This window comes from Microbispora corallina (assembly GCF_016863035.1).
In the GTDB taxonomy this organism is placed as follows: Bacteria; Actinomycetota; Actinomycetes; order Streptosporangiales; family Streptosporangiaceae; genus Microbispora; species Microbispora corallina.
The window spans coordinates 112,234-167,715 of the sequence record NZ_BOOC01000018.1 but is presented as its reverse complement, the minus strand read 5'-3'; the positions used below and the strand labels follow the sequence as shown (position 1 = coordinate 167,715).

Here is a 55,482-nt window from a genome sequence, read left to right as displayed (position 1 = left end):
CCGCAGCAGGGGTACGGCCAGCAGCCCGGGTACGGCCAGGCCGGCTACGGCCAGCAGACTCCCCAGCAGGGCTATGGTCAGCCCCAGCAGGGCTACGGGCAGCCCGCGTACGGCCAGCCCGGCTTCGGCCAGCCGTACGCCGCGGCCGGCCCTGTCCCGCCCGGCGCGCCCGCCCCGCTCGCGGAGTGGTGGCAGCGCCTGGTGGCCCGGATCATCGACGGCGTGATCGTGGGCGTCCCGTTCCTCATCATCTCCGCCGTGATCACCGCGGTGGTCGTCACGACGGGCAATTACGACCTGTCCACGGGGGCGGTGACGGCGCCGAGCGGCTACTTCCTCGCGTCGCTGCTCATCGCGCTCATCAGCGGCCTCGTGATGATCGCCTACGAGTTCCTCATGCTGCGGATGCGCGGCCAGACGGTCGGCAAGATCGTGATGGGCATCAGGGTCGTCCCCGTCGGCGGCTCGCTCGGTCCCGAGGGGCTCCCGGTCGACGCGGCGGGCAAGCGCGTCGGCGTCCTCTACGGCCCGCAGGTGCTGCGCTGGATTCCCGTCGTCGGCTGGCTGCTCGGTATCTTCGCCCTGGTGAACGTTCTCTGGCTGCTCTGGGACAAGCCGCTGCAGCAGACCCTGCACGACAAGGCCGCCAAGACGATCGTGGTCAAGGTCAAGTAGTGCCACAAAGCGGGGCCGATGGAACGGGCCATCGGCCCCGCTTTTCGTGTGTTTCCGCCGAGAGGCCGGTCCGCTGAACGGGTGCACGGAAAATCCGTAACGGGTGACCTCGGGCATGCGATGCTTGTCCGACGCAAGTGCCCACGCAAGTCGCAAGAGGTGACCAATGACCGCGGAACCTCCCCCCGGCCAGAATCCATATGGCTCGGCTCCGCCGCCCCCGCCCGGTTCATATCCGCCCCCGGGCGGATATGGTGCCCCCCAGGGTTCTTATGGGGGCCCCCAGGGTGCCCCCCTTCCTCCCGGCGTTCCCGCGCCCGTGGCGCAATGGTGGGAGCGGTGGGTGGCTCGCATCATCGACACGATCATCTTCTCGATCGTTTACTTCATCCTGAGCATGATCTTCAACGCCGCGTTCGGACCGAAGGTCAGCGTTAACGGCCTGTCGGTCGAGGCGTCCGGCAGCGTTTTCCTCCCGGGATTCCTCGCCGCCCTGATCGCCTACGGCGCTTATGCCGCCTACGACTACGTCCTGCACAGCAAGGACGGTCAGACTGTGGGCAAGAAGGTCATGAAGATCCGGGTGCTCCCGCGCGACGGAGGGGCGCTCGATTCGTCGGCCCTCCTCAAGCGGTCGCTGCTTTACCCGGGCGTCCTGGCTCTCTACGGGATTCCCGTGGTGAGCTGGCTGGCCGCCATCTTCGTGCTGGTCACCGCAATTCTGATCATCACTGACAAGCCCCTTCAGCAGGGCCTTCACGACAAGATCGCCGGAACGATCGTGGTGAAGACCCAGGGCTGACGCCAGGGGAAGCCCGGTCCCGAGGGGGACCGAAACAGTGGGGCGGCCGCTTCGGCGACCGCCCCACTTGGCTTTCTGAGTAGGATTTCCAGTACATCCGGTAAGACGGCTGGAGAGACGGCGATTACCTTCGTGCCCCCTGGTGGCCCCCCGGAAGCCGTCCCCGGGCGGGTCCGGCGCTATCGTCATAGGAGCGTCATAGGAGGCGGGTCCAGCTGAGAAGTAGCTGGGAGCGCCTCCAGGTCCCCGGAATTCGCGAGGGCGTCCGCAATGGCACCCCCGGCACGAGCGAGGCAGAATGACAGAGGTATTGTCCGCCTTGATACCTTCCGCGGTCGTCGCCGGAGCGGCGGTCTACGGCATCGTAAAGTTGGTACGTTCCGATGCCGCCGGCCTCCGCCAGGCACGCGCGCCACGAGAGAAGACAGCGGACACACCGGTTCCGGAGAATCCGCAATCGTGAATTGTCAGCCAGGGGAATCCGGGTATATGTTTGGCTGACGAATCAAACTTTGGGCTGCGAAAGGATTGCCGGATGGCCAAGCACACGCAGGTGATTCTCATCGACGATCTCGATGGCGGCGAGGCCAATGAGACGGTCACCTTCGCGATTGACGGCACGTCATATGAGATTGACCTGAGCGACGGCAACGCGAAGCGGCTTCGCGAGGCCCTGTCGCCTTTCGTCGGCAGCGCGCGGCGCGCCGATTCGGGCCAGGCCCGGGGGCGTCGCCGTGGCGGTGGCGGCGGCGGTGGCCAGCGAGCCATGACGCGCGAGAAGAGCGCCGAGATCCGCGCCTGGGCGAAGGCGAACGGGCACCCGGTGAGCGAGCGCGGCCGTATTGCCGCGTCGATCGTCGAGGCCTACGAGGCGGCGCACTAACTCCGCCCTTGATCGTGCGGTTATGTCGGTCGTCGGATGATCCGGCGAGCGCATAGCCGCGCGATTCTGTTTGCGTCCCCTTAAAACCTCGTTCGCTTGCGGCGTATCGGGAACATGTCGCCCCCAGCAGGGGGTTGGATAGAGCGTGAACGCCCTGCTCCCGGGGAACCCTTCAGCCAGAGGAGCGGTCGCTGGGTCGGGGCTACCATGCGGAACGACGAGCCGGATCTCCCGCGTTCGCCTGACCGCTCTGTGAGGAGCGACGAGATGTTCGAAAGGTTCACCGACCGTGCGCGGCGGGTTGTCGTCCTGGCCCAGGAAGAGGCCCGGATGCTCAACCACAACTACATCGGTACTGAGCACATTCTTCTTGGCTTGATCCATGAGGGTGAGGGCGTTGCCGCCAAGGCTCTGGAGAGCCTCGGCATCAGTCTTGAGGGTGTGCGTCAGCAGGTCGAGGAGATCATCGGCCAGGGCCAGTCGGCGCCTTCGGGGCACATTCCCTTCACCCCACGTGCCAAGAAGGTCCTTGAGCTGTCGCTCCGCGAGGCCCTGCAACTCGGCCACAACTACATCGGCACCGAGCACATCCTCCTCGGCCTCATCCGCGAGGGCGAGGGCGTGGCCGCCCAGGTGCTCGTGAAGCTTGGGGCCGACCTCAACAGGGTGCGGCAGCAGGTCATCCAGTTGCTCCACGGCTACCAGGGCAAGGAGCCCGCGGCCGCCGGCGGGCCGCAGGAGTCCGCGCCCTCGACCTCGCTCGTGCTCGACCAGTTCGGCCGCAACCTCACCCAGGCCGCGCGTGAGGGGAAGCTCGACCCGGTCATCGGCCGCGAGAAGGAGATCGAGCGGGTCATGCAGGTCCTCTCCCGGAGGACCAAGAACAACCCCGTTCTCGTGGGCGAGCCCGGCGTGGGCAAGACGGCCGTCGTGGAGGGCCTGTCCCAGAAGATCGTCAAGGGCGAGGTGCCCGAGACGCTGAAGGACAAGCAGCTCTACACGCTCGACCTCGGCGCTCTGGTCGCCGGCTCCCGCTACCGCGGTGACTTCGAGGAGCGCCTGAAGAAGGTGCTGAAGGAGATCCGCACCCGCGGCGACATCATCCTGTTCATCGACGAGCTGCACACGCTGGTCGGTGCGGGCGCCGCCGAGGGCGCGATCGACGCGGCGAGCATCCTCAAGCCGATGCTGGCCCGCGGTGAGCTGCAGACGATCGGCGCGACGACGCTCGACGAGTACCGCAAGCACCTGGAGAAGGACGCCGCGCTCGAGCGCCGCTTCCAGCCGATCCAGGTCGCCGAGCCGAGCCTCAGCCACACGATCGAGATCCTCAAGGGTCTGCGCGACCGTTACGAGGCGCACCACCGGGTCTCCATCACCGACGGCGCGCTCGTGGCCGCCGCCCAGCTGGCCGACCGCTACATCAGCGACCGGTTCCTGCCTGACAAGGCGATCGACCTGATCGACGAGGCCGGCTCCCGGATGCGCATCCGCAGGATGACCGCTCCGCCGGACCTGCGCGAGTACGACGAGAAGATCGCCAACGTCCGGCGCGAGAAGGAGTCCGCGATCGACGCGCAGGACTTCGAGAAGGCCGCGGCGCTGCGCGACCAGGAGAAGCAGCTCCAGCTCAAGCGGGAACGCCGTGAGAAGGAGTGGAAGGCCGGCGACATGGACGTCGTCGCCGAGGTCACCGAGGAGCTCATCGCCGAGGTGCTCGCGACGGCCACCGGCATCCCGGTCTTCAAGCTGACCGAGGAGGAGTCGCAGCGGCTGCTCCGCATGGAGGACGAGCTCCACAAGCGGATCATCGGTCAGGACGACGCCATCAAGGGCCTGTCCCGGTCGATCCGCCGCACGCGCGCCGGCCTCAAGGACCCGAGAAGGCCGGGCGGGTCGTTCATCTTCGCCGGCCCCTCGGGCGTCGGCAAGACGGAGCTGTCCAAGGCGCTGGCCGAGTTCCTCTTCGGGGACGAGGACGCGCTGATCATGCTGGACATGTCCGAGTTCATGGAGAAGCACACCGTCTCGCGGCTGTTCGGCTCCCCGCCCGGCTACGTCGGGTACGAGGAGGGCGGCCAGCTCACCGAGAAGGTGCGGCGCAAGCCGTTCTCCGTGGTCCTCTTCGACGAGATCGAGAAGGCCCACCCGGACATCTTCAACTCGCTGCTGCAGATCCTGGAGGACGGTCGCCTGACCGACGCCCAGGGCCGGGTGGTGGACTTCAAGAACACGGTCATCATCATGACCACCAACCTCGGCACCCGGGACATCTCCAAGGGCATCGGGGTGGGCTTCGCGAAGTCCAACGACGTCGAGAGCAACTACGACCGGATGAAGTCGAAGGTCCAGGAGGAGCTCAAGCAGCACTTCCGGCCGGAGTTCCTCAACCGCGTCGACGACATCGTCGTCTTCCACCAGCTCACGCCCAAGGAGATCATCCAGATCGTGGACCTCATGCTCACCCAGGTGGACGAGCGTCTGAAGGACCGCGACATGGGCCTGGCCCTGTCGGCGGAGGCCAAGCAGCTGCTCGCCGACCGCGGCTACGACCCGGTCATGGGCGCCCGGCCGCTGCGCCGGACGATCCAGCGGGAGCTCGAGGACACGCTGTCGGAGAAGATCCTGTACGGCGACCTCCGTCCCGGCCAGATCGTCAAGGTCGAGGTCGAGGGCGAGGGCGACGCGGCGAAGTTCGTCTTCACCGGGGAGTCCAAGAGCCCCGAGGTCCCCGACTCGGCGGCCTCGATCGCCGAGCCGATCCAGAACTGAGCCCGGCCAGGGCCGAGCAACCACGGGAGCCGTACGGTCTCCCACCCGAGGGGCGCCCCACCAGGCGCCCCTCGGCGTTTTCCGGCCCTCTTCACCACCGCCGGTCCCCGGTCTCCTTCTCAGGCCCCGCGTGACGACTCACGCGGGGCCTCGTGTTCGAGTGAGATCTTTCGGTAGATCCGGTATCACACCACCAAACGTAGTACTACACTCTGTAGAGTCGGCTGCGTCTCAGGGATGGGCGCCCATCGGCTTCGGCTCTCCGAACGCGGCCCGGTCGTTTCCATGTCATCCCCGCGGCGTACCGGACAATCCGCTGCGGGGCGGACGCGGGAACCGCAGTGCGCGGGGGAAGCTCGGTCGGTGCCGGGCGGATCCCGGCGGCAGGAGGACCGCCGTTCCATGCGGCTTCACCGCGTGGGCCGATGAGGTCCGAGAGTGCACGAAGCCCTGGGAGGCACCTGATGCGCCTGTTGCACGACGACGGGACGCTCGTTCACCTGGCCTACAACGCGGGCGTACATCCCGCGGAGGACCTGGAGAACCTGATCGCCCACCTCACCCGTTACGCCGTCCCGGTGCGCAGGAGGCTCGGGGTCGACCGGCTGGGGATCGGCCTGTGGCTCGCGCCCGCCGTCGCCGACCACCTCATCGCCGACCGCATCGAACTGGTCCGGCTGCGCCGCTCGCTGGAGGAGCGCGGTCTGGAGGTCGTCAGCCTGAACGGCACGGGCGGCCGCAACCAGGACGTCCCCGGCCCCGACTGGGCCAAGCCCGAGCGGTACCGGTACACGATGTCGCTGGCGCGGATCCTCGCCTTCCTGCTGCCCGACGACGTGCAGTCCGGCAGCATCTCGACGATCCCGATCGGCTGGCGCCGCGACTGGCCGGCCGACCTGCACTCCATCGCCTCCCGCCGGCTGGAGCGGCTCTCCCGCGAGCTGCGCGGCCTCTACAGCGTGACCGGCAAGACCATCCGCGTGGGGTTCGAGCCGTGGCCGGGCTGCGTCCTGGAGACCACGGAGCAGGCGCTCGAGCGGGTCTGCGACATCGACTCCGAGCACCTCGGGGTGTGCCTCGACGCCTGCCACCTGTCGTGCGGGGCGGAGAAGCCGGACGCCGCCCTACGGGGGCTGGCCCTCGCCGGCGCGCCCGTGGTGAAGCTCAACCACGTGCACGACCACGGCCAGGAGATCCCGAGCACGCAGCCGGTGATCCAGGACACGCTGAACGCGATCCTGTCCGGCGCGGTCAACGGCACGGCCCACATCGAGGTCGAGGCGCACGACGGCACCGCGCCGAAGTCGAAGGGCCCGGCGGCGCTCGTGGCCCGGCTGGCCGACGAGCTCGACTGGACCCGCCGCAACCTCACCGCCCTCGGTCTCAAGCTCGCCGCCTGACGCCCCGCGCCGCCGTCCACCCGTCGCGTCGTCGTCGTGGGCCGCGGCCCGACCCGTCGGGCGTGAGGGAGAGGGTCAGGCGGGGAGGCGGTAGGTGCCGTCGGGGAGGACCTCGGCGAGGCCGTCGTCGAGGAGGCCGTCCAGGGCCCGCTCGCGCTGCGCGTGGTCGGCCCACACCGCGTCCAGGGCGTCCTTGGGCACCGGGCCGTGGGCCTCCCGCAGAACGGCCAGCAGCCGTCCGCGGCACTGCCGGTCGGTCCCGGCGTACGTCTGGCCCTGCCGTACGGGACCGTCGTGGGCGGGCCGTCCGGCGAGCCGCCACGCGCACAGGGAGGCGACGGGGCAATGCTCGCAGCGCGGCGCGCGGGCGGTGCAGACGAGCGCGCCCAGTTCCATGACCGCGACCGCCCAGCGGGGCGCCCCGACCGGCGGGATCAGCGACTCGGCGAGCCGCCGCTCGGCCGACGTGGTGGCCTTGGGCGGGTACTCCTCGCCCCGGACGGCCCGCGCGAGCACCCGCCGGACGTTGGTGTCCAGGACGGCGTGGCTGCCGCCGTACGCGAAGCTGGCCACCGCCGCGGCCGTGTAGTCCCCGATGCCCGGGAGGGCGCGCAGCTCCTCGTACGACGAGGGCACGCGGCCGCCGTGCGTCTCGGTGACGGCCCGGGCGCAGGCGTGGAGGTTGAGGGCCCGGCGGGGGTAGCCGAGACGCCCCCAGTGCCGCACGGCCTCGCCCGGGGACTCCTTGGCGAGCGCCTCCGGGGTGGGCCAGCGCTCCATCCACTCCGTCCACACCGGCAGGACCCGGACGACCGGCGTCTGCTGGAGCATGATCTCGCTGACCAGGATGCCCCAGGGGGTGGCGTCCGGCCGCCGCCACGGCAGGTCGCGGTTGTGCTCGGCGTACCAGTCGAGGATGGGCTCGCGCAGTGAGACGGACACCGTCCGACCCTATCGCCGCCCGTGCGCGACCGATTAGGGAAAGCCCGTGGACAGCCAGGGCCAGGGTTTCCCCTGCGAACGGGCACGGGACGGCGAGTCTTTGCCCGCGCCGCGCCACGGCTCCTCATACTGTCCGCATGGATCCGGACACGTTCCGTGGTGATGTGGGTGTCGAAGGGGCGGACGTCTACTGGCGCCGCCGGGTGTCGGTGCTCACGGGCATGCTCGTCGTCGTGGCGGTGGTGGCGTGGGCCTGCAGCAGCGCCTCCGGGAAACCGGACGCCGCAAAGTCCGTCAGGGCGACGCCGGGGCCCGGCGACACGATGGTCGTCGCGCTTCCCTCGGCTCTCGCGTCGAAGATCCCCTCCCCTTCTCCGAGCGCGCCCTCCCTCTCGCCGGGCGCGACCGGCTCGCCCTCGCCGTCCGCGCCGCCGCCGAAGCCGCGCCGCCCCGGCGATCCCTGCGACTCCAAGGACCTGGTCCTCGCCTTGCAGAGCGGCCAGGACGTGTACGGCAGGGACAGCGCGCCGACGTTCGTGCTGACCGTCGTGAGCACCGGACGGATGGAGTGCACGGTCGACCTGGGGCCGCGGACGCTGGAGATGCGGGTGCTGTCGGGCGGGCAGCGCGTCTGGTCCACCGCCGACTGCGTGGCGGGTGACGGCGTGGACCGCCAGATGCTCGAGCGCGGCATCCCGTTCGTGCGCACGATCCGGTGGGACCGGCACAGGTCGGGCACCGACTGCGAGGGCAAGCGGCCGGCGGCCGGCCCGGGGACCTATGTGGCGACCGCCCACGCCGGGCCGATCAGGAGCTCGCGCGTGGTCTTCCACCTCCGCTGAACCGGCGGCGGTCCCCGCGCGGAGGTCTACAGATAGCGCTCCAGGATGGACGACTCGGCCAGCCGGGACAGGCCCTCGCGGACGCTGCGGGCGCGCGTCTCCCCGACGCCCCCGACGGACTGGAGGTCGTCGGTGCTGGCGGCCAGCAGCTTCTGCAGGCCGCCGAAGTGGTCGACGAGCCGGTCGACGATCGTGCCGGGCAGCCGCGGCACCTTGGCGAGCAGGCGGAACCCCCGGGGGCTGACGGGGCGGTCGAGCGCGTCTGCCCCCGTGTAGCCGAGGACCCCCGCGACCTTCGACAGGTCGAGCAGGCCGGTGGAGGACAGCTCGTCGAGCTCCCGCATCGCCTCCAGATGGTCGGGCGGGTCGGGCACGTAGTCGCGGATGATCTGCTCGCGGTCGCGCTCGACCCCGGCCACCAGCTCCTCCAGCTGGAGGGAGAGAAGGCGGCCGTCGGTGCCGAGCTCGACGACGTACCCCTCGATCTCCCCGGCGATCCGGCGAACCATCTCCAGCCGCTGGACGACGACGGCGACGTCGCGCACGGTCACCAGGTCTTCGATCTCCAGGGCCGATAGCGTGCCCGAGACCTCGTCGAGCCGGGACTTGTAGCGCTCGAGGGTGGCGAGGGCCTGGTTGGCCTTCGACAGGATCGCGGCCGACTCCTCCAGCACGTAGCGGACGCCGTCGAGGTAGAGGGCGATGATCCGCATCGACTTGCTGATCGAGATCACCGGGTGACCGGTCTGCTTGGCCACCCGCTGCGCCGTGCGGTGGCGGGTGCCCGACTCGTCGGTGGGGATGCCGGAGTCGGGCACGAGGTGGACGGCCGCCCGGACGATCCGCAGCGGCCCGCTGTCGAGCACGATCGCGCCGTCCATCTTGGCCAGCTCGCGCAGACGGGTCGCGGAGAACTCGACGTCCAGCTCGAAACCGCCGGTGCAGATGTCCTCGACGACGCGGTCGTAGCCCAGCACGATCAGGCCGCCGGTGTGGCCGCGCAGGATGCGCTCCAGGCCGTCCCTGAGGGCGGTGCCCGGAGCGACCGCGGCGAGCACGGCTCTCCTGTGGTCGTCGGATCCCTTGTCGTTGTCCAGCACATGACCCCCGCGGTCGGACGGCTACCCCGCCTGCGAACGCCCCTGCGGGCTCAATGACGTCATCAAGCTTACCGGCGTAACAGGGCCTTCACCTTACGTGCGTGAGGGCATCCCACACGTTCTGCACCTCGGTCACCTCGAAGCCCGGAGTGAACGACGTGGTGCGGGCGGCCGGCTCGCGCAGCGCGACCAGGTGGCCGCGGCTCTGCGAGCGCTCCAGCCGTGGGGCGTCGTCCTCCAGCGATCCGGACGGCACCAGGGCGCGGGTGAACCCGAGGCGGGCCGCCTCCGCGAGCCGCCGCCGCACGTCGCGCACCGGCCGCAGCTCGCCCGCCAGGCCCACCTCGCCGAGCGCCACCAGCCCGGTCGGCAGCGCCGTGTCGCCGGCCGCACTCACCACCGACAGCATGAGAGCCAGGTCGACGGCGGGGTCGGTCAGCCGGATGCCCCCGACGGTCGCGGTGAACACGTCGCACTTGCCGATCTTGGCGTTGAGCCGCCGCTCCATCACGGCGAGCACCATCGCGACCCGGTAGGAGTCGAGCCCGGAGGAGGTGCGCCTCGGCTGCGGGGCCTCGGTCGGGCCGACCAGGGCCTGCAGCTCGGCCGGTATCGGCCGGGTGCCCTCGATGGTGACCGTGACGCACGTGCCCGGCACCGGCTCGGGATGGCGTGAGACGAACAGCCCGCTCGGGTCGGCGATCCCGGTGATGCCGCGCTCGTGCAGGTCGAAGCATCCGACCTCCTCGATCGGGCCGAACCTGTTCTTCACCGCGCGCACCATGCGCAGACGGGAGTTGCGGTCGCCCTCGAAGTGGAGGACGACGTCGACCAGGTGCTCCAGCACGCGGGGGCCGGCGATCGAGCCGTCCTTGGTCACGTGACCGACGAGCACCGTCGCCATGCCCCGCTCCTTGGCGATCCGGACGAGGTTGCCGGCCACCTCGCGGACCTGGGTGACGCCCCCGGGCACGCCCGTGGCGTCGGCCGACCCGATCGTCTGCACCGAGTCGACGATCAGCAGGCCGGGCCGCACCTTCTCGACGTGGGCGACCAGGGCCGAAAGGTCGGTCTCGGCGGCGAGGTAGAGGCGGTCCTCGATGGCGCCGATGCGGTCGGCCCGCATGCGGACCTGGGAGGCCGACTCCTCGCCGGTGACGTAGAGCACGGTCTCGCCGGCCGCCGTGCGGGCGGCCGCCTCCAGCAGCAGCGTGGACTTGCCGATGCCCGGCTCGCCTGCCAGCAGCACGACGGCGCCGGCGACGAGGCCGCCGCCGAGGACGCGGTCGAGCTCGGGGACCCCGGTGGTGCGGGCGTGCGCGAATTCGGCCTTGACCTCGCCGATGGGGACGGCGGGGGCCGAGACGGCGCCGGGCCTGACGACGTGGACGCCCTGCCGCGCGCCCGCCTCCTCGACCGTGCCCCACGCCTGGCACTCGCCGCACCGGCCGACCCACTTGACGGTCGTCCAGCCGCACTCGCCGCACCGGTAGGTCGTCTTCGCTGCCTTGGTCACGACCGGGAGGCTACCGGCCGCCGCCGACATTCCGCGCTCACACCGGGCACGGGCCGCCGGCATCCGGCGGTCCCGGAAGGCCGCCCGGCCCGTCGTGAGGCGTCAGATGTGGCCCTCGAGATCGGCCAGCAGCAGGCGCTTGGGCCGGGCGCCGACGATCTGCCGGACGACCTCGCCGTTCCGGTAGAGGTTCAGCGTGGGGAAGCCCAGCACGCCGTACCGCTGGGCGATCTCCGGATGCTCCTCCGCGTCGAGCTTGGCGACCGTGAGACGGTCGGCGTACTCGTCGGCGATCTCCTCCAGGATCGGCGCGATCATCTTGCAGGGCGGGCACCAGTCGGTCCAGAAGTCGACCAGCACCGGCCGGTCGCTGCGCAGCACCTGCTCCTCGAAGTTGTCGGCCGTCAGCGTGATCATGGTTCTCCTCGTCGCGTCACCAGGCAGCCCGGGCAGGCCTCGGCCAGCTGGGCGGCCACCTCGGACCGGCGGGCCAGCAGGGCGCGGATCTCGCCGTCGATCTCGCCGAGCTTGCGCCGGTAGACCGCCACGGACTCCGGGCAGGAGCCCCCCGACGGGTGTCCCGAGCGCAGGCACTCCACGAACGGCCGGGCGTCCTCCAGCGTGAACCCGACCGCCATCAGCGCGCGGATCTCCGTGACGAGGCGGACGTCGCCCTCGTCGTACTCCCGGTACCCGTTCGCCGACCGCCGGGCCCTGATGAGCCCCTGCTGCTCGTAGTAGCGCAGGGCCCGGGTGCTCACCCCGGCCCGTCGCGCCAGCTCGCCGATCCGCATGTCCTCCCGGCCCCTCCCCGGCCCCTGTAGCCACGACCGTAAGCGTTGACGCCGGTGTCAAGGTCAAGCCCCCGCCGGGGCCGGATTCATCCCGCGGCGTCAGAAACGGCGCCACCGGAGCACGTTGGGGTAGGGGATCTCCAGGCCCTCGGTCTCCTCCGCCGCCGCCCGCGCGACCTCCGGCGTGAACTCGATCCGCAGCACGGCCTCCAGGTCGGCACGGGAGGAGAAGGACATCCGCAGGTCGAGCTCCCGCCGCTGCCACCCCTGCCGGGACCAGAACCGCTCGACGGCCTCCGGGGAGTACGACGGCACCGACCTGCGGAACCAGCGGCCGAAGGCGCCGCGTGAACCGTCCAGGTCCACCACGAACGCGGCGCCGCCCCTGCGCATCACCCGGGCGAGCTCCCGCAGCCCGGGCTCGCAGCCGGGTCCGAAGAAGTACGCCCAGCGGGCCACCGCCACGTCCACGGACGCGTCCGGGACGGGCAGGGCCTGCGCGGTGCCGGTCCGCACGGAGACGTTCCCCAGATGCGCGCACCGGGCGGCGGCCCGCGCGGCGAGGCCGGCGTGCGGCTCGACGCCGACGACCCGGGCGGCCTCGGCCGCCATCGGCGGCAGGTGGAACCCGGCGCCGCAGCCGACGTCGAGGACGTGGGCGCCGTCCCAGGCACGTACGGCCCGCATGGCGGTCTCGACCGCGCCCTCCGGGCCCACCGCGCGGTTCTCCACCTCGTACACCTCGGGGGAGTTCCAGATGTTCGGGCTGGGTACGGCCCCGTTCGCGATCCGAACCATGGCTCAACGATAGTTGGCGATCTTGGGTACATCATTGTGGCGACGCGTCAACGGGGCCGGGTCCGGCTTAGGCTGGATCCGTGAACGGGCGCAGGGAACGAACGGACGGCCACGGCCATGGGGGCTGGAATGTGCCCGTTGAGAGGGCGACGTCATGAGTGACATCCGCGTGCCCAACGCGAAGGTTGCGCTGTCGACGGCGTCGGTGTACCCGGAGCGGACGCCGGACGCCTTCGAGCTGGCCGCCCGCATCGGATACGACGGTGTCGAGATCATGGTGGGGCAGGACCCGGTCAGCCAGGACGTGGAGGTCCTGCAGCGGCTCAGCGACCACTACCGGATCCCGATCCTCGCCGTGCACGCGCCGTGCCTGCTGGTCACGCAGCGGGTGTGGGGCCGCGACCCGTGGATCAAACTGCGCCGGGCGCGCGAGGCGGCCGAGCGGCTGGGCGCGCAGACCGTCGTGGTCCACCCGCCGTTCCGCTGGCAGCGCGACTACGCCAGGGAGTTCGAGGCCGGTCTCGCGCGGATGCGCGAGGAGACCGACGTGGTGTTCGCGGTCGAGAACATGTTCCCCCTGCGGGCCCGTGGCAACGAGGTCGTCCCGTACGCGCCTGACTGGAACCCGATCGACTACGACTTCCCCCAGGTGACGCTCGACCTGTCGCACACGGCGGTGTCGGGCTCCGACGCGCTGGAGATGACCGCCAAGCTCGGCGACCGCCTGGCCCACCTGCACCTGGCCGACGGCGTCGGCACCACCAACAAGGACGAGCACCTCGTCCCCGGCCGGGGCTCCCAGCCCTGCGCCCCGATCCTGGAGCGCCTGGCCGGCAGCGGTTACCGCGGCCTGATCGTGCTGGAGATCAACACGCGCAAGGCCGCCAGCCGCACCGAGCGGATCGACGACCTCACCGAGGCGCTCGCCTTCGCCCGCCTCCACTTCGCCGCCTCCCCCACGACGGCATGAGCGGATCGCCGGCCCGCGGCCCTGTCGCCCTGGAGGAGCGGTGACCGAGGGAGTCGAGGAGAGCCACCTCGTCTTCGACCGCGTCGCCGAGGAGTACGACGCGGCCCGGCCGCACTACCCGGAGGGGCTCTACGTCGCCCTGCAGGACCTGTCCGGCGTACGGCTGGCGGGGGCACGGGTCGTGGACGTGGGCGCGGGCACCGGCATCTCCACCCGGGGCATGCTCGACCGCGGCGCCCGGGTCCTCGCCGTCGACCGCGCGGCCCGCATGCTGTCCGTGCTGAGGGCCCGCACCTCCTGCGGGGTGCTGCTGTCCGACGGCAACGAGCTGCCGTTCCGCGACGGCGTGGCCGACCTGGTGACGTACGCCCAGTCGTGGCACTGGCTCGACCCCACGCTGTCGGTCGCCGAGGCCGTACGGGTGCTCAGGCGAGGCGGCGCGGTGGCCGGCTGGTGGAACACGGTGGACGCCGGCAGGGCCGACTGGCTCGCGGCCTACCACGTGCGGCTGGCGGAGTCGTGCGACGGGTACGTCGGGCCGGCCCTGCCCGGCTGGAGCATGCCGCCGATCGCCGAGGCCATGGGCGACGCCGGGCTCGACGTGGCCGAGACCTGGGTGGGCTGGACCCGAACCGTGCTGCTCGACGACTTCCTGACCGACCTGCGCTCGCACTCCTACGTGGCCCGGCTCGACACGGGGGAGGCCGGCGAGCTGGTCGCCCGCGAGCGCGCCGAGCTCGCCAAGGTGTTCGCCGACGGCCGGCTGACCGTCCCCATGCGGGTCTACCTCGCGACAGGGCGCACCCGGTGACCGAAGGACGGGCCCGGGCCCGCGGGCAGGGCGAGGTGACCGAGCGGCGCCGGCGGCCCGGCCGCCGTCCCGGCTCGGCCGACACGCGCGGGGAGATCCTGGCCGCCGCCCGCCGGGTCTTCGCCGAGAAGGGGTTCGACAAGGCCACCATCCGCGGCATCGCCCGGGAGGCCGGGGTCGACCCGGCCCTGGTGCACCACTACTTCGACACCAAGGAGGGCATGTTCGTCGCGGCCATGAAGCTGCCGGCGGAGCCCACGGCGGTGATCCCCGGAATCCTCGCCGGGCCCCGGGAGGAGATCGGCGAGCGGGTGGTGCGGTTCATCCTGACGCTGACCTCCGACCCCACCTCCCGGGAGCAGATGCTCGGGGTGGTCCGCACGGCCGTGGTCAACGACGAGGCCGCGGCGATGATCCGCGAGTTCTTCACGACCGCGATCCTGGCCCGCATCGGGGCCGGCCTGGGCATCCCGCCGCTGCGGCTGCAGGCCGCCTTCGGGCAGATGATGGGCGTGGTCATGATGCGGTACATCCTCCGCCTGGAGCCGCTGGCGTCGGCCGAGATCGAGGATCTGGTCGAGCTGCTCGCCCCGACGATCCAGCGCTACCTCGACGAGCCGGGCCGGGGCGACGCGGCCGGCCCCGGCGTCTCCCGCGGCTGACCCCCCTTATCGGGCTACAGAGCTTTGTTCTAGTATCGATCTTCTCGGGATGCCGGCATGGCAGCCGGGGCGGAAACAGTGACGCGCGCCACGGCCGATCGGTGACGGAACACAAGTTACCGGCGGGTACCATTCGGTGTGCCCTCGTCGGGCATTTCCACAGGGCGCGACCTCGTCGTCACTGTGGATGACCGGCGGACATACGCTGGCAGCCAAGCGTCGGATATGGGAGGCACCCGTGCTCTGGGTAGCGATAGTCGGGCTCGTCGGGACCGTGGCCGCGGTCGCGCTGGCGGGCCGTCGCGTGCTGTTCCTCTACAGGCTCGCCACCAGCGGCCAGCCGGCCCCGGAGCGTGTCGCGTACGCCAAGGAGCACGTGGGCGCCGAGATCAGGGCGCAGCTGGTCGAGGTGTTCGGGCAGCGGAAGCTGCTGAAGTGGACCCCGTCCGGCACCGCGCACTTCTTCGTCATGTGGGCCTTCTTCATCCTGGCCACCGTTTATCTCGAGGCGTACGGCGCTCTCATCCAGGGAGCGATCACCGGTAAGCCCGATTTCCACATCCCGATCATCGGCACGTGGCCCATTCTCGGTTTCCTTCAGGATTTCATCGCGGTGGCCGCGCTGATCGGCCTGATCGCCTTCGCCGCGATCCGGGTGAAGAACTCGCCGAAGAAGCTCGGCCGCGGATCGCGGTTCTCCGGCTCGCACCTCGGCGGGGCCTGGCTCATCCTTTTCATGATCTTCAATGTGATCTGGACGATGTTCCTGTTCCGGGGATCGGCCGTCAACACCGGAAACTTCCCGTATAAGTCGGGCGCCTTCGCGTCGGATCTGGTCGCCAGGGTCCTCCCCACGAGCGACGTCCTGGAGTCGGTCGGCCTGCTCCTGCACATCGGCGTCATGCTGGTGTTCCTCGTGATCGTGGTGAACTCCAAGCACCTGCACATCTTCACCGCGCCGCTGAACGTGCTGTTCTCCCGCCGTCCCGACGGCCTGGGGCCGGCGCAGCCCATGCGCTCGAACGGCCAGGTGCTGGACTTCGAGGAGGCCGACCCCGAGGTCGACGTCTTCGGCCGGGGCAAGATCTCCGACACCTCGTGGAAGGGCTTCCTCGACTTCTACACCTGCACCGAGTGCGGCCGCTGCCAGTCGCAGTGCCCGGCCTGGATCACCGACAAGCCGCTGTCGCCGAAGATGCTCATCCTCGACCAGCGCGACCACGCCTTCGCGGTCGCGCCGTACCTGCTGGCGGGGGAGAAGGAGAAGGAGGGCTTCTCCGAGGACGTACTCGCCCTGCTGGACAAGCCGCTGGTGGGCGAGGGCGGCGTCATCCACCCCGACGTGCTGTGGTCGTGCACCAACTGCGGCGCGTGCGTCGAGCAGTGCCCGGTCGACATCGAGCACATCGACCACATCCTCGACATGCGCCGCTACCAGGTCATGATCGAGTCCTCGTTCCCGTCCGAGGCTGGCGTCATGCTCAAGAACCTCGAGAACAAGGGCAACCCGTGGGGGATGTCCGAGATGAAGCGGGCCGAGTGGATCGAGGAGCTCGACTTCGAGGTCCCGGTCATCGACTCGACGATGCCCGACGACGTCGAGTACCTGTTCTGGGTCGGCTGCGCCGGCGCCCTGGAGGACCGGGCCAAGAAGACGACCAAGGCCGTGGCGGAGCTGCTGCACATCGCGGGCGTGAAGTTCGGCGTGCTCGGCCCGATGGAGGCGTGCTCGGGTGACCCGGCCCGCCGCCTGGGCATGGAGTTCCTGTTCACCATGCTCGCCCAGCAGAACATCGAGACCCTCAACGAGGCGGGGGTCAAGAAGATCGTCGCCACCTGCCCGCACTGCTTCAACACCCTGGCCAACGAGTATCCGCAGCTCGGCGGATCCTACGAGGTCGTCCACCACACCCAGCTGCTGTCGCACCTGGTCGAGGAGGGCCGGCTCACCCCGGTCACGCCGATCGAGCAGAAGATCACCTATCACGACCCGTGCTTCCTCGGCCGGCACAACAAGGTGTACGCCCAGCCGCGCGACATCATGGCGAAGGTGCCGGGCGTCCAGACGCAGGAGATGCACCGGTGCAAGGAGCGGGGCTTCTGCTGTGGCGCGGGCGGCGCCCGCATGTGGATGGAGGAGCGGATCGGCAAGCGCATCAACACCGAGCGCGTGGACGAGGCGCTGACCACCGATCCCGACACCGTGTCGACCGCCTGCCCGTTCTGTCTCGTCATGCTCGGCGACGCGATCAACGAGAAGAAGAACGCGGGTCAGGCCAAGGAGTCGCTGGAGGTCGTGGACGTGGCCCAGCTCCTCATCAAATCCGTCAAGGCCGGGTAAACCGCCCTTTGCCGGTGGTGCGCACTATTTGTTGAATTCACCTGTCAGTTCGACAGAAAAAGGTGACTTCGCGGCCACCACCGGCAAAGCCTTTCTCCACATAACAGGAAAATCACGGTAACCTCAACGTTGGCTCAATCGACGGGGAGGGGGCTGGACGGTGGGCGTTGTCGTTACCGACGCGGAGGTCACTCTGGCCGACGTCCTCTCCCTGCGCCTGGCGATCGAGGAACCGCTCACCGACGGCACCCGGCTCGTCCTGCGCCACCGGACGACCGGCGTGGAGCGGCAGGTCACACTCGGCACCCCGCGGGGGCGGGCGCGGGACGCGAGTGTGGCGGTGTCGCTCGCCCCGCTGGACCTGACCCCTGGCCGCTGGGACGCCTACCTGGAGCAGGAGGGTCCCCGCGACCGCATCCAGAGCGTGGACCCCGGCTTCTCGCTCGACCGCCTCGACGCGTACGCGCTGGGCAGGCGGACGATGGCCTACCGTGCCTACCGGACCCGCAACGGCTTCCTCGCCATAAAGATCGACGAGGCGGAGCCGGTTGCCGACGTAAGGGCCGTCTGGTTCCGTGAGGGCCGATTCGAGGTGACGGGGCTCCTCGCGTACACCGGGCTCGACGACGACGACCAGCCGCGCGAGGCCACGCTGGCGCTGCGGCACAGCGACGACGAGGCGACGGTGACCGTCGCGGCCACGGTCAAGGGGGTCCGCTTCCACGCGGCGCTGTCGCTGTGCGACGTGCTCGCCGCGACGCCCGACTCCCAGGGCGTCTGGGAGCCCTCCCTGCAGGTCGACGGCGTCGACGGCCGGATGCCGCTGGGCGCGCGGCTGGACGACGTCGAGGGCAAGCGCCGCCGGGTGCACTACCCGAGGGCGCTGGTGGACGGGGTGCCCATCCGGCCCAGCTACACGCCCGACGACGAGTTGCGGCTCGAGGTGGGCGTGTGAAGATCACCTTCCTCGTCCCCACGGCGTACGGCATGCGCGGCGACGCCCGGTCCACCCTGAACCTCGCGAGCGAGCTCGCCGTCCGCCACGAGGTGGAGGTCGTGAGCGTCCGGCGGACGAGGGAGACGGCGTTCTTCCCCGTCGACCGCCGGGTGACCATGCGCTGGCTCGTCGACGCCCGCCCCGGCGCGCGCCACCTGCTGCCCCGCGGGCAGGTGCGGATCGAGGTGGCGCTGTGGCGGATGCTGCGGGGGCTGCGGGCCGATGTGCTGGTCACCGGCCGGCCCGGGCTGAGCCTGCAGTCCGCGCGGCACGCGCCGCGGCACGTCGTCCGCATCGCCAGGGAGTGGGGGCGGCCGTCCGTGCCCGCCCCCGTCCGCCGCTTCTACCCCCGGCTCGACGCGGTGGTGACCAGCGGGGAGAGCAGCCGTCAGGAGTGGGCGCGGCTGCTCGACGACGACCTGTCCGTCCACGCCATCCCCGATCCGCTGCCCGCGGGCCCCTGGCCGCGCTCGCGAATGGACAACCGCATCGTCAGCGCCGGCGGCCGGCTCGTCCCGGGCAAGTCGTACGACCGGCTGATCAGGGCGTTCGCCGTCGTCGCGGACAAGCGGCCCGACTGGCGGCTGCGGCTCTACGGCAGCGGGCCGGAGGAGCGGCGCCTCCGCGCGCTGGTCCGCGACCTCGACCTGCACAACCACGTCTACTTCATGGGCACCACGCCCGACCTGCCCGGCGAGTTCGCCAAGGCGTCGATCGTGGCCGCGCCCGCCCGCCACGAGGGGCTCGGGATGGCGGTCCTCGAGGCGCTGGGCTGCGGGGTCCCGATCGTCGGGTTCGCCGGGTCGCGGGGCTCGTCGGAGATCCTCCGCGCCGGCCACGACAGTGTGCTGGTCCCCGAGGGGGACGTCGAGTCGTACGCCGGGGCGCTGCTCGCCCTCGTGGACGACGAGCGCCGCCGCATGGCGCTCGCCGCCGGCGCGCTGGAGACCGCCTCCGCGTACGCCGCGCCGGCCGTCGCGGCCCGCTGGCAGGAGCTCATGTACGGCCTGCGCTCCCGCGACTAAGGCGCCCCGCCCGGCCTGGGCGCCGTCCGATCTGGGCTCCCGGGACCGGCCCACCCCGTCCGGGCTGGGCGGCCGATCAGGCGGGCGGGAGGTCGGGCCAGCCGAGCGGCGAGGACCCGCCGGCGGGCGGCTCGCCCCCGGCCTCGCTGAAGGCCCGCATGGCCACGACCAGCGCCCGGCGCTGCTCCGGGGGCATGCGTCCCAGGATCGCGGTGATCTCCGCCGTGCGGCGGGCCGTCACCTCCTCCACGATCCGCCGCCCCTCGGGGGTCAGGCCGACGAGCGTCTCCCGGCGGTCGTTCGGGTTCACCTCACGCCGGACGAGACGGGTCGCGGAGAGCCGGTCCACCATGCGCATGGCGGTGGAGGGGTTGACGCCGAGCCGGTCGGCCAGGCGGACGAGCGTGGCCTCCCCCTGCGCGATGACCACCAGCATCCGGAACTGGGGAAGGGTCACCCTGTCCTCGACCGCGGCCAGCGACCGCGCCGAGACGGCCACCAGCAGGCGGGACGCGGTGAGCACGGCCGAGGCCACGGCTTCGAGATCGTCGCCCGTGGGCTCGTCGCCCGCCTGCTCCGCCATGTTCCCCGGCTCCTCCCGTTCGCCCGGGGGTATTGCATCACGGGCCGGCGCCGGGCACGTGTCCGGGACGGCGAAGGCGGCGTGGGAGGGTCAGGCCGGAGGGCGTCGTACCAGGTCGGCCGCGGCGTCGTCGACGGTCGCGAAGATGGTCAGCTCCGCCTCCAGGCCCGTGATCCGCAGAATCCGCCCCAGCCGGCCGTGCACGCCGCTCAGCGCCATCCGCCCGCCGGCCGCGCCGATCGCGGGCAGCGCCCCCATCAGCACGCTCACCCCGGTGGAGTCGCAGAAGGTCAGCATCGAGGCGTCCAGCACGATCCGCGGCGGGGCCGACATCGTCACCGCCTGCGCGAGGCAGGAGCGCAGGGCGGAGGCCGACATCATGTCCAGCTGGCCCGCCATCTCGATCACGACGACGTCGCCGCGCATCCGGGCGGACGCCGAGAACGGGTGGCCGGATGGCCGCGGCCTCTCCTGCTCCATGATCTCGCCCGCTTCCGCTGCCCGTGCGTGTTCTTGGTTGGGGCTCGTCCCGGTTTGCGACTGTACCGGCCGATCGGCCAATCATTGCACAGGGCAAAGAACGGACGCGGTCAGGACCGCTGCCTGCGCAGCAGCAGCATGGCCGCGTCGTCCGGGAGCGGCCCGCCGACGTGCGCGAGCAGGTCCGCCCGAAGGCAGTCCAGCGCCGCCTGCGGCTCGCCCGCCCGCAGCAGCGCGGCCCGTTCCTCCAGCGGGTAGAACCGCCCGCGCGCGTCGCGCGCCTCGATGACCCCGTCGGTGTAGAAGAGGATCTGGTCGCCCTCCGCGAACCAGATCTTGTACGGCTTGGGCCTCGGCGAGCCGAGGGAGACCAGCCCGAGCGGGGGCGCCTCCTCCTGCGGCTCGGCCGGGTGGACCGAGCCGTCCCCGCCGAGCACGAGCGGGGACGGATGCCCGAAGTTCAGCAAGGAGATCTCGTCGTCGTGCACCTCGGCGAGGACGGCCGTGACGAACTTCTCGCCGCCCAGGTGCCGGGAGAGGCTGGTCTCCAGCCGTTCGCCCACGTCCGCGAGCTCGGCCTCGTCGTAGGCCGCCTCGCGGAACGCGCCGAGCACCCAGGCGGCGGTCTCCACCGCGTCCAGCCCCTTGCCCTGGACGTCGCCCACGAGCAGCCGCACCCCGCGCGGCGTCGTGACCACCTCGTACAGGTCCCCGCCGATCTGGGCGTCCGCCGCGGCGGAGGTGTACGACAGGGCGATCCGCAGGTCGCCGGCGCGGCGGGGCACCGGGCGCAGCAGCACCCGCTGGGCGGCCTCGGCGACGAGACGGACGTTCGCGAGCTCGCGTTCCCGCCGGTTGCGCAGCCGGCTGGCGAGCATGCTGGCCGCGGTGACCCCGGCGATCGTGAAAAAGGTGATCATGTTCTGCTGCCTGCCCAGCAGATGGTCGTAGACGGACAGCGGCAGGCAGATGGCCAGCGCGATGCCGCCGACGGCGGCCGTGTACCGGACGCCGCCGGACACCGACGCGAACGCCGGGCCGAGAGTGAGCAGGGACAGGAAGCCGAGCCGGGGCCCGGCGAGCAGGTCGAGGACGGCCACCGCCCCCATCACGGCGAAGGGCAGCGAGCGGAGTATCGTCTGGGACTCCATCGCAGACTCCATGGCCGGCTCCGTGCCAGTCCAAGAATCCTTCCCCGGTCTCTCCCGAGCTACCCCTTGGTAAAGCGGCCTACCGGCCCCGGGGGCCCGAGCGACGACCGGCGCGAGCGATACGGGTCATGGGTATCGTGGGGGCATGCACGGGTACAGCGGAGACAAGCAGGCCTACCTCACCCGGCTGCGGCGGATCGAGGGGCAGATCCGGGGACTGCAGCGGATGGTCGACGAGGACGCCTACTGCATCGACGTCCTCACTCAGGTCTCCGCGGCGACCCGCGCCCTGCAGGCGGTGGCCCTCGGCCTTCTGGAGGACCACATCTCGCACTGCGTCGCCGAGGCGGTGGCCGGCGGCGGCCCCCAGGCCGAGGAGAAGGTCAAGGAGGCGTCGGCGGCCATCGCCCGCCTCGTCCGCTCCTGACGGACGCCGGCGGTCGAACACCCGGCCGCCGGGAGGACGACTGCCTAGTCCGAAAAAACCATCCCGGACCCCCTACGGGAGTCCGGGATCGTTCGTGCTCTCAGAGCCTTCAGCGACTCGCCGAAGTCCGCAATCCGAGCGCGTTGTCGAGCTCTTCCAAGGTCAGTCGGTCATCTGTGAAGTTGACGGCCTCCAGCACCTCTGCGTAGAGCGCGATCTCGTCCAACGCGACACGGTCGTGGACCCGAGAGTCCAGGTCGTCGTGCCCCACCGCGTCGTCCTTCCTTCCGCAGCCCACACCCACCACGAGGTTACGTCCGGGTACCTTTGCGCGACATGGCCCATCGGGACCATTCCGGCGGGCGTCCCTCGTCCCTCCCTGACCATTTCCCCGATAGGGAGATCACGATTCGGTGAAAAGGACGGTGATGAAGGGAAGGGATTGCTAAAGCGGAGGTAAGGATGAAATATCCGTATTTCTAGTTTCGAACAGCCATCCGGATTCCTCGGGGTCCCGCGGGTGGCCGTTTGAGGCGGCCTCCGGGCGCGGGTCGTCGCGCTGGTGGATCAGGCACTGCACGAGCGCCGAGCAGACGGCGAAGCCGGCCGGGGGCGCCGCGATCCCGGTCAGCCGGCACCAGGCCAGCCCCGTGGCGTACGCCGAGCCGAGGACGGCGGCGGCCGTCCCCCGGTCGGGCGGGACGAGCGCCGGCGGGAGCTCGCCGCCCCGCGGCCAGCAGCCGCGCAGGGGATGGGACGGGTCGGCGAGCGTGACGTAGAGCGCCTGCCGGAGCTCGTCGTCGATCCAGGGGTAGAGCGCGGTCACCACCTCCGCCGTCCCCGAGGCGCCGGGCGCGGCCCAGGAGGGCTCGTACGCTCCGCAGACGCCGGCGACGTCGGCGGCCAGCAGCGACGCCGCCACGGAACGGGGGTCCATGCCCCGGGAGGCCGTGTAGCCGAGCGCTTCGGCCAGGTCGTAGAAGCTGTGCCGGAAGTGCTCGCCCGGCGCGGTCTCCGGCAGCGCGGCGGCGGCCAGGTGCGGCGGGCAGCGGGCCAGCCAGGCCTCCCGCACGGCTCCGCCGGGAAGGGCGTGGTGGTCGAGCCAGGGCCGGGCGAGCAGCGGCTCGGCCATCGCGAGCAGCGCGTCGGCGCGGGGCCGGAAGCGGGCGTCGGCGCGCAGCACGGTCGCGGTCTCGGCCATCAGCCCGGCCAGGCGCAGCCCGGCCTCCTGGGCGCCGGCGCGCACGCGCTCGGCGTACAGGTCGACGAGCGCGGCGAGCGACCCGGCAGGCAGCCAGCGCACCCAGTCGTCGCCCGGCAGCGGACGGGCCAGGAACTCGCCGAACATCGACAGCAGCACCTCGTTGCCGTCGAAGGCCGGCGCGTAGGCGGCCCACATGATCGTCCCCCAGACGGCCGCCACGGCCCCCGTCACGTCGTCGGCGAAGACCTCCCGGAACGGCCCCTCGGGCAGGGGGAACGCCTCACGGGGCAGACCGCGGTGGGCCAGCAGCAGCGCCCGCACGCGCTCGGTGATCTCGCGCGGCACGTCGGGCCCGACGAAGCCCTGGGTCGACCCCCGGTCGTACGCGAAGTCGGGGCCGCCGGGCACGAGCAGATGTGGGACGACGACGCCCGGCGGCTGCGGCCGGGCGGCGGCCCGTACGGCCGGGTGCAGCGGAGGCGGGGACAGGTGCCATCGCCCGTCCACCCGGTCGAGGCGGTACCAGCGGCCGAGGGCCCCGAACAGCCAGCGGGAGCCGTCGGGGGTGACCAGGGCCCGCTGGGCGATGGCCTGGGCGCGGCCGAGGGGCGGGAGCAGCGCCCAGCGCGGATCGGCGACCAGGGCGCGGACGTCGCGCTCCATCGCCGTGAACCCGTCCCAGTGCATGTCCCAGTGCACCCGGCAATGGTAGTTCGGCCGTCCGACAGGAGGCGGAAGGGCCGGACCGGCGTACCGTCGTGAAAGTTTCACCCGATGGAAACGCCCGATTTGGCGCGGCTGACCTGGGGAAACGGCGAGATTTCCCAGGACGGCCCGCGAACCCCCATATTTGCCTCTTGGCATGGCCTCTCAGGACGTATTCCATAGGTGCTCGTGACCGAGACCCAGCAGGCCGCGAGCGGCGGGACCACCGCGGAGGAGACGACCGGGGACGCCGAGGCCGCGGAGGCGGCGCAGGCGTCGGGGGCGTCGGGGCTGGAGGCGGAGGCGCCACGCTGGTGGCACCTGCGCCCCGCCGACAGCATGGCCCTGCTGATCTGGTTCTTCTGGCACGTCGCGACGTACATCTACATGGTGCTGGCCGCGCCGGGGCGCACCGACGCGCCGATGCTCGACCGCCTGACGCCGTGGGACAGCGACAACTTCATCACCATCGCCCAGTACGGCTACGACGGCTCGCCGGGCATGCCGGACGCGCCGAAGCTGACCGCGTTCTTCCCCGGGCTGCCGCTGTTCCTGCGCGTCCTCCACGTCGTGGTGTCCGACTGGAGCCTGGCCATCGTGCTGGTGACGCTGGTGGGGAGCGCGGTCGTCGCGGTGGCGCTGTCGCGGCTCGGCGAGTCCTACCGCGAGGGCAGCGGCACGTGGACGGTGCTGGCGTTCTTCCTCAGCCCGTTCGCGGTGTTCATGCTGGCCGGCTACTCGGAGGCGCCGTTCCTCGCGCTGGCGGTCCCGGCCTGGCTGCTCGCGCGCAGGGGGCGCTGGGAGGCGGCCGCCGTCTGCGCCGCGTTCGCGTCGTCGGTGCGGATCTCCGGGCTGTTCCTGGCGGCCGGGCTGGCCGTGGCCTTCCTCGTGTCGGACAACGGGCTGCGGTCCACGGGCTGGCGCAAGGCGCCGTGGCTGCTCGTCCCCGGCCTGCCCGTCCTCGCGTACATGCTCTACCTCTGGCACCGGACCGGCATGCCGATGGCGTGGAAGCAGGCGGAGGCGGACTACTGGGGCCGGTTCCCCGAGAAGCCGTGGACCGTCTTCCTCAACACGTGGGACCGGTCGCTGAACGAGCCCGTCCTGCAGACGTCGTACCGCGAGGAGATGATCGCGGCGGGCGTGCTCGTGGCGCTCATCGTCTGGCAGGTCGTCCGGCGCCGCTGGGCCGACTTCGCCTATCTCGCGCCGCAGGCCGTGGCGCTGCTCGCCATGTCGTCGTTCTACATGTCGGTCGGCAGGGCGTCGCTGCTGTGGTGGCCGCTGTACCTGTCGGTCGGCGTCACGGCCGTCCGGAGGCCCTGGGTCTTCATGGCCTACCTGGCCGTCGCAGCGCCGGTCATGGCAATCAATGTAGGAAATTTCACCACTGGCGCGTGGGTGGGTTGATCCGCATCTGGATACCTTCTCCCTCTATGGGGGGATTTGTCGTCAGGCCCTCCTGATCACGGACGCCCGTTAGGGCTCCCGGCTGACGGGAGGTAGTGGCGCGTGCGAACGGCAGGGGGACGTCGCGGCGACGCGACGGGACTGGTGGTCTGGGGGGTGGTCCTGGCCGCTCTGGTGATCGGCCGGGCGCATCCCGCCGCGGCGGCCCAGGGGGCCGCCTTCGTGAACGGCATCGTGAACGTGCTGACCTACAACGTCTGCGCGTCGGGCAACAAGGCCGGCACCTGCGTGGCCGACCTGACGTACGCGCGGAGGAAGACCTGGGCGCGGCAGGTCGCCGACCTGATCAGAGGCAGGAAGGTGGACGTGGCCTCGTTCACGGAGATGTGCTACGCCCAGGTGAGCCTCCTGAAGCGGGCGCTGCCCGGCTACCGGATCGTCTGGTACGGCTACGCCCGGGGGTGCGGCCCCGGGCGTTCGGACGGCTGCCGCCGGCTGTGGGGCGACCTGACCGACGAGACGACGCCGCCCGACGGCCTGACGTTCGGCGTCGCCCTCGCGCTGAGAGACGGGACCGAGGGGCCGCCGCTGCGCCGCCGCCTGCGCGTGGACCACGCGCCGCGGGCGGGCGAGGTCGTCCACCCGCGCGGCCTGCTGTGCGCCCGCGGCCCGGTCGGCCCCGGCCGCGCGGTGAGCTGCGTCACCCACCTGTCCGACACGGAGACCCCGAGGCAGGTGCTGCGGCTCGTCACCTCGTACGCCGGGGGCGACCCGGTCATCCTCACCGGCGACTTCAACCGGATGCCGAAGGACCCGCAGCTCAGCCCCCTGTACGGCATGGGCGTCGGCGACGGCCCGTACGCCGAGGCGGACGCGGCCTCCTGCGGCGTCCCGGTCCGGGGAGGGGAGGCCACCACACGGGGAGGCCGGAAGATCGACTACATCTTCGGCACCGAGGCGGACTACCGCCCGCTGCGGGCCGCAGTGATCGACACCCGTCCCGAGCTGTCCGACCACCGGGCGCTGACCGGCACCTTCGCCGCGGTCACGACGCCGCGGACGCCTCCGAGTGGCGACGGGCCTTGGCGCGATATCGCTCAGGAGTCCCGGCGAAGGAGGCCCGGTCGGCGTCGGTGAGCTCACGGACGATCCGGCCGGGAACGCCCGCGACCAGCACCCCGGCCGGGATCGTGGCTCCCGGCGGGACGACCGCGCCGGCGGCCACCAGCGTCCCCGCACCGATCACCGCGCCGCCCAGCACGATCGCGCCGATGCCGACGAGCGCGCCGGTCTCCACGCGGGCGCCGTGGACCACGGCCCGGTGCCCCAGGCTCACCCGGTCCTCCAGGACGGCCGGCTCCCCGGGATCGGCGTGCAGGCAGCACAGGTCCTGGATGTTGCAGTCCGCGCCGACCTCGATCCGCTCGTCGTCGCCGCGCAGCACGGAGCCGTACCAGACGTTGGCGCCGCTGCCGAGCCGAACCCGTCCGACGACGACCGCGCCGGGCGCCACCCAGGCCTCCGGGTGGATGTCGGGGATGGCGTCGCCGTCCAGGGCAGCTATGTACGACATGTCGTCATGATCCCACGCGGGCCTTTCGGGGAGCGGTGCCGGTGTCCTGCATTTTCCAGGGGAGCCAGGGCGTTCGGGTTGCGATGTCCACCGGATAGCAGGAAAGTCGTGTCCTGACGTGCGTTACCGTCGTTGATCTCCGACCCCCAGGGCTTTCCATGACGAACCAGACCGATAACTTCCCCGACCTCATGAGTGACGACTCCTTCGAAGTCGTGATGCGCGGCTACAGCCGCCGGCAGGTGCACGACTACATGATCAGGACTCGTAACCAGATCCGAGACCTGGAGGAACGGCTCGCGCGCACGATCGACCAGGCGGAGCAGAGCCGCATCGAGCTGGCCGAGGCGCGGCGCAAGATGGCCGAGTCCCCGCAGAACCCGGACGAGCTGGGCGAGCGGCTGAGCCAGATCCTCAAGCTGGCCCACGAGGAGGCGGCGGCCAACAAGGAGGCGTCCGAGACCGAGGCGACCCGGCTGCGGGAGAACGCGTCCGCCGAGGCGGAGCGGCTCGTGATGTCGGCCCGCGAGCAGGCCGACGCGATCAGGACGGCCGCGCAGGAGGAGGCCGAGCGCCGGGTCGCCGACGCCACGGCCTCAGCAGAGCGGCTGCTGTCCCAGGCGGGCTCGGAAGCCGAGGAGACGCTGGGGTCGGCGCGCGCGGAGGCCGAGGAGACGCTGCGCGCGGCGCGCGCCGAGGCGGAGCGCCGGCTCACCAAGGCCCAGCAGGAGTCGGAGCGCCTGGTCACCGAGGCCCGCAGCCACGCCGAGTCCATCATGTCGGCGGCCCAGCAGCGGGTGAACGCGCTCGACGAGCACACCGGCCGCCGCGTCGCCTACCTGACCGACACCCACGCGGAGGTCATGCGCCGGCTGGGCGAGATCGGCTCCGTGCTGGGCGACCTGCTGAACCGGGAGTCGGCCGCCGGGCCGCTCATCGACGAGGCCGCCGTGCTGCCGCCCGCGCCGCAGTTCCCGCCCACGGCCCACCAGGAGCCCGTCCAGGAGACCTCCGCCGTACGGCCGCAGGCGCCGGCCGGGCAGAACGGGCACGGCGAGCAGGCGGCCCCCGCCGAGGCGACCCACGAGGACCGGGCCGAGACCCCCGAGCTGTCGGAGCTCTCGGAGCACTCCGGGCACTCCGAGCGCGGCGCGGCCGGGGACGCCGAGGAGCCCGGCGACATCGAGGACGGCCTTCCCGGTGCTCTCGGCGGCGGCCTTCCCGCCGAGCCCGCGGGCGACGTCCCCGGCGACTTCCCTGGGGACGAGGGCGTGCGGATCATCGGCGGCGACCGGCCGGCGGAGCGCGGTCCGTTCGAGCCGGCCGAGGACACCGACGTCGACCTCGGCCGGGTGCGGCCCGAGCCGGGCCGGCAGGAGCCCCTGAACAGCAAGTGATCGCGCGGCCCGGGCGCGCGCCGGCGCGCGCCCGGACTGGAAGACGCGTCCGGACTGGAACGGGCGCCCGGACTGGAAGACGCGCCCGGCGCGCGTCCGGACGGGAGCGCGCCCGGAGAAGGCGCGCCCGGACTGGAAGCGGAAGCCCCCGCCCCCGATAGGGTCGGGGGCTTCCGCGCTCACGGATCGACGGCAGTGGCACGTTCCTGTTGGTCGCGCAGCTGCCCCCGCAGCCCCTCGGGGTCGTCGGCGTCGACGGTCATCGCGCACCCGGCCGCCCGCTGCGCGGACGTCAACGGATGGTGCCGCGTCGCCCACCAGCGGCCTGCGTCACTCCGCCAAATAGTCCAGTCCGGGAACTCCCGGGCGATCTCAGCAAGGTGTCGGTCAAAGGACACTCCGTCCACCTTCCCTCGCCGTGCGTGCCCGGGTGTTCTTGACGTCTCACCCACAAGGTGCGGGACATCTCTAGAGAAATCAATGATCGTGGCGGTCAGGTCAACCTACCCGCTTGACCTACGCCTCGAAGTCGTACTGGAGTACATAGGACGCGGCGTCGAGCGTCATCTCGTTCAGCTCCACCGGGACGCCCCCCACGGCGTACGCGACGCGGCTGATGACGATCACCGGGTTGCCGGCGGGCAGGCCGAGCAGCTCGGCCTCCCCGGGGAGCGGCATCCGCGCCCGCACCTCCTCGGTGAAGTGCACGGGCGTGTGGCCGAGGTCGCCCAGCCGCGCGTACACGCCGCCCGGGCCGGTGTCGGGAAGGGTGATCGCGGTGCCCTCCACCAGGTCGGCCGGGAAGTGCGAGACGGCGAGCTGCACCGGCCGCCCGTCCACCGAGTAGCGGCGGCGGCGCACCCACACGTCCTGCGCGCCCAGCACCTGCGCCGCCTGCTCGCCGGCAGCCTCCCGCTGGATCTGGATCTCGTCCACCGTGTACGCCCGGCCACGGGCGTCGGAGTCCCAGATGGCCGTCCCCTGTCCCCACTGCTGCCGGGACAGCCGCCGGGACCCGTGCCGCCGGATGGGCCGGAACAGGCGGACGTACACCCCGGACCCTCGTCGTGGCACGGCCAGGCCCTCGTTGATCAGCACCGCGAGCGCCTGCCTCGCCGTCGCCCTCGCGATGCCGTACTCGGCCATCAGCGCGTTCTCGCCCGGTAAGCGATCCCCATCACCGAGGGTCCCTGACATGATCTGCTCGCGCAGCCGGTCGGCGATGCGGCGGTAGATCGGGGACTCGTGATGCACCGGGGACTCCGTCACGTTTGATCACCCTCTGTCACCAACGGGGGATTGGCGTCTACAGAGAACTTGCCCCGTCTTGTCCACGATCGCACAGAGTCGCAGGTTGGTCCCGTGCTTATTTTGAGCGGATCGTGCCGGTGTGGTGATCCCTGCGAGTTATAGCCACCCGTAATCGTGGAACGGTCCCGGCCGGTATTCGGCCGTCCACCAACGCTGTGTTATCAGCGCTGCGATGACTGTCCCGGCCGATTCGCGGCGACCGGCGTCGGCGGCCACAGTCAGGTGGCGGGCCGGGGCGCAGGGAACTATCCGGGCGGTAAGGGTCCGAGTGTCCGGATCGTGGAAGTGAACCGCCGCGAGCCCCCTTCGACCCGCATACGGTCCTATATGACGATAGATACGACCAAGCGCGGTGACCGGAGGAACTGACCGTGGCCATCACCCGAGCCGAATGCCAGGCCCTCGACGCCCGGGACCCCCTCCGGGACGTGCGGGACGAGTTCGCGCTGCCGCCCGGAATCGTCTACCTGCTGGGGAACTCGCTCGGCGCGCTGCCCCGCCGCACGCCGGAGCGGGTGGCCCGCACGGTCGAGACCGAGTGGGGCGTCCACATGGGGGCGAGCTGGAACACCGCCGGCTGGTGGGACCTGCCGGAGAGCACGGGCGACCGGATCGCGCCGCTGATCGGCGCCGGACCGGGCCAGGTGCTCGCGGGCGACTCGACCTCGGTCAACATCTTCAAGGCCGTGACGGGCGCCCTGCCGCTCCGCCCGGGCCGCCGGGTGGTCGTCTCCGACCTCGACAACTTCCCCACGGACAGGTACGTCGTCCAAGGGGCGGTCGCGGCGCTCGGGTCGTACGAGATCCGCGACATCGGCTCGGGCGCCGGACTGGCCGGACTGGAGGACGCGCTCGGCGACGACGTCGCGCTCGTGCTGCTCTCGCAGGTCGACTACCGCACGGGCGCCCTGAGGGACATGGCGGCCGTGACCCGTCAGGTCCACGAGGCCGGCGCGATCATGATCTGGGACCTGTGCCACAGCGCGGGCGCCGTGCCCGTCGAGGTCGGGGAGGCGGACCTCGCGGTCGGCTGCACCTACAAGTACCTGAACGGCGGCCCGGGGGCGCCCGCCTACATCTACGTCGCCCCACGGCACCAGGAGGCCGTCCGCAACGTGATCTCCGGGTGGCACGGCCACGCCGCGCCGTTCGCGTTCGAGCCGGACTACCGCCCGGCGACCGGCGTGCGGCGCTTCGCCACCGGGAGCCCGCCCGTGTTGTCGTACGCCGCGCTCAACGCGTCGCTGGACATCTGGGAGCGGGTGGACCTGCGCGAGGTGCGGGCCAAGAGCCAGGCCATGACCTCGCTGTTCATCGAGCTGGTGGACGACGCGGGGACCGATCTGGTCCTCGCGACCCCCCGCGACCCGGAGCGGCGCGGCAGCCAGGTCAGCTACCGCCACCCGGACGGCTACCCGGTCGTGCGCGCGCTCGCCGACCGCGGCGTGGTGGGCGACTTCCGGGAGCCGGACGTCATGCGGTTCGGCTTCGCCCCGCTCTACCTGCGGTACGTGGACGCGTACGACGCGGCCACGGCCCTCGCCGAGGTCCTCCGTGAGGACCTGTGGCGCGACGAGCGGTACGCCCGGCGGCTGACCGTCACCTGACGGCGTTCGCCTGCCGTGCGGGGCGGCGGCTGTGCGGGGGGCGGCTGTGCGGGGGGCGGCTCTGCGGGGGGCGGCTCTGCGGGGGGCGGCTCTGCGGGCGGCAGCTCAGGTACGGCGGGCCAGGCCGGCGACGATGTCGGTGGCGAGGGCGACGCACTTCTCGCAGATGCGGCCGGCCTCGCCGTGCACCATCCGCACGCGGGGGCCCGGCGGCCGGCGGCAGAACGAGCAGGACGCGTCGAGCCTGCGGCGGCGGTTCGCCAGGTGGCGGTGGGCGAAGGCGGGAGTGAAGCGTCTCCTGGGGGACCGGTGGGAGAACCCGAACCGCTCTCCGATGGCCGTCCAGGACACCCCGGCGTCCCTGGCCTGCCGTACGGCGAGGTCGAGCAGGGCGTCCGCGCCGGCGCCCAGCTCGGCGCCGAGGGCGATCGCCGCGGTCAGGGTCTCCAGCGGGTCGGCGGGGTCCTTGGCGCGGGCGCGGGCACGGTCCAGTAAGTCCGATGGCTCCATGGCGGACACCATAAGTTGTCCCCTGGAAGTGATCAAGCGCGCTCGATCCGCGCGGACAGCCGCTTGGGGGCGACCAGGCGGTAGCTCTCCTCCACCCAGTCGTGCAGCACGTCCTGCTCGGGCAGGTCGCCGGCGAAGGGGACCGTCACCCAGCCGGCCCTGCCCAGGCCGTACCCGCTCGGAGCTGCGCCGGGAACGCTCAGCGCGTGGCCGTGGGAGTCGCGCAGCTTGACGCCGAACGACGGCGACCACTTCTCGGTGGGCTCCTCCACCCCCAGGAACACGAACACCTTCTTGTTGACCTTGATGACCGTGTCGCCCCAGGGGAAGTCCTCGTGGGCCTCGGGGAGGCCGAGGGCGAACGCGCGCAGCCGCGTGCGGGTGTCCCGCCAGTCGCTCATCCCCTCATTGTGCATAGGCTGGGCGGGTGAGGTTGCCGCCCGAGCGCGCCCGCGGCCTGTTCGCCGCGGCCCGGGTGGCCAGGCTCGCGACCGCCGGCCACGAGGGCGTGCCGCGCCTGGTCCCGGTGACGTTCGCGCTGCTGGACGACGGGGACGCGGGGACGGTGGCGACCGCCGTGGACCACAAGCCGAAGTCCTCGACCGACCTGCGGCGCCTTCGCGACATCGCGGACAACCCCGCCGTCTGCCTGCTGGCCGACCACTACGAGGACGACTGGGAGCGGCTCTGGTGGGCCCGCGCCGACGGGCTGGCGCGGATCGCGGGCACGGGCGCGGAGCGGGAGCGGGCCGTCGCGGGGCTGGTGGAGAAGTACCCCCAGTACCGCGACCGCCCCCCGGCGGGGCCTGCCGTCCTCGTCCGGGTCACCCGCTGGTCCGGCTGGTCGTACGGCGACCCGGGCTGAGGACGTCCGGCGTGCCGGTCAGCCGTGCGTCGTGCCGAGCATCCGGAGGATGTCGCCGGTGGTGCCGGTCTCGGCCAGCCGCGGGAAGACCTTCTCCACGCTGTTGCGGTGGGCGTCGGCGTCCGCGTCGGTCACCGCGTCGGTGGCGATCGTGACGTGGTAGCCGTGCTCGTGCCCGGCGCGCGCCGTCGACTCCACGCCGATGCTGGTGGCGACGCCCGTCAGCACGATCTGTGTCACGCCCCGGCGGCGCAGGTGCAGGTCGAGGTCGGTGCCGTAGAACGCGGACCAGTTGCGCTTGGTGACCAGGATGTCGCCGGCGTGACCGGCGAGGTCCTCGACGATCTCGTCCCAGCCGGGGGCCGGGATCCGCTGAGGACGGCCGCGGTCGGTGCGGCCGGGCGTCGCGTCGGAGCCGTCCGGCGCGCCGGTGACGCGCACGAGCACGACCGGCAGGTCGTGGGCGCGGAACGCCTCGGCCAGTTCGACGGTGTGGGCGAGCACCTCGGCGGTGGTGTGGGGTGCGCCGGGGATGGCCATGACGCCGTTCTGCAGGTCGACGACGACCAGCGCGGTCGTCGGATCCAGGGTCGTGACGGGCATGGGATGTCCTCTCGGGTGTGGATGGTGCCGGTTCGCGGCGTCGCCTTCTCACCAGCGCTGTCACCCTAAGTCGACAGCCTAAGCTGTGCAACTCAAACTGCACAGTTGAACCTGTAGAACGCCGGCCGCCGGTCAGCAGGAACTGCCCGGCTCCGGCAGCGGGCGGTCCGGCGTCTCGCTCCTGGTCGAACGGAGGGCCCCGGATCGACAGGGGCGGGACTCACTGTTCCGGCGGGAGGTACGCGTACCAGGTGGTGACCGCGCTCACCCGGAGCGGCACCCGCGTCCACGAGGCGAGGTAGGCGGCCGGGGGACGGCGGTGATAGGTGATCACGGACACCCAGGCGTGCCGGGCGAGGGCGGACCTGATGCTCGCGGGAGGCGTCGCCCCCCCGTACCGGGAGAAGACCCCGACGGACGAGCACCGGTCGAGGTAGCCGACCTGGACGGCGTGGTGCCCGTAGACGAGGCACGGCGCGCGCAGGCCGAGCGTGCGCAGCCCGGCGGCCGTCGCCAGGTCGCGGTCGCGGTTGGCCCGCTGGTACTCGACCCAGGACGCCAGCGTCCCCGCCTGGAGGACGAAGTACGCGGTGAGGGCGGCGGCCACCAGCGGCCGTACGAGGCGGGGGCGGGCGAGCCGGGCCAGGCCCTCGGCGGCCGGCAGCGCCAGCAGGGCGTAGGCCGGCATGAGGAAGCGGGGCGCGGCGTAGCCGACGGTGAACACGTAGGAGGCGGCCAGGCACACCCCGGAGCCCGCCGCGACCCCCAGACCCCCGCCGAGGCTGCGCGGGGCGGCGGGGGGCGAGGCGGCCGCGGTGCTTGGGTGCGGAGCGGCGGTGGGGTGTGGAGCGGTGGCCGTGGGATGTGAGGCGGTGGGGTGCCGGGCGCTAATGGAGTGCGGACCCGAGGCGGCGGCGCGGCCGCGGGCCGTCCACAGTCCGAGCGCGGCAAGCAGGATCAGCGCCGCCAGCCAGGCGATGTGCCGCAGCGGGTAGCCGCCGCAGGGCGTTCCGTACCGGCACAGCAGCGGCCCGTCGAGCGCGCGTAGATGGTCGAGGATCGTGAGGTGCAGGCCCGTGTCGTTCTCGGCGCCGGCCGCGCGCAGCCGCGCCAGGGGGCCGCCGTAGTGCAGGACGGCCTCCACGCACCACTCGGCCCAGCCTGCCGCCGTGCCGGCGGCGACCGCGAAGGCGGGCCCGGGGCGCCCGCGCGCCAGGCCGTACGCGAGGAGCGGCAGGGCGAGCCAGGTGGCGTCCGTGGGCCGCACCAGCGCGGCCCCCGCGAACGCCAGCGCCGTGCCGGCGAGGGCGCCCCTGCCCCGGCCGGGCTCGTCACGGCCCCTCCAGGCGAGGCGGAACAGGCCGGTCCCGGCGACCGCGCCGTACGCGACCCAGGGGTTGGGCATGGCCTCGTTGCCGTAGAAGAGCGACAGCCACAGGCCGCCGAACAGCGCCGCGGCCAGCGGGACCGCCGGGCCGCCGCGCAGCCGGAGCCAGGGGAGGTGCGCCGCGTACAGTGCCAGACCCGACAGCAGGCTCAGGTAGACGCGGATCGCGGTGGCCGACGGGGTGAGCAGGGCCACGGGCGCGAGCAGCAGCGGGACCCCGCGTGCGCGCGGCGCGCTGAAGTCGGCCGCCGGCACGCCCCGGGCGACCTGGCTCGCGTAGACGCTCTCGTCCCAGCCGAGCCCGATCCGCAACGTCACCGTCAGGAGGACCGCGGTGTAGGCCGCCGCCACCGCGGCGAGCGCGAGGCGGGGCCCGCGAGAGGCGGCCGGCGAACGGTACGACGCGGAGACCCGGACACGCGCCGACTCGAAGACCCCCCGCACCATGCGGTCGAGGGTACGGAGCGGGAGGCCGGCGCGCCCCCGACTTCCGGCGAGATCCGCGCTCGCCGTGGCCCGGCACGCATGTCCCTCGTCTCCGATACAGCGCTATATCGGGACATCGGGCACGGGTGGGCCGAGCCGCGACGGGCACCCCCGGGGTCTGGCAGTCTGACCTGGTGACACCGCGAAGGAAGGCGCCCGCGGCTCCCGCCGGGCGGCCGGACGGCAGGCCGCTGCGCCGCCGGGTCCTCGGGGCCATGGTGGGCGTGGCCACCCTGGCCGTCACGCTGTTCGCGATCCCGCTCGGCGTCGCGATGGAGCGGCTCTACCACGACGACAGCGCGGCGGCCCTGGGCCGTGACGCCTCGTGGATCGCCGCCGTCGTGCCCGACGACGTGCTGAGCGGCCGGGTCCCCTCCGTGACGCTGCCCCGGGGGCTGCCGTCGCGGCTGGCGGTCGGCTTCTACGGCGGGGGCGGGCAGCGGATCGCCGGGCAGGGGCCGGCCCGCTCCGACGCGGCCACCGACGCCCTGGACGGCCAGGTGCACGAGGACATCGAGCACGGCTACCTCGTCGTGGCCGCCCCGATCCCCTCGGACGAGAAGCTCGCGGGCGTGGTCCGGGTGGCCCTGCCGTACGGGACGGTCCGCGCCCGCGTGGTCCGCGCGTGGATCCTGATGGCCGCGCTGGCCGTGACCGTGATCGGGCTGGCGGCGGCCTTCGCGCTGCGCCAGTCGGCCCGGCTGGCCGCGCCGCTGGAGGACCTCACGATGTCGGCCGAGGCGCTCGGGTCGGGCGACTTCTCCGTCCGCACTCCACGCTCCGACGTCCGTGAGGCGAACGCGGTCGGGGTGGCCCTGGAGGCGACGGCCCGGCGGCTCGGGGACATGCTCGACCGGGAGCGGGCCTTCAACGCCGACGTGTCGCACCAGCTCCGCACGCCGCTCACCGGCATGCTGCTCGGCCTGGAGTCCGCGCTGTCCCGTCCCGACGCCGACCTGCGGGCCGCCATCGGCACGGCCGTCGAGCGGGGCGAGCGGCTGCGGACGACGATCGAGGACCTGGTCCGGCTCAGGCGGGGCGGCGGCGACGGGGAGCGGCTCGACGTGCGCGCCCTCGTGGAGGAGGCGGCGGCGCACGGGCGCGGCACGCTGACCGACGACGACCGCAGGGTCACCGTGAGCCTGCCGGCCGAGGTCCCCGAGGTGGTCGCGTCCGCCGCCGCCGTACGGCAGATCCTGCACGTGCTGCTGGACAACGCGGCCGTCCACGGCGCGGGCGACGTCGCCGTGGAGGTCTCCGACCTGGGCGACGGGGTGGCGATCGAGGTCAGCGACCAGGGGCCGGGCATCCCCGAGGGGCGCGACGTGTTCGCGGGGCCGTCCCACGACGGCCACGGCATCGGCCTGCCGCTGGCCCGGTCGCTGGCGGAGGCCGAGGGCGGCCGGCTCATCCTCCGCCGCCCCGCGCCGCCGGTGTTCAGCCTGCTGCTGCCCACGAGGTGAGCGGGGTCACAGGTCGGTCTCGTACCGGTAGCCGCGGCCGCGCAGGGTGGAGATGCGCCGGGGGTCCTCGCCGTGCTCGGTCAGCTTGCGGCGCAGCGCGAAGACGTGCACGTCGAGGGTCTTGGTGGGGCCGAACCAGTTGACGTCCCACACCTCCTCCATGAGCTGCTCGCGGGTGACGACCTGTCCGGCGCGGGTGACGAGGGCCGCGAGCAGGTCGAACTCCTTCGGCCGCAGGGGCAGCTCGTCCCCGGCGACGAACACCCGCCGCGCGGGCAGGTCGAGCCGGAGCCGCCCGACGGCCACGCTGCGCTCCTCCTGCGGCACCACGCGGCGGCGCAGGTGCGCCCGGAGCCTGGCCAGCAGCTCGGTCAGCCGGAACGGCTTGGTCAGGTAGTCGTCGGCACCCGCGTCGAGCGCGACCACGACCTCGAACTCCTGGGTGCGCGCCGTCAGCACGACGATCACCGTGTACGGCAGGGCCGACCTGAGCCGGCGGCACACCGCGACCCCGTCGACGTCGGGCAGCCCGAGGTCGAGCAGCACCAGGTCGGGCGGGGTCTCCTCGGCCAGGCGGACGGCCTGCTCGCCTGTGGTGGCCAGCCCCACCTCGTAGCCGTGGCCGGCCAGCGCCTCGGCGAGCTCCGAGCCGATCGCTGGATCGTCCTCAACGACCAGCACGCATGTCATGGACCCGATGGTAGGGCGGCCGCGCGTAGGGCCGGCGTCAAGCCCGCCGGCCGCTCCGGTCAGGCCCCGGGCGTGGCGAACGGACTGTCGCCGCGGGCGACCGCGTCGAGCATGCGGCCGGTGAGCTCCTGGGCGGCCTGGTGCAGGCCCGCGCCGAAGCTGATCCGGGCCACGCCCAGGGCGGCCAGCTCGGCGATGCTCGGCACGCCCGGCCGGAACAGGACGTTGACGGGCCCGATCTCCCGCACGAGCGCGCCGATCACCTGGGGGTCGCTCGCCAGGATGGGGTAGACGCAGTCGGCGCCGGCCTCCCGGTAGCGGCGGCCCCGGTCGACCGCCTCCGCCAGCAGGTCCTCCGCCGGTCCCTCACCCTGGAGGAACACGTCGACCCGGGCGTTGATCACCAGGTCGCCCCCGGCGTCGCGGGCGGCGGCGCGCACCGCGGCCAGGAAGTCGGCCTGCTCCGAGGGGTCGATCATCGCTCCGGTGGCGGGGTCGGAGTCTTCCAGGTTGCAGCCGACGGCGCCCGTCTCCAGCAGCCGCCCGACGAGCTCGGCCGGGGCGAGGCCGTAGCCGCGCTCGATGTCGGCGGTCACGGGGACCCCCACGACGCGGGTGATCCGGGCGACGGCCGCGAACATCTCCTCCGCCGGGGCCTCGTGCCCGTCGCCGTACCCCAGGACGGCGGCCACGGCCGCGCTCCCGGTGGCGACCGCGGGGAACCCGGCGGCCTCGACCGCGCGGGCGGACGCCGCGTCCCACGCGTTGGGCAGCACGATCGGGCTGCCCTGGACATGGAGGTTCCGCAGTGCGGCCGCCCCCTCGACGATGCCGCTCGCCGCCGTGCCCATCGCGCCCCCGATCCCTGTGGTGTCCGTCACGCCCACCATACGAGGGCACATCGGCGACCCGCACACGGCCCGGTCCCTCCCTTGGGGAATCAGGGGACGAGACCGGGGGTTGCAGGGGTTGAGTGCGGTGGTCCAGCTCACGGGCCCTCGGGTACGTTCGCTAGGCGCGCGTGCCGGGGGACCCGCGCGGGATCCGGCCCACAGCTCCCCGATGCCCTCCAGTCAGGAGACCTCGATGACGGCTACCGAGCCGGCCACCACGGCCGAGCGCCCCAAGGTGGACTTCTACTTCGACCCGATCTGCCCGTTCGCCTGGATCACCTCCCGCTGGATCCTGGAGGTGGAGAAGCAGCGCGACATCGACCTGCGGTTCCGGGTGATGAGCCTGTCGGTCCTGAACGAGAACAAGGAGGACCTGCCGGACTTCTACCGCGACCTGCTCGACAGGGGATGGGGCCCGGTCCGCGTGTGCATCGCGGCCGCGGAGAACCACGGCGAGGAGGTGCTGCGCGACCTGTACACGGCCCTCGGCACCCGCATCCACAACGAGCGCAACAAGGACTTCGCGGTCGTCGCCAAGGAGGCCCTGGCCGAGGTCGGGCTCCCCGTCGAGCTGGCGGAGGCCGCCACGACCGACGCGTACGACGAGGCCCTGCGCAAGAGCCACCACGAGGGCATGGACCCGGTCGGCGAGGAGGTGGGCACCCCCACCATCCACATCGACGGCGTCGCGTTCTTCGGCCCGGTGCTGACGCACATCCCGCGCGGCGAGGAGGCTCTGCAGATCTTCGACGGCGCCCGCGCCCTCGCGAAGTACCCCTACTTCTTCGAGCTGAAGCGCACCCGCACCGGCGACCTCGACTTCACCTGACCCGTCTCCCGAAGGCCCGTGGAGCCGCGCGTGAACGGCGCGCGGCTCACGGGGCGGGCTCCTCGGGCGCGCGCCGGGGAAGCGTGCGTCCCGTGCTCTTGAACAGCGCGCGCGCCGTGGCCAGCGCCGGCGACCGGTCGTCCGTGCGCCAGACGAGGCTGATCGTGCGATGCAGCCCGGGCGGCGCGAGGCGCCGGATGCTGAGCGCGTTCTCCGACATCTCCGCGACCGTGCGCGGCACGAGCGCGAGCCCCATGCCGCCGCCCGCCAGCGCGCACGACATCCCGTAGTTCGCGGTCTCGTACGCGACGACCGGCGCGGGCAGCCCCTCCCGCCGGAACAGCGCCTCCAGCGCCTCGCGGTTGGCCAGCCCCCGCGAGCCGCTGATGAGGGGCCGCCCCGACAGCTCCCGCCACGGCAGCGGCTCGGCCGGGTCGGTGAGCGCGTGGCCGGGGGCCGCCACCAGCACCAGCTCCTCCACCAGCAGCGCCTCGACCGTGATCCCGGTCGGGAGCGGCACGGCGGGCTGGTGCTCGTACGTGTGCGTGAGCACCAGGTCGGCCTCGCCGGCCGCGACCGCGGGCAGCCCGGCCGGCGGCTCGTACTCCCGGATGTTCACCTGCACCCCCGCGTGGGCGCGGCGGAACGCAGCCAGGACCGGCGGCAACAGGTGGATGCCGGCCGTGGTGAAGGTCCCGATCGTGATGCGGCCGCCCGACAGCCCGGCGACCGCGGCCAGGCCGTGCCGGGCCCGTTCCAGTTCGTCGAGGACCCGCTGCGCGTGCCCGACGAGCAGCGCGCCCGCCGGCGTCAGCGTGACACCGCGCCGGTGCCGGATCACCAGGGTCGTCCCCGCCTCCCGTTCCAGCTTGGCGATCTGCTGGGAGAGCGCGGGCGGCGTGTATCCCAGCCGGGCCGCGGCCTTGGTGATCGATCCGGCCTCGGCCACCGCCACCAGCGCCGCCAGGCGCGTCACATCGTGCATAAAGCAGTGCTTAACACTACTTCGCGAGATCCGACATACCTGGTCAACGCACGTCTGCCGCATCCTCGATCTCATCAGCCGGCGAGGGGCCGGCGACGGTGACCTGGAGGTAGCGATGCGGACGAACACTCACTCGGCCCGGCGGCTCGAGGTGTGCGTGATCGGGGCGGGCCCCCGCGGGATGTCGGTCCTGGAGCGGCTGTGCGCCGGCGCCCGCCGGGTCGAGCCGGGCCGCCGGATCCTGGTGCACGTGGTGGACCCGTTCCCGCCCGGCCCCGGCCAGGTGTGGCGGACCGGCCAGCCGGGGCAGCTGCTCATGAACACCGTCGCCTCGCAGGTGACGCTCTTCACCGATCCGAGCGTGGACATCCGCGGCCCGCTCGAGACCGGCCCCAGCCTGTACGAGTGGGCGCGGCACGTCGTCCTGCTCGGCGGGGTCGAGGGCCTCGACGAGCGGATGGTGGCGGAGGCCGGGGCGCTCGGCCCCGATACGTACCCGAGCAGGGCCTTCTACGGTCGCTACCTGCAGTGGGTGTTCGAGCGGATCGTGGCGGGGGCGCCCGGCCAGGTCGCGATCCAGGTCCACGGCACCCGCGCCGTCGCCCTCGACGACGTGCCGGGCACCGTCCTCCAACGCGTGCGGCTGGAGGACGGCACCATGCTCGGCGCGCTCGACGCGGTGGTCATGGCGCAGGGCCATCTGCCGATCGAGCCCTCGGCGGCCGAGCGCGAGATGTCGGCCTTCGCCGGGGCCCACGGCCTCGTCTACGTCCCGCCGGCCAACCCCGCCGACGTGGACCTGTCCGGCGTCCTGCCCGGCGAGCCGGTGCTGCTGCGTGGGCTCGGGCTGAACTTCTTCGACCACATGGCTCTGCTGACCGCCGGCCGGGGCGGCACGTTCGAGCGCCGGGACGGCCGGCTGGTCTACCGGCGGTCGGGGCGGGAGCCGATGCTGTACGCCGGGTCGCGGCGCGGCATCCCCTACCAGGCGCGCGGCGAGAACCAGAAGGGCGTCGAGGGCCGGCACACCCCGCTGCTGCTCACCCCCGACGTGCTGGCGGACCTCGCGAAGCGGTCGGCCGTCGAGGGCGGGCTCGACTTCCGCGCCGACCTGTGGCCGCTGATCGCCAAGGAGGTCGAGACCGTCTACTACGCCACCCTGCTGGCAACCCGGGAGTGCGCCTGCACGGTCGGCCGGTTCCGCCGGGCGTACCTCGACCGCCCCTGGGGCGACCCGGGCGAGGCGACCGTGCTGGACGCCTTCGGCATCGGACGCGACGCGCGCTGGGACTGGGAGCGGATCGCCGAGCCGTACCGGGGGATCGCCTTCTCCGGGCCGGCCGACTTCCGGGGGTGGCTCACCGCCTACCTGCGCACCGACCTGGCGGAGGCGCGGGCGGGCAACACCGACGGGCCGGTGAAGGCCGCCCTCGACGTGATGCGCGACCTGCGCAACGAGATCCGGCAGGTGGTCGACCACGGCGGCCTGACCGGGGACTCCCATCGCGACGACCTCGACCGCTGGTACACGCCGCTGAACGCGTTCCTGTCCATCGGCCCGCCGGCCCACCGCGTCGAGCAGATGATCGCGCTGATCGAGGCCGGGGTGCTCACCGTCCTCGGTCCCGACGTCAGGATGCGCGCCGTGGACGGCGCCTTCGAGGCGGAGTCGGCCGCCGTGCCGGGGTCGCGGGTCCGCAGCCGGGTGCTGGTCGAGGCCCGGCTGCCCGAGATCGACCTGCGGCGCACGGCCGACCCGCTGCTGCGCCACCTCCTTTCGACCGGGCAGTGCCGCACGTACCGGATCGGCGGGGGCGGCGGCTACGAGACGGGCGGCCTCGCGGTCACCCCGCGGCCGTACCACCTCGTCGACGCCGCCGGGCGCGCCCACCCGCGCAGGTTCGCGTACGGGGTGCCGACCGAGTCGGTGCACTGGGTGACGGCGGCCGGCGTCCGGCCTGGCGTGAACTCGGTGATCCTCGGCGACTCCGACGCGATCGCCCAGAGCGTCCTCGCCCTGCTGGACGGCCCCGGCCCGCAGCAGGTCAGCCGCCCCGCCGTCCGCCCGGCCGCCGTCCACCGCGCCCCGGCCGCCCCGCGCGCCGCCCGCGCCCTGACCATGAGCGTGGGGTGACGGCGATGGAGACCGCGGGGCTCGACGCGGGCCTGCTGTCCCCGGTGCGCGCGGGGAGCGCCGTCGAGCGGGCGACCGACGACGCGGCCTGGTTGCGGGCGCTGCTCGACGCGGAGGCCGCCCTGGTCCGGGCCCAGGCCCGGCTCGGCGTGGTCCCGATGGAGGCGGCCGGCATGATCGGCAAGGTGGCCGGCGAGGACGGCCTCGACCTGGTCTCCCTCGCCCGCCGGTCGAGGGAGACCGCCAACCCGGTGGTGGCGCTCGTGGAGGACCTCACGGCGGCGGTCGCGGCGGTGGACGCCGATGCGGCCGAGTACGTCCACCGGGGCTCCACCAGCCAGGACATCATGGACACGGCCGCGATGCTGGTGGCCCACCGGGCCGTGGGACTGATCCTGGCCGACCTGGGCCGGGCGGCGGCGGCGGTCGCCCGGCTCGCGGCGCGGCACCGCGACACCCTGATGCCCGGCAGGACGCTGACCCAGCAGGCCGTCCCCACGACGTTCGGGCTCAAGGCGGCCGGCTGGCTGCACGCCCTGATGGAGGCGGAGGAGCGGCTGCGGCGGGTGCGGCTGAGCCTGCCGGCCGAGCTGGGCGGCGCCGCCGGGACGCTCGCCGGGTACGTGGAGTACGCCCGGATCGCGGCGGCGCCCGACCCGGAGTCGTACCCGGAACGGCTGATGGCGGCCTTCGCGGCCGAAGTCGGCCTGGCCGAGCCGGTGGTGCCGTGGCACGTGCTGCGCGTCCCGCTGGCCGACCTGGCGGCGGCGCTGACCGTGACCTCGGGGGTCCTCGGGAAGATCGCGGTGGACGTGCAGTCGCTGTCGCGGACCGAGGTGGCCGAGGTGGCCGAGCCCGCGGCTCCCGGCCGGGGCGTCTCGTCGGCCATGCCGCACAAGCGCAACCCGGTCCTCGCCACGCTGGTCCGCTCGGCGGCGCTGCAGGTCCCGATGCTCGCCGCGACGCTCCACCAGTGCATGGCGGCCGAGGACGAGCGGCCCGCGGGCGCCTGGCACGCCGAGTGGCAGCCGCTGCGCGAGTGCCTGCGGCTGGTGGGCGGCGCCGCGGCCGTGACGGCCGAGCTGGCCGAGGGGCTCACCGCCTTCCCCGAGCGCATGCGGGCCAACCTCGAACTGACCGGCAGCCTGATGGTCACCGAGCGGGCGGCCGCCGTGCTGGCGCCCGCGCTCGGCAAGGCCGCCGCCAAGCGCCTGCTCGCGCGGGCGTCGGCGGCGGCCGCCGCGACCGGGCGGTCGGTGGCCGAGGTCCTGGCGGAGGAGCCTGAGGCGTCGGCCCACCTCACCCGGGGGGAACTGGCCGGCCTGTTCGACCCCGCCGCGTACACGGGGGCCGCCGGGACCCTCGTGGACCGGGTCCTACGCTGGTACGAGGCGGACGGGCAGTGAGGGAGTCCCATGTCAGTCGCAGCACTCGGGGTCGAGCACCCGATCATCCAGGCGCCGATGGCCGGGGGCGGGTCGACCCCCGCCCTGGCCGCGGCCGTGTCCTCCGCGGGGGGCCTCGGGTTCCTGGCCGCCGGCTACCGTACGGCGGCCGACGTTCGGGACGAGATCGCCGCGGTGCGCGAGCGGACGGACCGGCCGTTCGGCGTCAGCGTCTTCGTCCCGGGTCCCGAGACCGCCGATGACGCGGCGCTCGCGCTCTACCGCAAGGAGCTCTCCGGGGAGGCCGAGCGCTACGGCCTCACCCTCCCGGAGTCCCCGGCGTGGGACGACGACGAGTGGGACGCCAAGGTCGAGCTGCTGGTCGCGGAGCGCGTGCCGGTCGCCGGATTCACCTTCGGCTGCCCGCCTCCCGAGGTCGCGGCCCGCCTGCGCGAGGTGGGCAGCGTGGTCTTCGTCATGGTGAACACGCCCTGGGAGGCCGAGGCCGCCGCCGAGGCGGGCGCGGACGTGATCTGCGTCCAGGGCCCGGGCGCCGGCGGCCACCAGACGGCCTTCCTCCCGCCCCCGCCCTCCTGGGCGCCGCCCGCCGCCCTGACCGACCTCGTCGCGCAGGTGCGGGGGGCCGCGGACGTCCCCCTCGTCGCGGCCGGCGGGCTCATGGACGGGGCGGACATCGCGGCCGTCCTCGACGCGGGCGCGGTCGCCGGGCAGCTCGGCACGGCCTTCCTCCGCACGCCCGAGAGCGGGGCGCACCCGGTGCACAAGGCCGCCCTCGCCGACCCGCACTTCACCGGGACCGCCTTCACCACGGCCTTCTCCGGCCGTACGGCCCGGGGCCTGGCCAACCGGTTCATGGCCGAGCACGAGGCCGGGGCGCCCCGGTGCTACCCGCAGGTCCACCACCTGACGAAGGGGCTGCGCCGCGCGGCCGCCGCCCAAAGCGACCCCGAGGCCATGGCGCTGTGGGCCGGCGACGGGTACCGGCGCGGCCGGGAGCTGCCCGCCGCCCGCCTCGTCGAGGTCCTGGTCGAGGAGATCGAGGCCGCCCGCCGCTAGATCGCCGCTCCGGGCGCCGCAGGCGTCTCCCGCGCCACGCCATCGAGGACCGCGAGCAGGCGGGCCGCGGCCGGATGACCGGCCAGGGTCTCCCGTACGGACTCCCACGACGGAGGGGCGGGCCAGGGGTCGGCTCCCCCGGGGTCGGCGAGCCCGAGGACGGCGCAGGCCAGCAGGTGCTCGCCCGGCGGATGCGCGCCCTCGAGGGTGGGGATCACCGTGCGCGGCGCGACGACGTTGGTGCCGGGCAGGGCCTCGACGAGCCGCCCGTTCCTCGCGCCGGTCAGGTCCTCGACCAGGACGGCGCCCGCGGGCGCCGCGACCCGGGCGCGTCCCGCGCCGGCGTCGGCCCTGCGGAAGGGCGCGTCGCGGTCCACCGCGAAGCCGCCCTCGGCGGAGCGGAGGCTCCGTCCGGTGACGAGCCGGTGCATCCGGACGTGCCACGGCGGGAGGGCGAGGAGCCACGTCTCGACCTCGACGTCCGGCCAGGGGGTCCAGCGGCACCACAGCAGGCCGTCCCGCGCGCCGGCGTCGACCGGCACCTCGCACGGCAGCCAGTGGACGCCGTCCTCGCTCAGCGCGAGCGTGCCGTCCGCCGCCGCCTGCTCCAGCCCCCACGAGCCGCTCGGCACGCTGAACCCGAACGCCGTCGAGTACGCGAACTTGGCGTACTTGGCCGCGCCGTGCCTGACCCACGTGTGGTGCTGCCCGGCGCTGAGCATGACGACGTGCCGGCCCTCCTCGCAGCGCATGAGCGCGACCCCGGCCTCGGGCTGCGTGGAGACCTCATCGAGTGGGGGCGCCTCCCGCTCGGGGGCGGTCCAGAACGGATGGCCGGGCGGCAGCGCCAGCGGCAGGAACGACTTGAGCGCCCAGTACGGCGAGCCGGGCGCGTTGTACTGCTCCGCGAGCAGCGGCTGCTCGTAGCCGTACCCGATCGTGAGGAGCCCGGACGGACCGGTGATCGGCCGCCGCAGCCACCACCGCAGATGGCGCATGAGGTGGCCCTTGACCACCCCCCACGGCAGCGCCTCGACGCCGGCGAAGGCGAGCGCGCCCCAGAACGCCCCCTGCGCGAAGCGGTACGTCATGCTCCGCCCGAACGGCACGGCCGCGCCGTCGGCGGCGAACCAGTGCCGGAAGTCGAGCGCGAAGGCCGCCGCCCGCTCCCGCAGGCGCTCGGCCCGGGCGCCGCCGGGGCCGAGGGCCGCGTGGATGAGGCCGTAGTAGTGCATCGCGAACGGGATGTAGTAGTCCCGCTGGGCGGCCGGGCCGTCGCTGTACCAGCCGCGCCCGAGGGAGAACGACTCCAGCCGGTCGAGCCTGGCCTCGATCGGGACGCGGTCGTGGGCCACGCCGACCCGGCCCAGGCCGAGCGAGACCATGACCGGGAAGAACTGCCAGTTGTTGCCCACCGGCTCCGCGTCGAGGGCGGTACGCAGCCACGCGGCGACCGCGTCCCGCTCGCGGCCGGTGAGCGGGTCCCACACGTGCTCGGGGGCGACGGCGAGGGCCAGCCCGATCGCGGCCGACTCCACCAGGCGCTGGTCCACGTCCGTGACGGGACCCCAGTGGCCGTCGTGGTCCGGGTCCGTCCCGGCGGCCAGGCCGCGGCGCCACACCTCCCAGTGCTCGAACGCCCCGCCCCCGGCGGCGAGCGGCGCGAGCCCCCACAGCGGGCGGGCGAACGTCTCCAGCGCGGCCGCCGCGTCCCCGTAGTGGGCGGCGTTGCCACCGATCCGGGGGCGGGCGCCGCCGGCCCGCACGTGGGGGACCAGCGGGTCGACCAGCGCGCGGACCAGGGCGCGCAGGCCGTCCCGGTCGTGCGGCGGGGTCGCCCCCGGCCTGTCCATGCGGTCGCTCTCCCGTCGCTCGGGGTCCCGGACGCAGTGCCAGACGACAATAATCCAAGAGTCGAAAAAAGTGCAGAGGGAGCGCGAAACGCATCGGTAACCGGGGTGTGGCACTCTCTCATGTGGGGGACGGCCCGATCAGGAACTTGTTTCCGGTCCTGAACTAACGCGGCCGGCGACACACGGGGAGGTAGGTCATGGCGAGGCCCGAACGCAGGACGGTACGCGACGTCCGGAGGGGCAACAGGGCCATGCTGCTGCGCGAGCTCTACTTCTCGGGGCCCGCGAGCCGCAACGACCTGACCCGCCTCACCGGGCTGAGCGCGGCCACGGTCAGCACGATGACCGGCGACCTGCTGGGCGACGGCATCGTCGTCGAGGCCGGCCAGGTCGAGTCCGACGGCGGCCGCCCGCGCGTGCTGCTGCGGGTCAACCCCGTGTACGGCTTCGCGATCGGCGTCGACGTGGCCGAGACGCATGTCCGCGTGGGGCTGTTCGACCTGGGGATGACCGAGCTGGCCAAGGTCGACTACGCGCTGCGTCCCGTCCGCCACGACCCCGAGCTGGTCGCCCGGCACGTGCTCGCCGGGATCGACGTCGTGCTCTCCGACGCCGGCGTCGCCCCCGAGCAGGTGCTCGGCGTGGGGGTGGGCGTCCCCGGGATCGTCGAGCCCGGCCTGGACGGCCTCATCCACGCCAAGACGTTCGGCTGGGACGGCGTGCCCCTTGGAGCGCTCCTGCGCGAGGGCACCTCGCTGCCGTTGTTCGTGGACAACGGCGCCAAGGCGATGGGCCAGGCCGAGCTGTGGTTCGGGTCGGGCCGGGGGGCCTCCGACGCGGTGATCGTGCTGCTCGGCACGGGCGTTGGGGCCACGATCGTGGCCGACGGCACCGCGTTCCGCGGGACGAGCAGCAGCGCGGGCGAGTGGGGCCACACGACCATCGTGGCCGGTGGGCGGCCCTGCCGCTGCGGCGCCCGGGGCTGCCTGGAGGCGTACATCGGGGCCGAGGCCATCCTGGAGCGGGCCGGGGCGCCGATCCAGTCGGACTGGCAGGAGGAGCTGGGCCGCCTGCTGGCGGAGCGTTCCCCCGTGATCGACGAGACGGTCGCCTACCTGGGCGTCGGCCTGGCCACCCTGGTGAACCTGCTCAACCCGCAGCGCATCGTCATCGGCGGCTGGGTCGGCACGATGCTCGGCCAGACCCTGCTGCTCGACATCCGCCGGGCCACCGCGGAGAACGCGCTGGCCGAGCCGTACGCCGCGACCTCGATCGTGCTGGGCCGCCTCGGGCCGGACGTCGTCGCGCTGGGCGCGGCCACGCTGGTCCTGGAGGAGTTCCTCAACGCCCCCCAGGTCGCCCGCATCACCGCGGCCGGCTGACGCCGCCTCCGCGCGCCGGCCGTCTCAGGGCGGGCCGGCGCGCCTGACGACGGGTTGACTTCCCCAGGGCGCTCCCGTGTCAGGCCGGGCGGCCGGGACGGCCCAGCTCACGCCGACGACGACCCTCCCCGGAGGCGGGATCCCCGTGCCGGACGGGGATGTCGCGTGTGTCGCCCGCATATTTCTAATTGTGAAACAAGTATTGACATAAGCCTTGAGCCAGACGCACTCTCTTCCCGCTGGGCCTCTTCCAGCCCACCGTCACCCCCCACGACGGGCTCCGTACTCAGGAGGAGTCATGCGTCACTCTCCACGCCCACGGCGCAAACGCCTGGGCCTGATCGTCACCGGCCTCGCCGCGGCCTCCACGTTCGTGGCCGTCGCCGGCGTGTCCGGATCCGCCTACAGCGCGTCCGCCGCGACGTGCGGCACGACGAACGTCGCGCAGGGCCGTCCCTCCTCGGCGTCCTCGACCGAGAACGGCGGCACCCCGGCCTCGGCCGCGTTCGACGGCAGCACCTCGACCCGGTGGTCGAGCGCGTTCAGCGACCCCCAGTGGGTCCAGGTCGACCTCGGCAGCTCCCAGCAGATCTGCAAGGTGGTCCTGAACTGGGAGACCGCCCGCGCGCAGACGTTCAAGATCCAGGTCTCGCCCGACGGCTCGTCCTGGTCGGACGCGACCGCGACGCTCACCGGCGTCAGCGGGACGCAGTCGCTGGACCTGACGGCGACCGGCCGCTATGTCCGCATGTACGGGCTGACCCGCGCCACCCAGTACGGCTACTCGCTCTGGGAGTTCGGGGTCAACGTCGTGACCGACACGGGCGGGGGGACCCTCCCCGGCGGCGGCGACCTCGGGTCGAACGTGAAGGTCTTCGACCCGTCGATGTCGAGCGCGAGCATCCAGAGCACGCTCGACACGATCTTCCAGCAGCAGGAGTCGAACCAGTTCGGCAGCCAGCGGTACGAGCTGCTGTTCAAGCCGGGCACCTACAGCGGCCTCAACGCCCAGATCGGCTTCTACACCTCGATCGCCGGCCTCGGCCAGTCGCCCGACAACGTCACGATCAACGGTGACATCACCGTCGACGCCGGCTGGTTCGGCGGCAACGCCACCCAGAACTTCTGGCGCTCCGCCGAGAACCTGGCCGTCGTCCCCGTGAACGGCACCGACCGCTGGGCCGTCGCCCAGGCCGCGCCGTTCCGCCGGATCCACGTCCGCGGCGGGCTGAACCTCGCCCCGAACGGGTACGGCTGGGCCAGCGGCGGCTACATCGCCGACAGCAAGATCGACGGCACCGTCGGCCCGTACTCCCAGCAGCAGTGGTTCACCCGCGACAGCCAGATCGGCGGCTGGACCAACGGCGTGTGGAACATGGTGTTCTCCGGCGTGGTGGGCGCTCCCGCGCAGAGCTTCCCCAACCCGCCGTACACCACGCTCCCGACCAGCCCGGTGACCCGCGAGAAGCCGTACCTGTACGTGGACTCCGGCGGCGCCTACCGCGTCTTCGTCCCGTCGCTGCGCACCAATTCCAGCGGCGTGACCTGGGCCAACGGGGCCACCCCCGGCTCGTCGATCCCGCTGAGCCAGTTCTACGTGGCCAAGCCGAGCGACAGCGCGGCGACGCTGAACCAGGCGCTGAGCCAGGGCCTGAACCTGCTGTTCACCCCCGGCATCTACCACATCAACCAGACGATCAACGTGACGCGGGCCGACACCGTGGTCCTCGGCCTCGGCTACGCCACGCTGATCCCGGACAACGGCGTCGTCCCGATGAGCGTCGCCGACGTCGACGGCGTCAAGATCGCGAGCCTGCTGTTCGACGCCGGCCCGGTGAACTCGCCGGTGCTGCTGAGGGTCGGTCCCGACGGCGCGACGGCGAGCCACGCGTCCAACCCGCCCTCCATCCAGGACGTGTTCTTCCGGATCGGCGGCGCCGCGGCCGGTCAGGCGACCACCAGCCTGGTCGTGAACAGCAACAACACGCTCATCGACCACATCTGGGCGTGGCGGGCCGACCACGGTGCGGGCGTCGGATGGAACACCAACCCCGCCGACACCGGCCTCATCGTGAACGGCAACAACGTCACGGCGTACGGCCTGTTCGTCGAGCACTACAAGAAGTACGAGGTGGTCTGGAACGGCCAGGGCGGCAAGACCATCTTCCTGCAGAACGAGATGCCGTACGACCCGCCCAACCAGTCGTCGTGGATGAACGGCTCCACCCGCGGCTACGCGGCCTACAAGGTGGGGAGCAACGTCACCAGCCATGAGGCCTGGGGCCTGGGCAGCTACTGCAACTTCACCGCCGACCCCTCGATCGTGGCCGACCACGCCTTCGAGAGCCCGACGGCGTCGGGCGTGAAGTTCCACGACCTGCTCACCGTGTCCCTCGGCGGCAAGGGCACGATCGCCCACGTCATCAACAACACGGGTGGCGCGGCCCAGGGCACCGCCACCACCCCGGTCAACGTCGTCAGCTACCCCTGACCCGACCGGGAACCGGAACCCCGGCGCGCGGCGGAGACACACTCCCGCCGCGCGCCGGCGCGTTTCCCGGACCTCCGCTCAGCGGACCGCGGGGTCCGCGGGCAGTCCGGCAGGCGCCTCCTCGGCCAGGTCGAGGGCCGCGCCGGGGACCGGCCGCGCGCGGCCGGGGATGGCGAGGACGACGAGCGCGGCCAGCACGGCGACGCCGGCGCCGATGACGAGGCCGACGCGGAAGCCGCTCTCCGAGGGGATCGTGACCGGCCCGAGGCGGGTGGTCATGTGCGCCAGGACCACGCCCATCACGGCGCTCGCGGTCGAGGTGCCGATCGAGCGCATCAGGCTGTTCAGGCCGTTGGCCGCGGCGCCCTCCGAGATCGGCGCGGCCGACATGATGAGCGCAGGCATGGCGGCGTACGCGAAGCCGACGCCCGCGCTGATCACGCTCGAGAAGATCAGCACGCCCCAGACGCCGCCCATCAGCGCCAGGCCCAGGGCGTATCCGCAGGCGATCACCAGCGCTCCGACGAACAGCGAGATCTTCGGCCCGCGCGCCCCGGAGAGCCGGGCGGCGAACGGGGACACGGCCATCATCATCAGGCCGGCGGGAGCCATCCAGAGCCCCGCCTGGAGCATCGACTGGCCCAGGCCGTAGCCGGTCACCACGGGCAGCTGCAGGAGCTGCGGGGTCACGAGCGACATCGCGTACATGGCGAAGCCGATCACGACGGAGGCCAGGTTCGTCATCAGGATCGGGCGGCGCGCGCTGGTGCGCAGGTCCACGAGCGGGGCCGGGTGGCGCAGCTCCCACGCGCCCCACAGCAGCAGGACGACGAGGGACGCGACGAACAGGCCGATCGTCCCCCCGCTGCCCCATCCCCAGTCGCCGCCCTTCGAGATCGGCAGCAGCAGGCAGATCAGCCCCGCGGACAGGCCGAGCGCGCCGACGACGTCGAAGCGCCCGCCCGCCCGTACGGACGACTCGGGCACCAGCCAGACGATCAGCGCGGCGGCGATGACCCCGAGGGCGCCGGAGCCCCAGAACAGGGCGTGCCAGTCGGCCTTCTCCGCGACGGCCGCCGACGCGGGCAGGCCGAGGGCGCCGCCGACGCCCAGCGACGAGCTCATGATGGCCATGGCGGAGCCGAGGCGGGCGGGCGGCACCACGTCGCGCATGATGCTGATCCCCAGGGGGATCACGCCCATGCCGAAGCCCTGCAGCGCCCGGCCGACGACCATCGGCGCCAGCGAGTTCGCGGGCGCGCACACCAGCGAGCCGATGACGAGCATCGCCGCGCTCACCAGGAGCAGGCGCCGCTTGCCGTACAGGTCGCCGAGCCGTCCGATCACCGGAGTGGCCACGGCGGCGGCGAGCAGGGTCGCGGTGATGGCCCACGAGGCGTTCGCGGCCGACGTGTGCAGCAACTGGGGGAGGTCGGGGATCAACGGGACGACCAGCGTCTGCATCACGGAGACCGTGATGCCCGCTCCGGCCAGCACGCCCACGATCGCACCGGTGCGGTGCGTCGGGGGAGAAGTGCTCATGATGTCTCCAGTCGGCACTCGGAGTGCCCGCTCGGGGTGACGTGCCCGTGCACGCGGTGTGCAGCATACATATGCTGTGCATCATGCATATTTCGGGGGGCGGGCATCGAGGCAGGGAAGGACGCGGGCATGGAGCGGGAGATCGCGGAGATCGAGCGTGAGCTGAGGCTCATCGGGCGGCATGTGGCCATGGGCGCCTTCTCGGAGACGTGCGACCGGGGCCCGCGCCTGGAGCGCAGCGCCTATCTGCTGCTCAGCAGGATCGAGATCGAGGGCCCGATGTCGATCGGGCAGCTCGCCGAGGCGTTCGGGCTCGACACCTCGACCGTCAACCGCCAGACGGCCGCCCTGCTGCGGGCGGGGACGGCCGAGCGGATCCCCGACCCGGACGGCGGCATGGCGCGCAAGCTGCGCATCACCCCGGAGGGCCTGCGACGCCTGCACGCCGACCGCACCTGGGCGACCGAGGGGCTCGGCGTCGTGCTGGACGACTGGAGCCCGGCCGAGCTGGCCGAGCTGGCCCGCGTGCTCACCCGGTTCAACAGGGCCGTCGAGAGCCGGGAGGGCCGTCCGTGGCCCCGGCCCGGCGTGCCCGAGCCCGCCCCGGACCTGCCCGCCCGCGCCTGATCACATCGCGCGCCCGACCACCCTGCGGATTGATGGCCCCGTGCGTCGACATCCCGGCTCCGAGGCGGCGCGGTGGGGCCCCCGTCGGGCCGCTCACATGGGGGGCACCTCGGTGACGAAACGGCGCTTCATCGTGGCGACCACCTCGTCAGGGTCGGCCGCCCACACGTCGGCGTTGAAGATCTCGACCTCCACGTCCCCGCGGTAGCCGGCGGCCCGGACGGCCGCCGTGAGCGGCCCGAAGTCGATCACGCCGTCCCCCATCATGCCGCGGGCGAGCAGGACGTCCGCGGGCAGCGGCACGAGGAAGTCGCTCACCTGGTAGCTCGCGATCCGGTCGCCCGCCCTGGCGATCTGCGCGAGCACGTCCGGGTCCCACCAGACGTGGAAGGTGTCGACGACCACGCCCACCTGCTCCACGGGGTGCCTGTCCGCCAGGTCGAGGGCCTGGGCCAGGGTGGACAGCACGGCCCGGTCCGCGCAGTACATCGGGTGCAGGGGCTCCAGCGCGAGCCGGACCCCGCGTTCCCCCGCGTAGGGAGCGAGCACGTCCAGCGCCCGGGCCACCCGCTCGCGGGCGAGGGCGAGGTCGCGGCTGAGCCCGCCGCCCGGGGAGCCGCCGGGCACGACCCCCGGCAGGCCGCCGACGACCAGCACGAGGCAGGCGGCGCCGAGGGCGGCGGCCTCGTCCACCGCCGCCCGGTTGTCGTCGAGGTTGCCGTCGTCGCCGGTGAGGAAGCCGCCCCGGCACAGCGACGAGACCCGCAGGCCGGCGTCCGCGACGAGCCGGGCGGCCGCGGCCGGGCCGTGCTCGGCCACCTTCTCCCGCCACAGCCCGATGGACCGGATCCCGTGCCGGACGCAGCCGTCGACGGCCTGCTCCAGCGTCCAGCCCCGGGTCGTCCACTGGTTGAGCGACAGCCGGTCCAGCCGGGGGTCTGCGGGAGCGGGCGTCTCCACGGCGGCCGGGCGGCCGCCGGGCAGAGTGTCGCTCACCCGGTCACCCCCGCCGTCGCGAGCAGCGCGCGCATGCGGGCCGCGGCGAGGTCGGGGTCGGGCAGCAGCCCGGCCCGGTCGGCCAGGCGGAACACCTCGGCCAGATGGGTGATCGACCGGCCGCTCTGCGCGCCGTTCACCATCGCGAACGCGTCCTGGTGCCCGGCGAGCCACGCGAGGAACACGATCCCGGTCTTGTAGTGGTACGTCGGCGTCTCGAAGATCTTCCGGGCCAGCGGGACGGTGGGGGCGAGCACGGCGTCGAAGCGCGCCCGGTCCCCGGCGTCGAGGGCCTGGAACGCGGCGGCCGCGGCGGGTGCGATCGGGTCGAAGACCCCGAGCAGCGCGTGGCTGCCGCCGCCGATCAGCTCGGGGTAGTTGAAGTCGTCGCCCGTGTAGAGGCGGACGCCCTCCGGCAGCCGCTCCCGCAGCCGCACCTCGTGCGCCGCGTCGAGCAGCGACACCTTGACCCCGTCGACGGCTCCGGCGTGCTCGTGCACGAGCGCGAGGAACGTCTCGGTCGCCGCGTCGAGGTCGCGCGACCCCCAGTAGCCCGCGAGCTGGGGGTCGAACATCTCGCCCAGCCAGTGGAGGATCACCGGCCGCGCGGTCTGGGTCAGGAGCCGGTCGTACACCTTGCGGTAGTCCTCCGGCTCGCCGGCGGCCCGGGTGAGCTGACGGCTCGCCATGATGACGACCCCCGCGCCGGCCTCCTGGACGGCCTCGATCTGCTCCAGGTAGCCCGTGACCACCTCCTCCAGGGTGGCCGAGGGCGGCAGGTGGTCGGTGCCGGCCCCGCAGGCCACCAGGTCGGCGGGGTCGCCGAACTCCCGCGCCGCGGCGGCGCTGCGCCGGATCAGCTCGCGGGTCGCCGGCCAGTCGAGCCCCATGTTGCGCTGCGCCGTGTCCATCGCGTCCGCCACCCGCAGCCCGTACGACCAGAGGTGGCGGCGGAAGCGGAGGGTGGCGTCCCAGTCGAGGACGGCCGGGGCGCCGGGGGTGTTGTCCGCGAGCGGGTCGGCCACGACGTGGGCGGCGGCGTAGGCGACGCGGCTCGACGGCGCGGCGGGCGGCGGCGTCCAGGCGGCCGGCTCACCGAGGTGGTGGCGCTCCAGCCGGCCGTCCGGGAGGGGGAGGGTGATCGCGGTCACGGATGGATCTCCGGCACCTCGACGCGCACGCCCCGTGCCGAGGAGCGCAGACCGAGCTCGGCCAGTTGCACGCCCCGGGCGCCGGAGGCGAGGTCGTACGGGAAGGGCGCGTCCTCGACGACGTGGCGGACGAACATCTCCCACTGGGTCTTGAAGCCGTTGTCGAAGTCCGCGTTGTCCGGGACCTCCTGCCACTGCTCCCGGAACGGCTCGGTGGCCGGCAGGTCGGGGTTCCAGACGGGCTTGGGCGTGGAGGCCCGGTGCTGCACCCGGCAGCGGCGCAGCCCGGCCACGGCGCTGCCGTGCGTGCCGTCCACCTGGAACTCCACCAGCTCGTCCCGGTTCACCCGGACGGCCCAGGAGGAGTTGACCTGCGCGATGACGCCGCCCGCCAGCTCGAAGATCGCGTAGGCCGCGTCGTCGGCCGTGACCTTGTACGGCCGGCCCTGCTCGTCCACGCGCTCCGCGATGTGGGTGACCGCCCGCGCCGTCACCGCCTCCACCCTGCCGAACAGGGTCTCCAAGACGTACGCCCAGTGGGGGAACATGTCGAGCACGATCCCGCCGCCGTCCTCGGCGCGGTAGTTCCACGACGGCCGCTGAGCCGGCTGCCAGTCGCCCTCGAACACCCAGTAGCCGAACTCGCCCCGGACCGAGAGGATCCGTCCGAAGAAGCCGCCCTCGACCAGTCGCCGGAGCTTGAGCAGCCCGGGCAGGAACAGCTTGTCCTGGACGACGCCGTTCTTCACGCCGGCGTCGCGCGCGACGCGGGCCAGGGCGATCGCGTCCTCCAGCGTCTCGGCCGTCGGCTTCTCGGTGTAGACGTGCTTGCCCGCCTCGACGGCCCGGGTGACGGCGGCCACCCTCGCCTGGGTGGTCTGGGCGTCGAAGTAGACGTGGACGCCGTCGTCGGCGAGCGCGGCGTCGAGGTCGGTGGTCCAGTCGGGGATGCCGT

52 protein-coding genes (1 of these 52 only partly in view) are annotated in these 55,482 nt (G+C 72.9%); 26 read left to right on the top strand and 26 right to left on the bottom strand.

Annotated features, from left to right (window positions below):
* The 5 genes from Mco01_RS20265 to Mco01_RS20245 form a co-directional block, all read left to right on the top strand.
* Positions 1-675: RDD family protein (locus tag Mco01_RS20265; RefSeq protein WP_204058461.1), on the top strand; the 675-nt coding region annotated here is incomplete at its 5' end.
* Positions 676-841: 166 nt separating this feature from the next.
* Positions 842-1,477 carry an RDD family protein gene (locus Mco01_RS20260; RefSeq protein ID WP_275410528.1) on the top strand — a complete coding sequence of 212 codons (636 nt, stop codon included), beginning with the start codon at positions 842-844 and terminating at the stop codon, positions 1,475-1,477.
* Positions 1,478-2,012: 535 nt separating this feature from the next.
* Entirely contained in the window at positions 2,013-2,360 is a 348-nt protein-coding gene (locus tag Mco01_RS20255) for a histone-like nucleoid-structuring protein Lsr2 (protein WP_204058459.1), read from the top strand.
* A 267-nt stretch (positions 2,361-2,627) separates the two neighbouring features.
* Positions 2,628-5,132 carry an ATP-dependent Clp protease ATP-binding subunit gene (locus tag Mco01_RS20250; RefSeq protein ID WP_204058458.1) on the top strand — a complete coding sequence of 835 codons (2,505 nt, stop codon included), beginning with the start codon at positions 2,628-2,630 and terminating at the stop codon, positions 5,130-5,132.
* A 464-nt stretch (positions 5,133-5,596) separates the two neighbouring features.
* Positions 5,597-6,532: a TIM barrel protein gene (locus Mco01_RS20245; RefSeq protein WP_204058457.1), complete on the top strand. Its 936-nt coding sequence runs from the start codon at positions 5,597-5,599 to the stop codon at positions 6,530-6,532.
* 75 nt (positions 6,533-6,607) lie between these two features.
* On the opposite strand, the gene Mco01_RS20240 is transcribed toward Mco01_RS20245, so the two are convergent.
* Positions 6,608-7,474, bottom strand: a complete 867-nt coding sequence (locus Mco01_RS20240) for an iron-sulfur binding domain-containing protein (RefSeq protein ID WP_204058456.1) — start codon at positions 7,472-7,474, stop codon at positions 6,608-6,610.
* 137 nt (positions 7,475-7,611) lie between these two features.
* Here Mco01_RS20240 and Mco01_RS20235 point away from each other — a divergent pair, with 137 nt between their 5' ends.
* The gene (locus tag Mco01_RS20235) at positions 7,612-8,316 is read left to right on the top strand and encodes a hypothetical protein (RefSeq protein WP_204058455.1); all 705 of its coding nucleotides are present in this window, start codon (positions 7,612-7,614) and stop codon (positions 8,314-8,316) included.
* Positions 8,317-8,342: 26 nt separating this feature from the next.
* Here the strand turns inward: Mco01_RS20235 and disA are convergent, their stop codons facing one another.
* The 5 genes from disA to Mco01_RS20210 all read right to left on the bottom strand — a co-directional run bounded on the left by disA (position 8,343) and on the right by Mco01_RS20210 (position 12,524).
* A complete protein-coding gene (gene disA / locus Mco01_RS20230) occupies positions 8,343-9,416 on the bottom strand; it encodes a DNA integrity scanning diadenylate cyclase DisA (protein ID WP_204058454.1) in 1,074 nt (357 codons plus the stop codon).
* 88 nt (positions 9,417-9,504) lie between these two features.
* Positions 9,505-10,932: a DNA repair protein RadA gene (gene radA / locus Mco01_RS20225; RefSeq protein ID WP_239103759.1), complete on the bottom strand. Its 1,428-nt coding sequence runs from the start codon at positions 10,930-10,932 to the stop codon at positions 9,505-9,507.
* A 102-nt stretch (positions 10,933-11,034) separates the two neighbouring features.
* Positions 11,035-11,349, bottom strand: coding sequence for a thioredoxin (trxA, locus tag Mco01_RS20220; protein ID WP_204058452.1), 315 nt, complete (start codon positions 11,347-11,349; stop codon positions 11,035-11,037).
* Positions 11,346-11,726, bottom strand: coding sequence for a MerR family transcriptional regulator (locus Mco01_RS20215; RefSeq protein WP_204058451.1), 381 nt, complete (start codon positions 11,724-11,726; stop codon positions 11,346-11,348). The genes trxA and Mco01_RS20215 overlap by 4 nt, the downstream gene beginning before the upstream one ends.
* 99 nt (positions 11,727-11,825) lie before the next feature.
* Positions 11,826-12,524, bottom strand: coding sequence for a class I SAM-dependent methyltransferase (locus Mco01_RS20210; RefSeq protein ID WP_204058450.1), 699 nt, complete (start codon positions 12,522-12,524; stop codon positions 11,826-11,828).
* 154 nt (positions 12,525-12,678) lie between these two features.
* Between Mco01_RS20210 and Mco01_RS20205 the strand changes: the two genes are divergently transcribed.
* From Mco01_RS20205 to Mco01_RS20180, 6 genes are all read left to right on the top strand, one after another.
* Positions 12,679-13,494, top strand: coding sequence for a sugar phosphate isomerase/epimerase family protein (locus Mco01_RS20205; RefSeq protein ID WP_204058449.1), 816 nt, complete (start codon positions 12,679-12,681; stop codon positions 13,492-13,494).
* A 40-nt stretch (positions 13,495-13,534) separates the two neighbouring features.
* Positions 13,535-14,305: a class I SAM-dependent methyltransferase gene (locus Mco01_RS20200; RefSeq protein ID WP_204058448.1), complete on the top strand. Its 771-nt coding sequence runs from the start codon at positions 13,535-13,537 to the stop codon at positions 14,303-14,305.
* Positions 14,302-14,967 carry a TetR/AcrR family transcriptional regulator gene (locus tag Mco01_RS20195; protein ID WP_239103758.1) on the top strand — a complete coding sequence of 222 codons (666 nt, stop codon included), beginning with the start codon at positions 14,302-14,304 and terminating at the stop codon, positions 14,965-14,967. Before Mco01_RS20200 ends, Mco01_RS20195 begins: the two co-directional genes overlap by 4 nt.
* A 238-nt stretch (positions 14,968-15,205) precedes the next feature.
* Positions 15,206-17,308, top strand: a complete 2,103-nt coding sequence (locus Mco01_RS20190; RefSeq protein WP_204058447.1) for a (Fe-S)-binding protein — start codon at positions 15,206-15,208, stop codon at positions 17,306-17,308.
* 160 nt (positions 17,309-17,468) lie between these two features.
* Positions 17,469-18,263, top strand: a complete 795-nt coding sequence (locus tag Mco01_RS20185) for a hypothetical protein (protein ID WP_204058446.1) — start codon at positions 17,469-17,471, stop codon at positions 18,261-18,263.
* A complete protein-coding gene (locus tag Mco01_RS20180; protein ID WP_204058445.1) occupies positions 18,260-19,330 on the top strand; it encodes a glycosyltransferase in 1,071 nt (356 codons plus the stop codon). The genes Mco01_RS20185 and Mco01_RS20180 overlap by 4 nt, the downstream gene beginning before the upstream one ends.
* Before the next feature lie 76 nt (positions 19,331-19,406).
* Here Mco01_RS20180 and Mco01_RS20175 read toward each other — a convergent pair whose 3' ends face one another.
* From Mco01_RS20175 to Mco01_RS20165, 3 genes are all read right to left on the bottom strand, one after another.
* On the bottom strand, positions 19,407-19,913 hold the full coding sequence (locus tag Mco01_RS20175; protein ID WP_204058444.1) for a MarR family winged helix-turn-helix transcriptional regulator: 507 nt from the start codon (positions 19,911-19,913) through the stop codon (positions 19,407-19,409).
* A gap of 90 nt (positions 19,914-20,003) precedes the next feature.
* A complete protein-coding gene (locus Mco01_RS20170; protein ID WP_204058443.1) occupies positions 20,004-20,393 on the bottom strand; it encodes an STAS domain-containing protein in 390 nt (129 codons plus the stop codon).
* Positions 20,394-20,503: 110 nt separating this feature from the next.
* Complete coding sequence (locus Mco01_RS20165) at positions 20,504-21,556, bottom strand: PP2C family protein-serine/threonine phosphatase (protein ID WP_204058442.1); 1,053 nt, start codon at positions 21,554-21,556, stop codon at positions 20,504-20,506.
* Between the two features lie 133 nt (positions 21,557-21,689).
* Here Mco01_RS20165 and Mco01_RS20160 point away from each other — a divergent pair, with 133 nt between their 5' ends.
* Positions 21,690-21,971 (top strand): metal-sensitive transcriptional regulator, encoded by a 282-nt coding sequence (locus Mco01_RS20160; RefSeq protein ID WP_036324345.1) that lies wholly within the window; start codon positions 21,690-21,692, stop codon positions 21,969-21,971.
* Between the two features lie 109 nt (positions 21,972-22,080).
* Here Mco01_RS20160 and Mco01_RS20155 read toward each other — a convergent pair whose 3' ends face one another.
* Positions 22,081-22,242 carry a hypothetical protein gene (locus tag Mco01_RS20155; protein ID WP_169806330.1) on the bottom strand — a complete coding sequence of 54 codons (162 nt, stop codon included), beginning with the start codon at positions 22,240-22,242 and terminating at the stop codon, positions 22,081-22,083.
* Positions 22,243-22,416: 174 nt separating this feature from the next.
* Positions 22,417-23,874, bottom strand: a complete 1,458-nt coding sequence (locus Mco01_RS20150; protein ID WP_204058441.1) for a hypothetical protein — start codon at positions 23,872-23,874, stop codon at positions 22,417-22,419.
* Positions 23,875-24,069: 195 nt separating this feature from the next.
* Here Mco01_RS20150 and Mco01_RS20145 point away from each other — a divergent pair, with 195 nt between their 5' ends.
* Together Mco01_RS20145 and Mco01_RS20140 are read left to right on the top strand one after the other, a co-directional pair.
* Complete coding sequence (locus tag Mco01_RS20145; RefSeq protein WP_204058440.1) at positions 24,070-25,290, top strand: mannosyltransferase family protein; 1,221 nt, start codon at positions 24,070-24,072, stop codon at positions 25,288-25,290.
* 102 nt (positions 25,291-25,392) lie between these two features.
* A complete protein-coding gene (locus Mco01_RS20140; protein WP_204058439.1) occupies positions 25,393-26,427 on the top strand; it encodes an endonuclease/exonuclease/phosphatase family protein in 1,035 nt (344 codons plus the stop codon).
* Here Mco01_RS20140 and Mco01_RS20135 read toward each other — a convergent pair.
* Positions 26,336-26,863, bottom strand: a complete 528-nt coding sequence (locus Mco01_RS20135; protein WP_204058438.1) for a gamma carbonic anhydrase family protein — start codon at positions 26,861-26,863, stop codon at positions 26,336-26,338. The genes Mco01_RS20140 and Mco01_RS20135 overlap by 92 nt on opposite strands.
* 191 nt (positions 26,864-27,054) lie before the next feature.
* On the opposite strand from Mco01_RS20135, the gene Mco01_RS20130 reads away from it, so the two are divergent.
* Positions 27,055-28,260 carry a coiled-coil domain-containing protein gene (locus Mco01_RS20130; RefSeq protein WP_204058437.1) on the top strand — a complete coding sequence of 402 codons (1,206 nt, stop codon included), beginning with the start codon at positions 27,055-27,057 and terminating at the stop codon, positions 28,258-28,260.
* Positions 28,261-28,439: 179 nt separating this feature from the next.
* Here Mco01_RS20130 and Mco01_RS20125 read toward each other — a convergent pair whose 3' ends face one another.
* Together Mco01_RS20125 and Mco01_RS20120 are read right to left on the bottom strand one after the other, a co-directional pair.
* Complete coding sequence (locus Mco01_RS20125; protein ID WP_036324338.1) at positions 28,440-28,658, bottom strand: hypothetical protein; 219 nt, start codon at positions 28,656-28,658, stop codon at positions 28,440-28,442.
* 118 nt (positions 28,659-28,776) lie between these two features.
* A complete protein-coding gene (locus Mco01_RS20120) occupies positions 28,777-29,529 on the bottom strand; it encodes a GntR family transcriptional regulator (RefSeq protein WP_204058436.1) in 753 nt (250 codons plus the stop codon).
* 407 nt (positions 29,530-29,936) lie between these two features.
* On the opposite strand from Mco01_RS20120, the gene kynU reads away from it, so the two are divergent.
* Positions 29,937-31,178 carry a kynureninase gene (gene kynU, locus Mco01_RS20115; RefSeq protein WP_204058476.1) on the top strand — a complete coding sequence of 414 codons (1,242 nt, stop codon included), beginning with the start codon at positions 29,937-29,939 and terminating at the stop codon, positions 31,176-31,178.
* A gap of 105 nt (positions 31,179-31,283) precedes the next feature.
* Here kynU and Mco01_RS20110 read toward each other — a convergent pair whose 3' ends face one another.
* Together Mco01_RS20110 and Mco01_RS20105 are read right to left on the bottom strand one after the other, a co-directional pair.
* Positions 31,284-31,688, bottom strand: coding sequence for a ClpX C4-type zinc finger protein (locus Mco01_RS20110; RefSeq protein ID WP_204058435.1), 405 nt, complete (start codon positions 31,686-31,688; stop codon positions 31,284-31,286).
* Between the two features lie 32 nt (positions 31,689-31,720).
* Complete coding sequence (locus tag Mco01_RS20105; RefSeq protein WP_204058434.1) at positions 31,721-32,089, bottom strand: MmcQ/YjbR family DNA-binding protein; 369 nt, start codon at positions 32,087-32,089, stop codon at positions 31,721-31,723.
* A 26-nt stretch (positions 32,090-32,115) separates the two neighbouring features.
* Here Mco01_RS20105 and Mco01_RS20100 point away from each other — a divergent pair, with 26 nt between their 5' ends.
* A complete protein-coding gene (locus Mco01_RS20100; RefSeq protein ID WP_204058433.1) occupies positions 32,116-32,553 on the top strand; it encodes a TIGR03668 family PPOX class F420-dependent oxidoreductase in 438 nt (145 codons plus the stop codon).
* Between the two features lie 18 nt (positions 32,554-32,571).
* Here Mco01_RS20100 and Mco01_RS20095 read toward each other — a convergent pair whose 3' ends face one another.
* Together Mco01_RS20095 and Mco01_RS20090 are read right to left on the bottom strand one after the other, a co-directional pair.
* A complete protein-coding gene (locus Mco01_RS20095) occupies positions 32,572-33,156 on the bottom strand; it encodes an isochorismatase family protein (RefSeq protein WP_204058432.1) in 585 nt (194 codons plus the stop codon).
* Positions 33,157-33,376: 220 nt separating this feature from the next.
* A complete protein-coding gene (locus Mco01_RS20090) occupies positions 33,377-34,990 on the bottom strand; it encodes a hypothetical protein (protein ID WP_204058431.1) in 1,614 nt (537 codons plus the stop codon).
* A 173-nt stretch (positions 34,991-35,163) separates the two neighbouring features.
* On the opposite strand from Mco01_RS20090, the gene Mco01_RS20085 reads away from it, so the two are divergent.
* Entirely contained in the window at positions 35,164-36,492 is a 1,329-nt protein-coding gene (locus tag Mco01_RS20085; protein ID WP_239103757.1) for a sensor histidine kinase, read from the top strand.
* A gap of 6 nt (positions 36,493-36,498) precedes the next feature.
* On the opposite strand, the gene Mco01_RS20080 is transcribed toward Mco01_RS20085, so the two are convergent.
* Entirely contained in the window at positions 36,499-37,182 is a 684-nt protein-coding gene (locus Mco01_RS20080; protein ID WP_204058430.1) for a response regulator transcription factor, read from the bottom strand.
* Positions 37,183-37,241: 59 nt separating this feature from the next.
* Positions 37,242-38,063: an isocitrate lyase/PEP mutase family protein gene (locus Mco01_RS20075; RefSeq protein ID WP_239103756.1), complete on the bottom strand. Its 822-nt coding sequence runs from the start codon at positions 38,061-38,063 to the stop codon at positions 37,242-37,244.
* 205 nt (positions 38,064-38,268) lie between these two features.
* Between Mco01_RS20075 and Mco01_RS20070 the strand changes: the two genes are divergently transcribed.
* Positions 38,269-38,904, top strand: a complete 636-nt coding sequence (locus Mco01_RS20070; protein ID WP_204058429.1) for a mycothiol-dependent nitroreductase Rv2466c family protein — start codon at positions 38,269-38,271, stop codon at positions 38,902-38,904.
* Between the two features lie 46 nt (positions 38,905-38,950).
* Here Mco01_RS20070 and Mco01_RS20065 read toward each other — a convergent pair whose 3' ends face one another.
* Positions 38,951-39,889: a LysR family transcriptional regulator gene (locus Mco01_RS20065; RefSeq protein ID WP_204058428.1), complete on the bottom strand. Its 939-nt coding sequence runs from the start codon at positions 39,887-39,889 to the stop codon at positions 38,951-38,953.
* A 115-nt stretch (positions 39,890-40,004) separates the two neighbouring features.
* Here Mco01_RS20065 and Mco01_RS20060 point away from each other — a divergent pair, with 115 nt between their 5' ends.
* The 3 genes from Mco01_RS20060 to Mco01_RS20050 are packed head-to-tail and all read left to right on the top strand — an operon-like array spanning position 40,005 to position 44,485.
* Positions 40,005-42,023, top strand: a complete 2,019-nt coding sequence (locus Mco01_RS20060; RefSeq protein WP_204058427.1) for an FAD/NAD(P)-binding protein — start codon at positions 40,005-40,007, stop codon at positions 42,021-42,023.
* Positions 42,024-42,028: 5 nt separating this feature from the next.
* The gene (locus Mco01_RS20055) at positions 42,029-43,429 is read left to right on the top strand and encodes a nitrosuccinate lyase (protein ID WP_204058473.1); all 1,401 of its coding nucleotides are present in this window, start codon (positions 42,029-42,031) and stop codon (positions 43,427-43,429) included.
* Between the two features lie 9 nt (positions 43,430-43,438).
* Positions 43,439-44,485 carry a nitronate monooxygenase gene (locus Mco01_RS20050; RefSeq protein WP_204058426.1) on the top strand — a complete coding sequence of 349 codons (1,047 nt, stop codon included), beginning with the start codon at positions 43,439-43,441 and terminating at the stop codon, positions 44,483-44,485.
* Here the strand turns inward: Mco01_RS20050 and Mco01_RS20045 are convergent.
* Positions 44,482-46,338, bottom strand: coding sequence for a DUF2264 domain-containing protein (locus Mco01_RS20045; protein ID WP_239103755.1), 1,857 nt, complete (start codon positions 46,336-46,338; stop codon positions 44,482-44,484). The two genes, Mco01_RS20050 and Mco01_RS20045, sit on opposite strands and share 4 nt — an antisense overlap.
* Before the next feature lie 197 nt (positions 46,339-46,535).
* Between Mco01_RS20045 and Mco01_RS20040 the strand changes: the two genes are divergently transcribed.
* Both Mco01_RS20040 and Mco01_RS20035 read left to right on the top strand, forming a co-directional pair.
* Positions 46,536-47,720: an ROK family transcriptional regulator gene (locus Mco01_RS20040; protein ID WP_204058425.1), complete on the top strand. Its 1,185-nt coding sequence runs from the start codon at positions 46,536-46,538 to the stop codon at positions 47,718-47,720.
* A gap of 298 nt (positions 47,721-48,018) precedes the next feature.
* Positions 48,019-50,211, top strand: coding sequence for a discoidin domain-containing protein (locus tag Mco01_RS20035; RefSeq protein ID WP_204058424.1), 2,193 nt, complete (start codon positions 48,019-48,021; stop codon positions 50,209-50,211).
* Between the two features lie 78 nt (positions 50,212-50,289).
* On the opposite strand, the gene Mco01_RS20030 is transcribed toward Mco01_RS20035, so the two are convergent.
* Entirely contained in the window at positions 50,290-51,753 is a 1,464-nt protein-coding gene (locus tag Mco01_RS20030) for an MFS transporter (protein ID WP_204058423.1), read from the bottom strand.
* Between the two features lie 129 nt (positions 51,754-51,882).
* Here Mco01_RS20030 and Mco01_RS20025 point away from each other — a divergent pair, with 129 nt between their 5' ends.
* Positions 51,883-52,380, top strand: coding sequence for a MarR family winged helix-turn-helix transcriptional regulator (locus Mco01_RS20025; RefSeq protein ID WP_204058422.1), 498 nt, complete (start codon positions 51,883-51,885; stop codon positions 52,378-52,380).
* Positions 52,381-52,473: 93 nt separating this feature from the next.
* On the opposite strand, the gene Mco01_RS20020 is transcribed toward Mco01_RS20025, so the two are convergent.
* The 3 genes in view from Mco01_RS20020 to Mco01_RS20010 are tightly spaced (each overlapping or abutting the next) and all read right to left on the bottom strand, a layout consistent with a single transcriptional unit that may run on beyond the window.
* Complete coding sequence (locus tag Mco01_RS20020) at positions 52,474-53,376, bottom strand: sugar phosphate isomerase/epimerase family protein (RefSeq protein WP_204058421.1); 903 nt, start codon at positions 53,374-53,376, stop codon at positions 52,474-52,476.
* Positions 53,373-54,527, bottom strand: a complete 1,155-nt coding sequence (locus Mco01_RS20015; protein ID WP_204058420.1) for a dihydrodipicolinate synthase family protein — start codon at positions 54,525-54,527, stop codon at positions 53,373-53,375. Before Mco01_RS20015 ends, Mco01_RS20020 begins: the two co-directional genes overlap by 4 nt.
* On the bottom strand, positions 54,524-55,482 hold the 3' portion of the coding sequence (locus tag Mco01_RS20010; RefSeq protein WP_239103754.1) for a Gfo/Idh/MocA family protein. It continues 187 nt past the right edge of the window; only the last 959 of its 1,146 coding nucleotides appear in the window; its start codon lies beyond the right edge, outside the window; it ends in the stop codon at positions 54,524-54,526. The genes Mco01_RS20015 and Mco01_RS20010 overlap by 4 nt, the downstream gene beginning before the upstream one ends.

Coding starts and splice junctions, on each gene's coding strand:
- Mco01_RS20205 (WP_204058449.1), top strand. CDS start 12,679: ATGAGTGACATCCGCGTGCCCAACGCGAAGGTTGCGCTGTCGACGGCG.
- Mco01_RS20070 (WP_204058429.1), top strand. CDS start 38,269: ATGACGGCTACCGAGCCGGCCACCACGGCCGAGCGCCCCAAGGTGGAC.
- trxA (WP_204058452.1), bottom strand. CDS start 11,349: ATGATCACGCTGACGGCCGACAACTTCGAGGAGCAGGTGCTGCGCAGC.
- Mco01_RS20135 (WP_204058438.1), bottom strand. CDS start 26,863: ATGTCGTACATAGCTGCCCTGGACGGCGACGCCATCCCCGACATCCAC.
- Mco01_RS20040 (WP_204058425.1), top strand. CDS start 46,536: ATGGCGAGGCCCGAACGCAGGACGGTACGCGACGTCCGGAGGGGCAAC.
- Mco01_RS20170 (WP_204058443.1), bottom strand. CDS start 20,393: ATGGAGCAGGAGAGGCCGCGGCCATCCGGCCACCCGTTCTCGGCGTCC.
- Mco01_RS20080 (WP_204058430.1), bottom strand. CDS start 37,182: ATGACATGCGTGCTGGTCGTTGAGGACGATCCAGCGATCGGCTCGGAG.
- Mco01_RS20160 (WP_036324345.1), top strand. CDS start 21,690: ATGCACGGGTACAGCGGAGACAAGCAGGCCTACCTCACCCGGCTGCGG.
- Mco01_RS20025 (WP_204058422.1), top strand. CDS start 51,883: ATGGAGCGGGAGATCGCGGAGATCGAGCGTGAGCTGAGGCTCATCGGG.
- Mco01_RS20235 (WP_204058455.1), top strand. CDS start 7,612: ATGGATCCGGACACGTTCCGTGGTGATGTGGGTGTCGAAGGGGCGGAC.
- Mco01_RS20105 (WP_204058434.1), bottom strand. CDS start 32,089: ATGAGCGACTGGCGGGACACCCGCACGCGGCTGCGCGCGTTCGCCCTC.
- Mco01_RS20055 (WP_204058473.1), top strand. CDS start 42,029: ATGGAGACCGCGGGGCTCGACGCGGGCCTGCTGTCCCCGGTGCGCGCG.
- Mco01_RS20095 (WP_204058432.1), bottom strand. CDS start 33,156: ATGCCCGTCACGACCCTGGATCCGACGACCGCGCTGGTCGTCGTCGAC.
- Mco01_RS20090 (WP_204058431.1), bottom strand. CDS start 34,990: ATGGTGCGGGGGGTCTTCGAGTCGGCGCGTGTCCGGGTCTCCGCGTCG.
- Mco01_RS20110 (WP_204058435.1), bottom strand. CDS start 31,688: ATGGAGCCATCGGACTTACTGGACCGTGCCCGCGCCCGCGCCAAGGAC.
- Mco01_RS20030 (WP_204058423.1), bottom strand. CDS start 51,753: ATGAGCACTTCTCCCCCGACGCACCGCACCGGTGCGATCGTGGGCGTG.
- Mco01_RS20045 (WP_239103755.1), bottom strand. CDS start 46,338: ATGGACAGGCCGGGGGCGACCCCGCCGCACGACCGGGACGGCCTGCGC.
- Mco01_RS20245 (WP_204058457.1), top strand. CDS start 5,597: ATGCGCCTGTTGCACGACGACGGGACGCTCGTTCACCTGGCCTACAAC.
- Mco01_RS20260 (WP_275410528.1), top strand. CDS start 842: ATGACCGCGGAACCTCCCCCCGGCCAGAATCCATATGGCTCGGCTCCG.
- Mco01_RS20215 (WP_204058451.1), bottom strand. CDS start 11,726: ATGCGGATCGGCGAGCTGGCGCGACGGGCCGGGGTGAGCACCCGGGCC.
- Mco01_RS20165 (WP_204058442.1), bottom strand. CDS start 21,556: ATGGAGTCTGCGATGGAGTCCCAGACGATACTCCGCTCGCTGCCCTTC.
- Mco01_RS20175 (WP_204058444.1), bottom strand. CDS start 19,913: ATGGCGGAGCAGGCGGGCGACGAGCCCACGGGCGACGATCTCGAAGCC.
- Mco01_RS20060 (WP_204058427.1), top strand. CDS start 40,005: ATGCGGACGAACACTCACTCGGCCCGGCGGCTCGAGGTGTGCGTGATC.
- Mco01_RS20035 (WP_204058424.1), top strand. CDS start 48,019: ATGCGTCACTCTCCACGCCCACGGCGCAAACGCCTGGGCCTGATCGTC.
- Mco01_RS20210 (WP_204058450.1), bottom strand. CDS start 12,524: ATGGTTCGGATCGCGAACGGGGCCGTACCCAGCCCGAACATCTGGAAC.
- Mco01_RS20255 (WP_204058459.1), top strand. CDS start 2,013: ATGGCCAAGCACACGCAGGTGATTCTCATCGACGATCTCGATGGCGGC.
- Mco01_RS20050 (WP_204058426.1), top strand. CDS start 43,439: ATGTCAGTCGCAGCACTCGGGGTCGAGCACCCGATCATCCAGGCGCCG.
- Mco01_RS20065 (WP_204058428.1), bottom strand. CDS start 39,889: ATGCACGATGTGACGCGCCTGGCGGCGCTGGTGGCGGTGGCCGAGGCC.
- Mco01_RS20250 (WP_204058458.1), top strand. CDS start 2,628: ATGTTCGAAAGGTTCACCGACCGTGCGCGGCGGGTTGTCGTCCTGGCC.
- Mco01_RS20130 (WP_204058437.1), top strand. CDS start 27,055: ATGAGTGACGACTCCTTCGAAGTCGTGATGCGCGGCTACAGCCGCCGG.